General features: G+C 55.7%; 49 protein-coding genes (1 of these 49 running past the window's edge). 23 read left to right on the top strand and 26 right to left on the bottom strand.

Annotation, left to right across the window (positions count from 1 at the left end; genetic code table 11):
• From emrD to VF684_RS15175, 3 genes are all read right to left on the bottom strand, one after another.
• A protein-coding gene (gene emrD, locus VF684_RS15185; protein WP_040067235.1) for a multidrug efflux MFS transporter EmrD crosses the window boundary here: on the bottom strand, positions 1 to 641 show its 5' portion. 556 nt of this gene lie to the left of the window's left edge; 641 of the gene's 1,197 nt are visible here — the first part of the coding sequence; it begins with the start codon at positions 639 to 641; its stop codon lies beyond the left edge, outside the window.
• Between the two features lie 261 nt (positions 642 to 902).
• A complete protein-coding gene (locus tag VF684_RS15180; protein ID WP_118853671.1) occupies positions 903 to 1,565 on the bottom strand; it encodes a glutathione S-transferase family protein in 663 nt (220 codons plus the stop codon).
• Between the two features lie 152 nt (positions 1,566 to 1,717).
• Positions 1,718 to 2,173 carry a hypothetical protein gene (locus tag VF684_RS15175; protein WP_440174331.1) on the bottom strand — a complete coding sequence of 152 codons (456 nt, stop codon included), beginning with the start codon at positions 2,171 to 2,173 and terminating at the stop codon, positions 1,718 to 1,720.
• Between the two features lie 199 nt (positions 2,174 to 2,372).
• On the opposite strand from VF684_RS15175, the gene suhB reads away from it, so the two are divergent.
• On the top strand, positions 2,373 to 3,176 hold the full coding sequence (suhB, locus tag VF684_RS15170; RefSeq protein ID WP_021230872.1) for an inositol-1-monophosphatase: 804 nt from the start codon (positions 2,373 to 2,375) through the stop codon (positions 3,174 to 3,176).
• A 405-nt stretch (positions 3,177 to 3,581) separates the two neighbouring features.
• Here suhB and VF684_RS15165 read toward each other — a convergent pair whose 3' ends face one another.
• On the bottom strand, positions 3,582 to 5,213 hold the full coding sequence (locus VF684_RS15165) for a methyl-accepting chemotaxis protein (protein WP_106843011.1): 1,632 nt from the start codon (positions 5,211 to 5,213) through the stop codon (positions 3,582 to 3,584).
• A 387-nt stretch (positions 5,214 to 5,600) separates the two neighbouring features.
• Here VF684_RS15165 and VF684_RS15160 point away from each other — a divergent pair, with 387 nt between their 5' ends.
• The 14 genes from VF684_RS15160 (at position 5,601) to VF684_RS15095 (ending at position 17,806) form a co-directional block, all read left to right on the top strand.
• Positions 5,601 to 6,533 (top strand): ZIP family metal transporter, encoded by a 933-nt coding sequence (locus VF684_RS15160; protein WP_019446013.1) that lies wholly within the window; start codon positions 5,601 to 5,603, stop codon positions 6,531 to 6,533.
• Positions 6,534 to 6,702: 169 nt separating this feature from the next.
• The gene (mtnN, locus tag VF684_RS15155) at positions 6,703 to 7,395 is read left to right on the top strand and encodes a 5'-methylthioadenosine/S-adenosylhomocysteine nucleosidase (RefSeq protein ID WP_040067225.1); all 693 of its coding nucleotides are present in this window, start codon (positions 6,703 to 6,705) and stop codon (positions 7,393 to 7,395) included.
• Positions 7,392 to 8,354, top strand: coding sequence for a cobalamin biosynthesis protein (locus tag VF684_RS15150; protein ID WP_149152660.1), 963 nt, complete (start codon positions 7,392 to 7,394; stop codon positions 8,352 to 8,354). The genes mtnN and VF684_RS15150 overlap by 4 nt, the downstream gene beginning before the upstream one ends.
• Positions 8,347 to 9,252 (top strand): cobalamin-binding protein, encoded by a 906-nt coding sequence (locus VF684_RS15145; RefSeq protein ID WP_234933914.1) that lies wholly within the window; start codon positions 8,347 to 8,349, stop codon positions 9,250 to 9,252. The genes VF684_RS15150 and VF684_RS15145 overlap by 8 nt, the downstream gene beginning before the upstream one ends.
• A gap of 37 nt (positions 9,253 to 9,289) precedes the next feature.
• Positions 9,290 to 10,294: a UDP-N-acetylglucosamine 4,6-dehydratase (inverting) gene (gene pseB, locus VF684_RS15140; protein ID WP_149152659.1), complete on the top strand. Its 1,005-nt coding sequence runs from the start codon at positions 9,290 to 9,292 to the stop codon at positions 10,292 to 10,294.
• Positions 10,291 to 11,436, top strand: a complete 1,146-nt coding sequence (gene pseC, locus VF684_RS15135; protein ID WP_149152658.1) for a UDP-4-amino-4,6-dideoxy-N-acetyl-beta-L-altrosamine transaminase — start codon at positions 10,291 to 10,293, stop codon at positions 11,434 to 11,436. Before pseB ends, pseC begins: the two co-directional genes overlap by 4 nt.
• Before the next feature lie 57 nt (positions 11,437 to 11,493).
• On the top strand, positions 11,494 to 12,204 hold the full coding sequence (gene pseF, locus VF684_RS15130; protein WP_149152657.1) for a pseudaminic acid cytidylyltransferase: 711 nt from the start codon (positions 11,494 to 11,496) through the stop codon (positions 12,202 to 12,204).
• Complete coding sequence (locus VF684_RS15125) at positions 12,201 to 12,905, top strand: PIG-L deacetylase family protein (protein ID WP_149152656.1); 705 nt, start codon at positions 12,201 to 12,203, stop codon at positions 12,903 to 12,905. Before pseF ends, VF684_RS15125 begins: the two co-directional genes overlap by 4 nt.
• Complete coding sequence (pseG, locus tag VF684_RS15120) at positions 12,905 to 13,942, top strand: UDP-2,4-diacetamido-2,4,6-trideoxy-beta-L-altropyranose hydrolase (RefSeq protein WP_206829729.1); 1,038 nt, start codon at positions 12,905 to 12,907, stop codon at positions 13,940 to 13,942. The genes VF684_RS15125 and pseG overlap by 1 nt, the downstream gene beginning before the upstream one ends.
• Positions 13,939 to 15,000 carry an N-acetylneuraminate synthase family protein gene (locus VF684_RS15115; RefSeq protein WP_182927675.1) on the top strand — a complete coding sequence of 354 codons (1,062 nt, stop codon included), beginning with the start codon at positions 13,939 to 13,941 and terminating at the stop codon, positions 14,998 to 15,000. The genes pseG and VF684_RS15115 overlap by 4 nt, the downstream gene beginning before the upstream one ends.
• A complete protein-coding gene (locus VF684_RS15110; RefSeq protein ID WP_197971287.1) occupies positions 14,997 to 15,458 on the top strand; it encodes an acyltransferase in 462 nt (153 codons plus the stop codon). Before VF684_RS15115 ends, VF684_RS15110 begins: the two co-directional genes overlap by 4 nt.
• On the top strand, positions 15,445 to 16,464 hold the full coding sequence (locus VF684_RS15105; RefSeq protein ID WP_149152653.1) for a DegT/DnrJ/EryC1/StrS family aminotransferase: 1,020 nt from the start codon (positions 15,445 to 15,447) through the stop codon (positions 16,462 to 16,464). Before VF684_RS15110 ends, VF684_RS15105 begins: the two co-directional genes overlap by 14 nt.
• Positions 16,461 to 17,114, top strand: a complete 654-nt coding sequence (locus VF684_RS15100) for a WbqC family protein (protein WP_149152652.1) — start codon at positions 16,461 to 16,463, stop codon at positions 17,112 to 17,114. Before VF684_RS15105 ends, VF684_RS15100 begins: the two co-directional genes overlap by 4 nt.
• Before the next feature lie 11 nt (positions 17,115 to 17,125).
• Positions 17,126 to 17,806: a class I SAM-dependent methyltransferase gene (locus VF684_RS15095; protein WP_149152651.1), complete on the top strand. Its 681-nt coding sequence runs from the start codon at positions 17,126 to 17,128 to the stop codon at positions 17,804 to 17,806.
• Between the two features lie 74 nt (positions 17,807 to 17,880).
• Here the strand turns inward: VF684_RS15095 and VF684_RS15090 are convergent, their stop codons facing one another.
• From VF684_RS15090 to VF684_RS15055, 8 genes are all read right to left on the bottom strand, one after another.
• Complete coding sequence (locus tag VF684_RS15090; protein ID WP_182927674.1) at positions 17,881 to 18,528, bottom strand: pseudaminic acid biosynthesis-associated methylase; 648 nt, start codon at positions 18,526 to 18,528, stop codon at positions 17,881 to 17,883.
• Positions 18,529 to 18,619: 91 nt separating this feature from the next.
• Positions 18,620 to 20,710, bottom strand: a complete 2,091-nt coding sequence (locus VF684_RS15085; RefSeq protein ID WP_149152649.1) for a 6-hydroxymethylpterin diphosphokinase MptE-like protein — start codon at positions 20,708 to 20,710, stop codon at positions 18,620 to 18,622.
• Positions 20,710 to 21,036, bottom strand: coding sequence for a hypothetical protein (locus tag VF684_RS15080; protein WP_149152648.1), 327 nt, complete (start codon positions 21,034 to 21,036; stop codon positions 20,710 to 20,712). Before VF684_RS15080 ends, VF684_RS15085 begins: the two co-directional genes overlap by 1 nt.
• Positions 21,036 to 21,458, bottom strand: coding sequence for a flagellar export chaperone FliS (gene fliS / locus VF684_RS15075; protein WP_124242796.1), 423 nt, complete (start codon positions 21,456 to 21,458; stop codon positions 21,036 to 21,038). Before fliS ends, VF684_RS15080 begins: the two co-directional genes overlap by 1 nt.
• A 23-nt stretch (positions 21,459 to 21,481) precedes the next feature.
• Entirely contained in the window at positions 21,482 to 22,882 is a 1,401-nt protein-coding gene (gene fliD, locus VF684_RS15070) for a flagellar filament capping protein FliD (protein ID WP_149152647.1), read from the bottom strand.
• Positions 22,883 to 22,907: 25 nt separating this feature from the next.
• Positions 22,908 to 23,333: a flagellar protein FlaG gene (locus tag VF684_RS15065; RefSeq protein WP_206829730.1), complete on the bottom strand. Its 426-nt coding sequence runs from the start codon at positions 23,331 to 23,333 to the stop codon at positions 22,908 to 22,910.
• A gap of 35 nt (positions 23,334 to 23,368) precedes the next feature.
• Positions 23,369 to 24,241 (bottom strand): flagellin N-terminal helical domain-containing protein, encoded by an 873-nt coding sequence (locus tag VF684_RS15060; RefSeq protein WP_440174330.1) that lies wholly within the window; start codon positions 24,239 to 24,241, stop codon positions 23,369 to 23,371.
• A gap of 580 nt (positions 24,242 to 24,821) precedes the next feature.
• Complete coding sequence (locus VF684_RS15055) at positions 24,822 to 25,697, bottom strand: flagellin N-terminal helical domain-containing protein (protein WP_182927669.1); 876 nt, start codon at positions 25,695 to 25,697, stop codon at positions 24,822 to 24,824.
• Between the two features lie 382 nt (positions 25,698 to 26,079).
• Between VF684_RS15055 and VF684_RS15050 the strand changes: the two genes are divergently transcribed.
• Together VF684_RS15050 and VF684_RS15045 are read left to right on the top strand one after the other, a co-directional pair.
• Positions 26,080 to 26,715, top strand: coding sequence for a trimeric intracellular cation channel family protein (locus VF684_RS15050; protein ID WP_041209925.1), 636 nt, complete (start codon positions 26,080 to 26,082; stop codon positions 26,713 to 26,715).
• A 92-nt stretch (positions 26,716 to 26,807) separates the two neighbouring features.
• Positions 26,808 to 27,200, top strand: coding sequence for a hypothetical protein (locus tag VF684_RS15045; protein WP_149152645.1), 393 nt, complete (start codon positions 26,808 to 26,810; stop codon positions 27,198 to 27,200).
• Between the two features lie 32 nt (positions 27,201 to 27,232).
• Here the strand turns inward: VF684_RS15045 and VF684_RS15040 are convergent, their stop codons facing one another.
• Complete coding sequence (locus tag VF684_RS15040) at positions 27,233 to 28,195, bottom strand: IS1595 family transposase (RefSeq protein ID WP_206829754.1); 963 nt, start codon at positions 28,193 to 28,195, stop codon at positions 27,233 to 27,235.
• A 119-nt stretch (positions 28,196 to 28,314) separates the two neighbouring features.
• Positions 28,315 to 29,763, bottom strand: a complete 1,449-nt coding sequence (gene thiI, locus VF684_RS15035; RefSeq protein ID WP_149152644.1) for a tRNA uracil 4-sulfurtransferase ThiI — start codon at positions 29,761 to 29,763, stop codon at positions 28,315 to 28,317.
• Positions 29,764 to 29,941: 178 nt separating this feature from the next.
• Between thiI and VF684_RS15030 the strand changes: the two genes are divergently transcribed.
• Positions 29,942 to 30,907 (top strand): hypothetical protein, encoded by a 966-nt coding sequence (locus VF684_RS15030; RefSeq protein WP_149152643.1) that lies wholly within the window; start codon positions 29,942 to 29,944, stop codon positions 30,905 to 30,907.
• A 426-nt stretch (positions 30,908 to 31,333) separates the two neighbouring features.
• On the opposite strand, the gene pbpC is transcribed toward VF684_RS15030, so the two are convergent.
• From pbpC to VF684_RS15010, 4 genes are all read right to left on the bottom strand, one after another.
• A complete protein-coding gene (pbpC, locus tag VF684_RS15025) occupies positions 31,334 to 33,766 on the bottom strand; it encodes a penicillin-binding protein 1C (protein ID WP_205422038.1) in 2,433 nt (810 codons plus the stop codon).
• Positions 33,732 to 38,615, bottom strand: coding sequence for an alpha-2-macroglobulin family protein (locus VF684_RS15020; RefSeq protein WP_440174329.1), 4,884 nt, complete (start codon positions 38,613 to 38,615; stop codon positions 33,732 to 33,734). The genes pbpC and VF684_RS15020 overlap by 35 nt, the downstream gene beginning before the upstream one ends.
• 165 nt (positions 38,616 to 38,780) lie before the next feature.
• Entirely contained in the window at positions 38,781 to 39,440 is a 660-nt protein-coding gene (locus VF684_RS15015; protein ID WP_005333990.1) for a DedA family protein, read from the bottom strand.
• A gap of 215 nt (positions 39,441 to 39,655) precedes the next feature.
• Complete coding sequence (locus tag VF684_RS15010) at positions 39,656 to 41,344, bottom strand: FAD-dependent oxidoreductase (protein ID WP_005344666.1); 1,689 nt, start codon at positions 41,342 to 41,344, stop codon at positions 39,656 to 39,658.
• A gap of 135 nt (positions 41,345 to 41,479) precedes the next feature.
• On the opposite strand from VF684_RS15010, the gene VF684_RS15005 reads away from it, so the two are divergent.
• The 3 genes from VF684_RS15005 (at position 41,480) to VF684_RS14995 (ending at position 46,008) form a co-directional block, all read left to right on the top strand.
• Positions 41,480 to 44,416 carry a sensor domain-containing phosphodiesterase gene (locus tag VF684_RS15005; RefSeq protein ID WP_440174328.1) on the top strand — a complete coding sequence of 979 codons (2,937 nt, stop codon included), beginning with the start codon at positions 41,480 to 41,482 and terminating at the stop codon, positions 44,414 to 44,416.
• 65 nt (positions 44,417 to 44,481) lie between these two features.
• Positions 44,482 to 45,279, top strand: coding sequence for a pyruvate formate lyase 1-activating protein (gene pflA, locus VF684_RS15000; RefSeq protein ID WP_005333994.1), 798 nt, complete (start codon positions 44,482 to 44,484; stop codon positions 45,277 to 45,279).
• An 87-nt stretch (positions 45,280 to 45,366) separates the two neighbouring features.
• Positions 45,367 to 46,008: an energy-coupling factor ABC transporter permease gene (locus VF684_RS14995; RefSeq protein WP_257696064.1), complete on the top strand. Its 642-nt coding sequence runs from the start codon at positions 45,367 to 45,369 to the stop codon at positions 46,006 to 46,008.
• Between the two features lie 84 nt (positions 46,009 to 46,092).
• Here the strand turns inward: VF684_RS14995 and VF684_RS14990 are convergent, their stop codons facing one another.
• Positions 46,093 to 47,385 carry an NAD(P)/FAD-dependent oxidoreductase gene (locus VF684_RS14990; protein ID WP_019445491.1) on the bottom strand — a complete coding sequence of 431 codons (1,293 nt, stop codon included), beginning with the start codon at positions 47,383 to 47,385 and terminating at the stop codon, positions 46,093 to 46,095.
• Positions 47,386 to 47,459: 74 nt separating this feature from the next.
• Positions 47,460 to 47,999 (bottom strand): alpha/beta hydrolase YcfP, encoded by a 540-nt coding sequence (gene ycfP / locus VF684_RS14985; RefSeq protein WP_005334000.1) that lies wholly within the window; start codon positions 47,997 to 47,999, stop codon positions 47,460 to 47,462.
• Between the two features lie 505 nt (positions 48,000 to 48,504).
• Between ycfP and VF684_RS14980 the strand changes: the two genes are divergently transcribed.
• Complete coding sequence (locus tag VF684_RS14980; protein WP_069527695.1) at positions 48,505 to 49,911, top strand: nucleobase:cation symporter-2 family protein; 1,407 nt, start codon at positions 48,505 to 48,507, stop codon at positions 49,909 to 49,911.
• 63 nt (positions 49,912 to 49,974) lie between these two features.
• On the opposite strand, the gene VF684_RS14975 is transcribed toward VF684_RS14980, so the two are convergent.
• The 3 genes from VF684_RS14975 to VF684_RS14965 all read right to left on the bottom strand — a co-directional run bounded on the left by VF684_RS14975 (position 49,975) and on the right by VF684_RS14965 (position 52,957).
• On the bottom strand, positions 49,975 to 51,771 hold the full coding sequence (locus tag VF684_RS14975; RefSeq protein WP_204381148.1) for a M3 family oligoendopeptidase: 1,797 nt from the start codon (positions 51,769 to 51,771) through the stop codon (positions 49,975 to 49,977).
• Between the two features lie 123 nt (positions 51,772 to 51,894).
• A complete protein-coding gene (locus tag VF684_RS14970; protein WP_440174327.1) occupies positions 51,895 to 52,815 on the bottom strand; it encodes a DUF808 domain-containing protein in 921 nt (306 codons plus the stop codon).
• A 1-nt stretch (position 52,816) separates the two neighbouring features.
• Positions 52,817 to 52,957 carry a hypothetical protein gene (locus VF684_RS14965; RefSeq protein WP_201912604.1) on the bottom strand — a complete coding sequence of 47 codons (141 nt, stop codon included), beginning with the start codon at positions 52,955 to 52,957 and terminating at the stop codon, positions 52,817 to 52,819.
• A gap of 251 nt (positions 52,958 to 53,208) precedes the next feature.
• Between VF684_RS14965 and VF684_RS14960 the strand changes: the two genes are divergently transcribed.
• On the top strand, positions 53,209 to 53,811 hold the full coding sequence (locus VF684_RS14960) for a DUF924 family protein (protein WP_279459227.1): 603 nt from the start codon (positions 53,209 to 53,211) through the stop codon (positions 53,809 to 53,811).
• Between the two features lie 63 nt (positions 53,812 to 53,874).
• On the opposite strand, the gene VF684_RS14955 is transcribed toward VF684_RS14960, so the two are convergent.
• From VF684_RS14955 to VF684_RS14945, 3 genes are all read right to left on the bottom strand, one after another.
• Positions 53,875 to 55,494: a methyl-accepting chemotaxis protein gene (locus VF684_RS14955; RefSeq protein ID WP_064336749.1), complete on the bottom strand. Its 1,620-nt coding sequence runs from the start codon at positions 55,492 to 55,494 to the stop codon at positions 53,875 to 53,877.
• Between the two features lie 104 nt (positions 55,495 to 55,598).
• Positions 55,599 to 56,858: a dicarboxylate/amino acid:cation symporter gene (locus VF684_RS14950; protein WP_139731080.1), complete on the bottom strand. Its 1,260-nt coding sequence runs from the start codon at positions 56,856 to 56,858 to the stop codon at positions 55,599 to 55,601.
• 204 nt (positions 56,859 to 57,062) lie between these two features.
• Positions 57,063 to 57,494 (bottom strand): CC0125/CC1285 family lipoprotein, encoded by a 432-nt coding sequence (locus VF684_RS14945; RefSeq protein WP_139731082.1) that lies wholly within the window; start codon positions 57,492 to 57,494, stop codon positions 57,063 to 57,065.
• Between the last annotated feature and the right edge of the window lie 177 nt (positions 57,495 to 57,671).

Here is a 57,671-nt window from a genome sequence, read left to right as displayed (position 1 = left end):
AGGTTGCCCTGAAACTTGGGGTTGCCCAGTACATGGCGATAGGCAGCACCGACGCGCAGTGGCTGACGGGCAGCAGCAGGCAGGGTCTCGCCAAACCAGGCCATGATCGCCAGGGTGGCTACGGCACCAAAACCGAACAGGAACCAGTAACCGGCGCGCCAGTTGAACAGCTCGGTCAGCCATCCCCCCAGCACTGGTGCCAGCAGCGGGGAGAAGATCACCCCCATGCTCACCAGACTGTTGGCGCGGTTGAGCTCGGCGCCATTGTAGCGATCGCGCATCACGGTGCGGCTCATGGCGCCACCAGCACCGGTACCCAGCCCCTGAATAAAGCTGCCCACCAGCAGGGCGGCAAAATGGGGGATGACCTGAATGATCAGGGTGCCCACCAGAAATACCATCATGCCGACGATCAGCACCGGACGACGGCCGATGCGATCCGACAGCGGCCCGTAGACAAACTGGGAGAGGCCATAGGGGATCAGGTAACAGGCCATCACCGCCTGCAACTGGCCCGAGGCCACATTGAAGTCCCCCGCCATCATGGGAATGGAGGGGACATAGAGGGTCTGGGTCATCTGGCCCACAGCGACCATCAGAATGGTCAGTAAAAACAACGGATAAAAACTGTGCCGATCCATATCAGTCCCAAAAAACCGAAAAAATGCTGCCGCCTTCTGGCACAAAATGGCCCAGAGGAATCTGATCACAGAGGCTGTGATGCAATCAAAAACAGTGTTGGAAACAGTAGGCGGGGAGCCCGCCAGACCACCGCACAGGACGCTTGGTGGTATGGGGGCATCATAGTGATTCAGCTCACAGAAAACGAACGAATCTTTATAATCGGCTTGCCTTAGTTTTTCTAATATTATGGGGCAATACGCCCCGTCTGCGGTTCAAAATCAACGTGTTACCATCTGTTGTGCCTGTTTGATCAGCTCATCCGGCTGCTCTTTGCGCGGCGGTATGGTGATCCCCTTCTGGCAGGCAGGTTTCTCTGCCATGCGATCCATCCAGGCTTGCAGATGGGGTAACCCCTCGATGGAGATACCGCTCCAGTCATAAATACGCACCCAGGGCCAGGTGGCGATATCGGCGATGCTGTACTCGTCCGCCAGATATTCTTGGTGGGCCAGATGGCTATCGAGCACCTCGAACAGACGGCGCCCCTCCTTCTGGTAACGTTCGATGGCGGCGGGGATCTTCTCGGGGAAATAGCGGTAGAAGACATTGGCCTGCCCCATCATGGGTCCTACCCCGCCCATCTGGAACATCAGCCACTGGATGGCCTGAGAGCGGCGTTTGGGATCAGCGGGCAGCAACTTGCCTGCTTTCTCCGCCAGATAGATGAGGATGGCCCCCGACTCGAATACGGCGAAATCGTCGTTATCCCGATCGACGATAGCCGGAATACGGCCATTTGGGTTGATGGCGAGAAACTCGGGCTTCTTCTGATCCAGTGCCGAGAGATCGAGAGGAATGACCCGATAAGGCAATCCCAGCTCTTCCAGTGCAATGGCCACCTTGAAGCCATTGGGTGTTGCGGCGGTATAAAAGTCGATCATCCTTCACTCCTTCCTTGCTGATTTGATCACATGAAAAACGGAACATCCTGATGCTCGCGATTGCACCAGATATGGTTTTACCATAAAGAGTACGGCGCACTATCTGCCAGTGATGACAGATAGTGCGCCGCTTGCATAGCTTGCCGAGGGGATCAGTTCAAGACGACGGCCGACTTGCGCTGACGCAGCAGGATAAGACGAGAGAGCAGCGGGAAGTAGGATTCCAGCTTGCGCAGCAGCACCCGGCTACACGAGGGGTCTGCCAGCTCAGACTCCTCCAGCACGATGCCGTTGGAGACAAAGTAGAAACGGGGGTCACGCACATCGGGGCCGCAGATGGTGAGATCCTTGTCCCCCTTTCGGATCAACAGCGGCAGTACCGGCAATCCGATGGCATCGTCTTCGCTACGGATAAACCCGGCATCCTGCCAGGGGGTATCGCCATCGATCAGCAGGATCGCCGCTTCGGCCTTGGCCGGTTGCCACTCGGTCAGTGGCGTCACGCTGATGTGGGCAAAATGGTCACCATACTCGGGTGATGACCGCAAAATGGCCAGCAGACCTTCACTGGCGCCTGACACGTTTTGACTCACTAATGACAAATTCATGGCTCATATCCCTATGCTCATGGCAGCCAGTATCCGGCTGCTGCCATAAGACTAGCGCAGATTAGGGCTATATTGGAGCCGTCAGATCTGGCAGTCGCAATCAATTGGTCGTAGGGGGATAACAGTTGCCATCGCACAAAATACTGGTATCATACCGCGTCCTTTTATCCCCCGTTCTTTAACATCCAGTGGTGAACCTATGCATCCGATGCTGAATATCGCCGTGCGCGCTGCGCGCAACGCCGGTCAAGTTGTAGTAAAAGCCTTCTCCCAGCCCGAGAACATTGAGGCTATCCAAAAAGGCAGCAATGACTTCGTGACCAACGTTGACCGTGAAGCTGAAGCGGCCATCATTCACACCATCAAAAAATCTTACCCGGAACACAGCATCGTCGCTGAAGAGTCTGGTGAGATTGCCGGTACCAATCCGGACTACCAATGGATCATTGACCCACTGGATGGCACGACCAACCTGGTCAAAGGCATTCCGCACTTTGCCGTCTCCATCGCCCTGCGCGTCAAGGGCAAGACTGAACAAGCCGTTGTTTACGATCCGATCCGTGACGAGCTGTTTACTGCTACCCGTGGTAGCGGCGCCCAGCTGAACGGCTACCGCATTCGTGTCGGCAAGGCCAAAGAGCTGGCTGGCACCGTGCTGGCGACCGGCTTCCCGTTCAAGCAGAAGCATCACATCGAGCCTTACCTGAAGATGTTCCAGAGCATGTTCATCGAATGTGCCGACATCCGTCGCTCCGGCTCTGCCGCACTGGATCTGGCCTACGTGGCAGCCGGTCGTGTCGACGGTTTCTGGGAAATCGGCCTGAAACCTTGGGACACCGCTGCCGGTGAGCTGCTGGCAAAAGAAGCCGGCGCCATCGTCACCGACTTCGTTGGTGGCCACAACTACGAAAACTCCGGCAACATCGTGGTTGCCAACCCGCGCGTCCTGAAAGAGATGCTGGGCAAGATCCGCGAAGAGCTGCCGGAGTCTCTGGCCAAATAAGCCAGCCTTCGAGCAGACAGATAAAAAAACCGGCGCAAGCCGGTTTTTTTATTGCCGCGATATACCCTGTCAGGGCATTCCAACCAACTGCTTATGCTCTTCTTCCCCGTAGCGCACGCCCCAACAGCTCGCCCCGCTCCCCCTCCCCAAAACAGTTCGTCGCCTTTCTCTCGTTAGCAAATACGCCTTAACCAACCTTTTTGAATATCACCGCACACAGGCCGGGATAAGCACCTAGCCTCCTGTTTGCCCTGACCTTCATCCCCTTGCGAAGAACCCCGACCATCAGGCCTCGTACCCATCGCCAGATAAAAAAACACCCGGCACATGGCCGGGTGTCGTGAGGGCATGCAAAACGCCCCGACTTTTTATGAATGAAGAGGCCGGCGTACGCCAGACCCTTTATCAGGCGAGGCGGAAGCGGCCGATGGTCTGCTTCAGACCCACCGCCAGCTGGCTCAGCTCCAGACAGGCACGGGCAGTATGATCGGCGCCCAGAGCCACCTCGTTGGCGGACTCGTTGATCCGCTCGACGTTGCGGCCCAGCTCGTCGGAGACCGCATCCTGCTCGCCGCAGGCGCTGGCAATCTGGATCGCCATGTCGGCAATCTGGGCGACCGCCTCTTCAATCTGCTGGATGCCGTTGCTGGTCTGCTCGCTCTGATCCACACACTGGCGGATCATCTCGCAGCTCTGGCCAGTCACCTCTTTGGCCTGATTGGCGCGCGCCTGCAGGGTTTCGATGATGGCCACGATCTCGCCGGTCGAGGCCTGGGTACGACCCGCCAGGGTGCGCACCTCGTCGGCCACCACGGCAAAGCCACGGCCTTGCTCGCCGGCGCGGGCCGCTTCGATGGCCGCATTGAGGGCCAGCAGATTGGTCTGCTCGGCGATGCCGCGGATCACATCCACCACCACGTTGATCTGGGCGGATTCACGCTCCAGCTCGGTCACCAGCGTACCGGCCTGCTCGATCTCTTCGGCAACCCGGGTGATGGCCACCAGCGAGCGCTGCACATCCTGATTACCTTTGCGGGCTAAGGTATTAGCCGCACTGGCAGACTCAGAAGTGTGCTCTGTATTGCCCGCCACATCGGCCACAGTGGCCTTCATCTGGGTCATGGCGGTCGCCACCAGCGAGATCTCCTGCTGCTGGCTCTGGATGCCCTTGGCGGACTGCTCGGAGACGGCGCTCACCTCATCGATGGCAGTGCCAAGCTGGGTGACCGCAGCCACCACCTCTTCAATCAGACCGCGCAGGTTGTCCTGCATCTTGAGAGAGGCTTTGGCCAGCATGCCCAGCTCGTCGCGGCCGATGTGCTGACGCTCCAGCTGATGGGTCAGATCGCCGGAGGCAATGGCGTTGGCCTGAGCCACCACGGCTTGCAGCGGCAGGCAGATCTGGCGGGTCAGGAACCAGGTCATCACCACCATGAACACCAGCAGGGCACCGATGCTCACCATGGCAAAGGTGGTCACCATGCTGACGCTGCCAAGCAGGCTGCCACGGTTCTCTTTGACGAAACCGAGGTTCACCTGGATCAGCGAGTTGACCGCCTGCTCCAGTGCCCCGAAGAGCGGGTTGGAGGCAAACAGCTGGGTTTTGGCCTGCTCGTGCTGACCCTGCACCAGCAGCATATCAAACTCGTTTACCGAACGTTGATAAGTGAGCCACTGTTGTTTGGCCAGGTTAAACACCTGGCGCTCGTTATCGGCACCTACGGTCGCCTCGTAGGCACGAAATGCCTCATCAACCTTGCGAATATTCTCCTGAATACGGCCACGACGGGCCTGCAAGTCGGCGGCATCATCCACCATCAGCAGGGCAAACTGGGCCCGACGTACATAAGAGACGTCGTAGAGCAAGGTTTCGACCGAGAGCACGCTCGGCAAAGTGGAGTCGGTAAAATTCAGCACCCGATCGCGCACGCCGCGCAATTCACTGGAGAGAAAAACACCGAAGACAACGTTGACTGCGGCAATAACCGCAAAAACCACGGCAATCTTTTTGCCGATGGAGAGATTCTTGTAAAACATGATTGGCTGTTGATCCTCAACTGCTGACAAGCAGGTAAACAGTAGCGATCACATCCGTATGAGCTGATCCCGGCCATTCCTGACGGGAGATGGAAGGTTGCGAAAGCGGGGGAAGGACGATTTCGCGAGGCGCGCACTCTATCACAATATCGCCTAATCCTTCACCAGATTTCACCAAATGAATGCAAGCAGATTTCCTTCACAACCCGACATTCATCACAAAATATTTATAGCGACCAAATCATTTCAAATAGTTAACCGATAAATGCAATCGAGGCAGTGGCATGGACAAGGGGCCATCAACTCGTTGTAATGACCAACATGACCCGATGGCGGAGCGCCATCCCCCTTCGTTGTAACAATTTGCTGTAACAAGAGGCCCTGTTTATGGATAACAGCTCGTATCTGCCCGCTTCAACCTGGTCTGCCCAGCTGCGTGAACAACTGCAGGCGCGGCCACTTACCGCCCTCGGTCTCTTTATCGCGCTGGCTGCCGTCTTGTTGCTGCTGTTGCAGAGTCTCATCATGCTCGCTACCGGCGAGGTGACCAGCGGCGTGCGCTACGGCCTCATCGGTGGTGCCGCCGGGTTTGCCGCCACCGCCATCGGCGCCCTGCCCGCCCTGTTTCTGCGCTCGGTACCGCAAAAGGTTGAGGACACCATGCTGGGCTTTGCCGCCGGTATGATGCTGGCGGCCAGTGCCTTCTCCCTGCTGCTGCCGGGGCTGGAGGCCGCCGAGGGGATTACCGGCAACGGCTTTAGCGCCGCCGCCGTGGTGGTGGTCGGCATGACCCTCGGGGTACTGTTGATGCTGGGGCTGGATCAGTTCACCCCGCACGAGCATGACAAAACCGGCCCCTGCGGCCCCGGCCATGAGAGCTGCTCCCGGGTCTGGCTGTTCGTCTTTGCCATCGCCCTGCACAACCTGCCGGAGGGGATGGCCATCGGGGTGAGCTTCTCGCAGGGGGATATGTCGGTGGGGCTGCCGCTCACCACCGCCATCGCACTGCAGGATATTCCCGAAGGACTGGCGGTAGCGCTGGCCATGTGCGCCGCCGGTTTTCGCCCCTCGGTGGCGGTGCTGGTCGCCATCGCCAGCGGCCTGCTCGAACCGGTTGGCGCTCTGCTCGGGGTGGGGCTCTCCAGCGGCCTTGCCATCGCCTACCCCATCGGACTTGGGCTCGCCGCCGGCGCCATGCTGTTTGTAGTCTCGCACGAGGTTATCCCGGAGACTCACCGCAACGGTCACCAGACCTATGCCACCCTCGGCCTGATGGCGGGCTTTGCCCTGATGATGACCCTCGATACCGCGCTCGGCTAAAGACACTAGCCCCTCTCTCATCAATGCTTTTTGTCACCTGCGGCGCTCCCATATGGAGCGCTGCACTTCATCTCACCTTTCGCTCGTGCCTCTCGGCGCCGACGCCATCTTTTGTTATGATCTACAGCAACTTAAATTCAGCCACACGGCTATCAAGACGAGGTCAGCAATGAAAGTAGGTATTATCGGCGCCATGGAGCAAGAAGTGGCCCTGCTGCGCAGCCAGATGAGCAACCCCACCACCCTACAACTGGGCGGCTGCGAGTTCTATCAAGGGATGCTGGCAGGCAAAGAGGTGATCCTGACCCGCTCCGGTATCGGTAAGGTCGCCGCCAGCGTGGCCACCAGCCTGCTGCTGGAAAAATTTGCCCCCGACTGCGTCATCAATACCGGCTCTGCAGGCGGTTTTGCCCAGGATCTGCACATCGGTGATGTGGTGATCGCCAGCGAGATGCGTTTCCACGATGTAGACGTGACAGCCTTTGGTTACGAGATGGGCCAGATGGCACAGCAACCTGCCGCCTTCCCCTGCGACGAGAAACTCATCGCGGTCGCTCAGGATTGCATCGCCGAGCAGGGCAAGCACCAGACCAAGGTTGGCCTTATCTGTACCGGCGATCAGTTCATGTGCAAACCGGACGCCATCGCCAAGGCTCGCGCCGACTTCCCGCAGATGCTGGCGGTCGAGATGGAAGGTGCCGCCATCGGTCAGGTGTGCCACATGTTCAAAGTGCCCTATCTGGTGGTGCGCGCCATGTCCGATATCGCCGGCAAGGAACAGGTTGAATCCTTCGATGCCTTCATCGAAGTGGCCGGCAAGCACTCCGCCGAAGTGATTATCAAGATGCTCGGCAAACTGTGATCGAGACCGGCTCGCTTGATTTGATGGCCGACGCCCTCCTCTCGACGACGGCGGCCATTCTGGTGGGGGCGGCCCTACTGGAGGCGGTGATCCCGTGGCCATCCCATCTGCGTCTTTCGGCCGTCACGCCCCTGCTGACCCGGCTTGGGCACAAGGTACACAGACCCGATGGTTCACCCGGCCAGCAAATGCAGGCCGGCCTGCTGGCAATGCTGGTAGTCTGGCTCCCCTGCGCCGCCGGGCTCTGGTCGCTGCGCAATCTGGCCCTGAGCGAGCCAGTCTTCGACCTGCTGTTCCTGCTGCTGATGCTCGAATCCCGCCCGCTGCGCGAACTCGCCCATGCCACCCGCTCGCTCGCCACCCAGGAGACCCTGCCGCTGGCGAGATTGCAGGCGACACCCTGGCTCAAGCGGGAGACTGGCAAACTCTCGGCCATGGGGCTCGCCAAAGCGGTGACGGAGAGCTGCGCACTGCGTCTGGTCGGCCAATGGGCTGGCCCGTTGCTGGGATTTGCCCTGGCCGGCGTACAGGGCGCCCTGCTCTGGCGGCTGGTGCAGCTGATGAATCAAAGCTGGTGTCGCAAAGACCCCGCCTTCGACCACTTTGGTCGCGCCGCCAGCGCCCTCTATCAGGGGCTCAATGCCTCCGTCATTTTGCTGCTGGGGCTGCCACTGCTGGCAAGCCGTCTCAAACAGGCCGCACAGCTGCTGCGAAGTGGCGCGCTCTGGCCCTATCCCGCCATGGGGATGCTGCTCACTCTGCTGGTAGATAAGTGCCAGATCCGCCTTGGTGGCCCTCGCTACTATCAGGGGGCTCTCCAGCGCTGGCCCGTCATCGGCACGGGTGCTGAGCCAGATAGCGAGACACCGCGCAAGGTACTCAACATTCTGCAAGGGTGCGGCTGGGGCTGGTTGATACTGGCGCTGGTTGTCACGGTAGCGTGGTTATTTCATGGGTAGAGTGTTGCGCTTGCCTGTCTGGCTGCCCTGCGTGCTGCTTGCCTGGTTGCCCGGTGTGCTGCTGGCCGCAACGCCGACCCGTGTGGTGAGCGTTGTTCCCCACCTGACCGAGTTGCTCTACGAGATTGGCGCCGGCGACAAACTGGTGGCCATCGACGATGCCTCAGACTATCCCCCCGAGGTCAAAACCAAGCCCAAGATAGCGAATTATCGCAGCATCAACGTCGAGGCTGTGCTGGCGCAAAAGCCGGATCTCATTCTCGGCTGGCGCTCGGCTCAATCACGGATGCTGGCCCCGTTGGAGCAGCTGGGTATCCCGGTTTTCTACTCTGAGCCTACCGATTTTGCCTCGCTGGCTACCGAGATGCGGGCGCTGGGCAAATTGCTGGGGGTGGAAAAGAGCGCCAACGAAGCCGCCGATCGCTATCTGGCACGCCTGCATGACTTGGAGCAGCGTTATGGTCAGCCAACCGGCGTCAAGGTGTTCTACCAGCTCTGGTACCCGCCGCTCACCAGCGTGAGCGGCAACGCCTGGCCCGCTCAGGCCATCGAGCTCTGCGGCGGAGTCAACGTCATGAGCAATGCCAGAACACCCTATCCTCAGGTGAATATTGAACAAGTCATCAGGGCCAACCCAGCGCTGATCCTGGCCGGGAGTCAAGATCCTGACGCCCTGAGTCACTGGCAGCAGTGGCCAAACCTTGATGCGGTGAAACATCACCAACTGATGCTGGTCAACTCCGATGAGCTGCACCGATTCACCCCAAGAGCCCTCAATGCGGTGGAGGATATATGCAGCACGCTCGCCAGCGCTAGCGTGGTGAGGATTAACCCCAAAAGAACCATTCAGATCACATCAACCAATCAGCGTCTGCAAATGGCACAGAAAGTGCTTTAGAATTTTTCAAATACCAACCTCATCATGGGGCACCATCATGTTCAATGGAAAAACAATTCTGGTTACCGGTGGCACTGGGTCATTTGGCAAAAAGTTTATTGCAACCGTGCTATCACGTTACCAACCTGCACGACTGATCGTCTACTCCCGTGATGAACTCAAGCAGTTTGAAATGCAGCAGCGTTTCAATGATCCCTGCATGCGTTACTTTATCGGCGATGTGCGCGATGGTGAACGCCTCGATATGGCGATGCGCGATGTCAATTTCGTGGTACATGCCGCTGCGCTCAAGCAAGTACCTGCAGGCGAATACAACCCGATGGAGTGCATCAAGACCAACGTTGGAGGAGCCGAAAACGTCATCAAGGCTGCACTCAACAATGGTGTCCAGAAGGTTATCGCACTCTCGACCGACAAGGCTGCCAACCCGATCAACCTTTACGGGGCTACCAAGCTCTGCTCTGACAAGCTCTTTGTCGCCGCCAACAATATGGCGGGCAAGAATCCGACCATCTTCTCGGTGGTCCGTTATGGCAACGTGGTCGGCTCAAGGGGCTCAGTAGTTCCCTTCTTCGACAATCTGATCAAAAGTGGGGCTGATACGCTACCTATCACCCATCCCGAGATGACACGCTTCTGGCTGACCTTGCAACAGGGGGTGGAGTTCGTGCTGACCAACTTTGTCCGCATGAAGGGAGGAGAAGTGTTCGTTCCCAAGATCCCGTCCGTGCGCATCACGGATCTTGCCAGCGCCATGGCCCCCGAGTTGCCCCAAGATATCATCGGCATACGCCCGGGTGAGAAACTGCATGAGGTGATGTGCCCTGCCGATGACTCCTACCATACTTATGAGTTCAAGGACTACTACGTCATAGCCCCAAGCATTAACTTCAATCACCGTAGTGATGACTTCTCTATCAGTGCCATAGGAGAGCAAGGTTGCAGCGTGCCTATAGGATTTGAATACAACTCTCTCAATAATCCCGTATTCATGTCCCAGACTGAGTTGCAACAGCTCAACAAGGAGGTATTGGCAGAATGATCCCCTATGGTAAACAAGACATATCGGCAACAGATATAGCAGCAGTCAATGCAGTGCTAAGCTCCGACTTCTTGACTCAAGGCCCGAAAGTCGCCGAATTCGAGCTGGCACTTTGTGCCTACACAGGGGCTAGGTACTGTCTGGTGGTCGCAAGCGGTACAGCGGCCTTGCATCTGGCAGTCGCAGCGATGGAATTACCCGAAGGTAGCGAAGGGATCACGACACCTAATACCTTTGTCGCCACGGCCAATAGCATGGCTTACTGTGGTATCAAGCCTGTATTCGCCGATATAGATCCCATCAGCTATAACCTATCCCCCAGCTCAGTATCGGCCCGTATTACTCCAACCACTCGGTTACTCAGCCCTGTTCATTTTGCAGGCCAACCTGCAGACATGCCGGCTCTTGCCCTCATCGCCAAACGACATGGTCTAAAAATCATCGAGGATGCAGCCCATGCAATTGGTTCCTGCTACTCCGACGGCAGTCCAGTTGGCAATTGCCTTTATTCGGATGCCACAGTGTTTTCATTCCATCCAGTCAAAACGATCACAAGTGGCGAAGGAGGGGCCGTGATGACCAATGATCCTGTGTTGTATCAGCGCATGTTGCGGCTACGCAACCATGGCATTACCAAAGATCCAGCTCTGCTCAGCCAACAACCGGGGCCTTGGTATCACGAAATGCAGACGCTTGGCTGGCATTACCGCATGACAGACATGCAGGCGGCCCTAGGCTTAAGCCAGTTGCAACGCCTAGACCTGTTCAAGGCCCGCCGCCGTACCCTAGTAGCGCAATATAACCAGGCACTGGCAGAACTTCCTTGGCTTAAGATTCCTCAGGAAATGGAGGGGCTCTCCTCTTGTTTCCATCTCTATGTAGTAGAAATCGATTATGCAGCAATTGGTAAGAACCGCAGCCAAGTCATGGCTTCATTGATGGCTGACGGCATTGGCACTCAGGTTCACTATATTCCTGTGTATCATCATCCTTGGTATCGTGAGCAATATGGAGACAAAATAGGATCATGTCCGGTAGCAGAGCGTTATTATCAGCATTGTCTCTCTTTGCCCCTCTATTTCACTCTGAGTGACGAAGAGCAGAGCCACGTGATCCAAGCTATACAACGCTTGGTTCGCTAGTCAGAAAATACAGTGTATAACTCTCGACAGCCCGATTTCGATGACATGGAAACACCTATGACCACAGCACAGACCCTGGCCATCATTCCTGCACGGGGAGGCAGCAAACGCATTCCAGGTAAGAATATCCGTCCCTTTGCTGGTGTCCCTATGATTGTGCATTCAATTAGAGCTGCACAGGACGCGGGCTGTTTTGATCAAATCATCGTCTCAACCGATGATGAGCAGATCGCAGACATAGCCCACAAACATGGGGCCAGTGTGCCATTTATCCGCCCTCCGGAATTGGCAGATGACCATGCAGGAACCCAAGAAGTGATCGCACACGCCATCAACTGGGCCATCTCACAAGGATGGCAAGTCGGTTCAGTGTGCTGTCTTTATGCAACGGCGCCTTTCGTGCGTGCAGATGATCTAAGCACTGGCCTAAGAATGCTTGAGGGAAGCCATCAGCATTTTGTTTTTAGTGCCGGTACGTTTGATTACTCTCCTTACAGAGGGTTTGTACAATCTGGTGATGGTGTCGAAATGCTTTTTCCCGAACATTTTCCCACCCGCACTCAGGACCTTCCTCTGGTTTTACATGACGCAGGACAATTTTATTGGGGTACCCAAAATGCTTGGCTCGAAAGTAATATTCTGTTCAGCCGTCTGGCTACACCACTGATATTACCACGTCATCTGGTTATAGATATCGATACGCCAGAGGATTGGCATCAGGCTGAACTTATGTGGCAACTTCAAAAACAGCAAGGTTTTATGATATGACAACATCATCTCGAAAAGTACTGGTCGTTGCCGCACACCCTGATGATGAAGTTTTGGGATGCGGAGCAACAATTGCTAACCATAGCGAGCGAGGCGACCAAGTATCGGTTCTTATTATGGCTGAAGGAGCAACGTCTAGACTCTCCAAACGGGAACGCTCGGTGGTAATGATGGAGTTAACAGAGCTGAATAACGCGGCACAGATAGCAAATAGAATTCTAGGTGTAAGGAGACTCAACTTACTAGACTTTCCAGATAACCGGATGGACAGTGTCGATCTGCTTGATATAATTAAAGTTATCGAAACCGAGATAAATGAGTGGCAACCAGATATTGTTTATACCCATCATGTTGGTGATGTGAATATAGATCATAGAGTAATACATGATGCCGTTATTGCAGCTACCCGCCCCTTACCGGGGAAAAAACTCCACACTGTTCTCTTTTTTGAGATTGCATCAAGTACAGAATGGCGCCCAGCGGCATCTGCTTATCTCTTCTCACCCAATTGGTTCGTCGACATTACACCACACTGGCAGAAAAAAAAACTAGCTCTCGAGGCATATTATTCAGAAATGCACGCCTACCCACATCCTCGATCACTTGAAGCTATTGAATACTTAGCTAAATGGCGCGGGGCCTCTGTTGGATATCATTATGCCGAGGCTTTCATGCTTGGCCGCCATATATTAGGTGCCTAATGATTGTATTTCGTGCCGACGCATCAATGAGCTTAGGATATGGGCATGTTATGCGCAGTCTTGCACTTGCTGATGCATTTAAGAAATTAGGGGAAAAATCTGTTTTTATTTTTTCCCAAAATGGAGATGCTCTCTGTAAAGAGGTGGCTAAAAAGGGGCATGAATATAAAATATTGAGCGATTCATCTCTGCATTATTTTGGTGAAAGCGAGCAAGCTGATGCCTATGCTACGTTATCTAACCTATCGACCTCAACGAAACTTGTGGTACTCGATCATTACCTGTTGGGTATGGATTGGGAAGAGATAATTACTACATCCGAAATTGCGTTACTAGCAATAGATGATATTTTTCGCCCCCATTGCAGCCAGTTTTTGCTAGACCAGAATATCATTAAAAATGAAAATTTATACGTAAATGATATATCAAAAGATTGTACCTGTTTCTTAGGCCCTCGCTATGCCCTATTGTCAGAATCCTTCCGACATCTCCGACATCGTGTAAAAATAAGAAGCAAGCTGGAAAAAATAATTATTTTCTTTGGTGGCACAGATCCAAATAATGAAACGGAAAAAGCTCTGCTAGGGGTATTGGCTACAAATAAAGACTTCAAAATAGACGTAGTTATTGGTGGTAATAACCCACATCGAAACCGGTTATTGAAATTATGTAGTTCAATGCATACTACACTGCATATACAAACTCCACATATGGCTAGGCTGATGCTCGATGCAGACCTTGCCATTGGGGCTGGAGGAAGTGCATCTTGGGAACGTTGTTGTATGGGGCTACCTGCGTTGATTAGCACTCTGGCGGATAATCAGGTTACCATTGCAGCAACATTGCATGAATCGGGTGCAGCACTCAATTTAGGCATGGCAGATAACCTCACTGCCACAGATTATCGCATTGCAGTTGAACAACTTGATCGCAACCTAATGAATAATATGTCCGCAGCGGCTATGTCAATTACCGATGGTAATGGAGCATGCTATGTAGCATCATCGATTATATCTATTCTGGAGAAGATGAAATGACAGTGGATATCAACACTCTATTTTCTAAAAATTTTATTGAGAATAATAGAGCTCCGTATATCATACTTGAGGCAGGTATTAATCATAATGGTGATATCAATATTGCAAAAAAAATGATCTCTGTCGCTAAAGCAGTGGGAGCTAGTGCTATTAAATTTCAAACATTCAAAGCTGATGAATTTGTCGGCGATCCTGAGTTGCTCTTCACCTACAGCTCGCAGGGTAAAAAAGTGACTGAGTCAATGCTCGATATGTTTCGTCGCTATGAATTTTCAGTAGCAGAATGGTATAGCATAAAAAATTTCTGTGATGAGAAAAAAATAACATTTTTATCTACACCGCAAAATGTTACTGATATGGAGTTGCTCCTTCAACTAGGTGTTTCTGCGCTGAAAGTTGGCTCCGATGACTTTACCAATATTCCCTTGCTTAAGCAGTATAGTGCTACTGGATTACCACTTCTAATCTCTTGTGGAATGGCTAATCTTGGGGAAGTTTATCAGGCTCTTGATGTTACAGGTGCAATGGAAGGTAAACCTGTCGTATTAATGCTATGCACTTCTCAATACCCGACACCAGTAACTGATGTAAATCTGAGTAAATTAAAAACTCTAGCAGCAGCGTTCCCAAATTTAGTATTGGGATTTTCAGATCATACCCAAGGGCCCTTGGCCGCCGCCATCGCATATGGTTTAGGCGCTGTAGTATTCGAGAAGCACTTCACACTCGATCATCAATTACCGGGCCCTGACCATTGGTTTTCAGAGGATCCAAAGGGGGCGCAGGAATGGGTATCAGCGATCAGAGACGCTCACCTGATGCTTGGCTCTCCTCTTATAAGACCTACGATTGCAGAGCAAGATATGAAAGTATTGGCTCGCCGAAGCATTACTACATTAAAAGACATTACGCCAGGTGAGATACTCAATAATATAAACATCGGATTGCGCAGACCTGGTAATGGGCTATCACCAATTCACCTCGACGATGTGCTGGGGAGAGTGGCAAAACACCGTCTTCAGAAGGGCACTTTACTTTCTTGGGAAGACATATCATGATGAAGCAAGATGAATACAAGCAGCATTTTTATGATTTGACTGCTTTCAAAGACAATCCTTACCATCCCTTAGTGTGGATATTAGGTACTCCTGACATTGGAGAAAATGTTTATATCGGTGCCTTTAGCGAAGTTAATGCTACAGGTGCTAACGTTGTAATTGGTGCTCATTGCGATATTGCATCCTTTGTTACTATTAACTGCGCAGATTCTCACTTAAAGTGTATTGAGCTAGCAAACACTATTGATAGAAAAGATATTACATTGGAAAATAATGTCTTTGTGGGATCCCATTGCGTAATAAAAGGGGGGGTCTACATAGGGCATCATTCTGTCGTTGCTGCCGGTACTATTGTTGATACTGGCTATATTCCTCCATACTCATTAGTAATTGGTAACCCTATGATTGTAAAAGAAGGTTACTATTTGAAAGAGATCGAAAAAAATGATCCCGCATAATAGGCCGACTCTTGGTTATGAGGAGTCTCAAGCAGCAGCTAGAGTATTAGCATCTGGCTGGATTGCACAAGGAGAAGAGGTCTTAGCTTTAGAGCAAGAGTTTGGTGACTATATAAATTTGCCAGCAGAAAATATTGTCGCTGTCAGTAGTGGCTCTGCCGCACTTTATATGGCATTAGCGATAGCAAATGCCAAAAATAGATATATATCTGCCTCGGCCTACTCATGCCGATCAATATTAAATGCGATACAGTTATCTGGTGGCATACCCAATTTCTTGGATATCGAAGAAGTAGTAGTAAACGCATCATTAAAAAAAAGCAATGCAGACATTTATGTCATCGCCCATATGTTTGGCCTCCCAGACTTGAGCGTGGATAAAGAAAGAAGCTATTTTTTAATTGAAGATGCCGCACAAGCCCTTGGCGCCAAGATAAAAAATATACAGGTGGGCCTTTTCGGAGATATCGGTGTGTTTTCGCTCGGTGCAACTAAAATGATAACGAGTGGTGGGCAAGGTGGTATTGTAATATCGAGGAATAGTGATATCTCCAATATGGCAAGAAAAATGAGAGATTATGACTCAATTTTAGATGCCATACCAAGATTTAACTTTCAGATGACAGATATTCAGGCAGCTATCGCCAGAGAGCAATTAAAAAAATTGCCTGAATTTATTTTTCGTCGCGCCAGTATATTTAAAAAATATCAGGAGGCAGGTCTTCCTATTATTGACAGTATAAGTAAATACGTGACACCGGTGAGGTTTAGAGCCGTGATGTTCATTGATAGTACAAAGGTCATATCCTGTCAAAATGCTTTGCTTGAAAATGGTATCAGATCCATAGTACCAGTCAAAGAGGATGAACTGCTTACCACAAATACATTGGTACCTAATGCAGCTGATTTAAGCAAAAAGACACTCTCAATACCTATCTACCCTTCCCTTTCAGATAATGACGTCAATAAAATCATTTCTGTCTGTACGAGGGCACTAAAATTATGATCATCAGCATCCATCAACCCGCATATCTACCTTGGCTAGGATACATAGAACGTATCAAGAAGAGCGACGCATTTATATTTCTCGACACGGTGCAATTTGAAAAAAATAGTTTTACCAACCGAAATTTAATTAAGGGGGCCAATGGCCCATACTGGCTAACTATCCCTGTCAAAAAAAAGGGCCACTTAAGCAAAAGTCTATTAGATATAGAAATTTCAAGAGATATAGACTGGCGAAAAAATCATCTAATGTCTATCAAAAGCAGCTACTCGAAAGCCGCTTTATTTCATGAAAAATATGAAAAGATATGTAATGTTTATAACAATAATGAGACTCTCCTTGCCGATCTGTGCTTTAACCATCTATTATTTTGGCTAGATGAACTAAATATTAAAACAAAAATAATCAGGTCTTCATCACTGAACATTTCATCAAAAAAGTCAGATCTTATCTTAGATATCTGCCAAGAAGTAGGTGCAACGACCTATCTTTCTGGCCCTATGGGAAAAAATTATCTGGAAGAAAGTGATTTCATCTCGAATGGGATAAAATTGAATTATCATTATTTTGAGCCAGCCCCCTACCCACAATTGTTTGGTTCCTTTATCCCCTTCATGGGCATTGTTGATTACTGGTTCAATATTAAATAGAGGATTTTTCAATGGAATATTCTAATGAATGGAATGAAGCATACAAAAACAACTCTCATATGAGCATCTGGCCATGGAGTGATCTTGTATCGTGCGTATATAGATATGCAAATCCTAAAAATGGCTATCAACGAGTACTGGAACTAGGCTGTGGTGCCGGCGCTAATATTCCATTTTTTCTTGCTCTAGATTGTAGTTATTATGGCGTTGATGGTAGTCAGATTATTACAGCCAAACTCATTGAAAACTACCCGCAGCTGAAGGGAAAAATTATAACGAGCGATTTTTCAAAAGTACATCACTCCGAATTTGATAACTATTTTGATCTTGTAATCGACAGGGCATCTATTACCCATAACAACACCTCCGCTATAAAACGGATTCTTGAATCCGTCATTATATATCTCAAACCAGGAGGAAAATTCATTGGCATCGACTGGTTCTCCACACAGCATAGTGACTTTGAAAAGGGTCGTGCTATAGATAGCTACACAAAAATCGACCTTCCTCACACAAGTCAATTTTCAGGAATAGGTCAAGTACATTTTAGTGATAAAAAACATATAATTGAATTATTTACAGATACCGGTTTTATTATTGAGCGTCTGGAACATAAAGAAAGAATATCCATATTTCCAGAAAATAACCACCATTTTGCGAGCTGGGATATTATTGCATATAAATCAATCTAGACTAAAAGACCCAGATTATCTTTTGCTGGGTCTTTTTGTATTTTTCTTAACATTTTATTTCTAAAGATGATGTTCTATTTCTCAAGCAAGAACCAAGTAATATCATCCTGAGGAAAGTTAGTGTCCCCATGATATATAAAGCCATAGTCAACCAGCGATAAACTTGGAAATCGCGTCAACATTTCCCCTGCAAAATCTCTTTTGAAAAGTTTTCCCGAGTGTCCTCGATAAGTAATCTCAATTGGAGTCTGATTATAATATTCGGCGATGAGTATATAGCGAGACGACCTCTGATACATTAACTCATACACCTTAGGTAATTGCTCTGGGTTGATATGGATCAACACCCCTTTTGTAAAAATAAAATCCCATACTTCATTAGAAGTGAAATCAACTATTGATTTTTGGTATATATTAACATCAGGAATATTACGTTTTAATAGCAATGCAGCTTTCTCATTTATCTCAACTGCCGAAAACTCCACACTAGGTAGTAAATGCTTCAAAGCCATTAAATTAAGGCCTACATTAGCACCGAGTTCGAGAATTTTATTAACTTTATGGGTGCGTGCTAAAACTTTGCTAAAAAATGCTAAATTATCTGCCACATAATGTTCATCTTTATTACGTTCAACGTACGCATTGCCAAACTCACCAGCCCAGAATTCTTCCTGCTCCGTACACGGCGTGTTTATATTTTGTGGATCAGCATGATGTTCCATAGCAACCTCTTAGCATTAAAACATTCTAAGTATAATTATTAAACTTACAAAAATTAATATTATTAGTTACACGTATGAAGAAATGAAATTTTCATTTTTTGAATAAATCCATTGTCTGATGATCATCAATCATATCTACGCTGTCGAGCGCTCGTGGATACATATCCCTTACTTTTGACAAGAATTCCAGCCATAAACCGATAGCAGGCTCCATCAATACCAGCGTGTTTTCCTCTCCTTCAAATGAATAAAGAATGGTACTTAACAGACTAAATACATAATTCATTGAACCAATCATAACCTGTGCAATATGCTGCTGTTTTGTTGCTGCAATCTGTGCAAGATAACCGAAATGACATAACATAAGCTGATTCACTTCATTTCTAGACGAAAATGAGCACTGCCAATCATCAGTCATCTTGTCTATAAATACGTTAAAGAAATCAATATCTAACAGTGGGTATAAGTCCTGCTTTGACAAGACAATAGGTGCACCTAACCCAGTAATTTCTTCAATCAAGGCTGACTTATTTAGCGGCTGAGAAAGATGTATTTCTGTACTAAGTAGAGGTCTAGCCATTTCAATTTTAGCGCCATTACTACAGTTGAAACATTGGACATCACGATTCGCGGCCAATACCCCCTCTATCACACGGCGAGAAGTATCAAACATGATATTACTGATAACTACACCACCAAAGTTTCCCTCACATGTTCTCTGGCTATCACCATAAACTTTTTCTCCAAAAGCCTCAGCCTTATCATTATTATTATAATATGCACTAAATCTAGAATGATGATACCCTCTCTGCCGGTAGCCATTATCCATACCAAATAGATATATTTTCTTGAAACCAAGATTAATGGGTAGACTTACACCAATATTGCCAACCAATGGGTTCATACCACTAAATGCGGCATAAGGCTGCAAGTGAGAAAAATAATTCTTATAAAGAGTAAAACCTGGCTCACCGAGTTTAAACGTAAGCATGGACTTGTTGAAAAGTGTAGAACAATCTGGATGGATAACGTCACTACTCAAGAATAGAATTTCACGCTGATAATCAGAGTCGTTCAAATTGGCAAGGAAGTCGTAAACTATCTTGGTTCTCTCAGTTTCAACATGGATATCCGGTTTTATGCCTACTTTGTGCAAAGCTGTCATGGCACTGCCGCAAGAAATCAAAATGGCCCTATCTTTATTTTCCTTGATAAACGCAATAGATTCATCTAATGAGGGACCGTTGGCAATAATAAAGACAGGGGTTCGTTGATATACTGGTGAGATTTTCTTATTGTACTGCAAAAATGGCACTGCACGCTCGATGTTATTGATGGTATGAGACAGTGCGATCAGATTGTCATCAAAAAAACCCCATCCCATCACCAGTTGGTAATATTCCTGCTGCACTATCTCTATCAATTTCCTGATTTTTTCGTTCTGATAGCCCCACATGATGAAGGCATTGGCAACCAAGAAGGAACCTCGGCGCTGAATGGCTGATGCGAAATCCTTGACGATGGTGTTTTCATCCTGCCCCAGCAGAATATGCAGGCCGAGGTTTTCCTGATGCAAATAGCCGAGCAGCGGCGCCCAGTCGAAGCAATACAAAGAGGCATAGAAGAGATCTAGGTCCGGCTCGAACAGAAAGAGAGTACCGATCTTACACCTTTCATAGAGATAACCGAGGTGATACCCCAGACCCACCCCAAAGATCAGGGCACTCGGAACCTCATGGGGCACTTGGCCCAGTCTATCTTCCCGCGCGGAAATGTCGTTAAGATAGGCATTCAGCTTGTTGAGGTACTCGACATGCATGAAGCCGAGGGGATTGGCCTCCTTGCTGAAGGAGAACCTGGACAATCCCCCCTTATCCATGAACTCTTTAACTAACGTCTCGCAGATAAGATACGGTTCATCACCATATACCGCGACATCATCATCAATCCAGGCCATGTTGGGCTGGCCATTTTCATTACAAAAAAAACGAAATGGTCGGATTGGTTGATATGACTCATACATATCTGCAACATGGGGAATATACTTACGAAATGCAGCAATATTCTGTGAGAATCGAAGTGGCAAAGCCACCGACATGGCAGCCTCTTGCTCTGCACGTTCTTTTAGTCGTAAAGCAACACCTTCGGCTTTTTTCAAAATATCATCAATATTTTCCGACATCAGAGCTCCTTGCTACTCACACTATTATAAATTTGCTTTGCTTTACTCGCCAACCCAATAGCAGATAACTCATTGAAAATGAGTTGATGATGATCAGATGCCACTTTTTTCATGCTTTCTTCTTGTCGAAAAAGTAATGTAGCCAATAAATTGGCATCTTGCTTCAGTGAAGGTTCACGTTCAACGAGATACAGCAAACGATCAATCAAAGAAATTCGATAATCCATACAGACCAGAGCATCATCATAGCTTTTTCTGGCTAATAGATATTGAAGTTGCTCGTAATTTTCTGTGAGAGCTTGTTGTAGAGAGGCTAAAGTGGTCATTACAACTCACCCAGTTGCTGTCTCATCTGATAGCCCTGTTGTTTAGCAGAATCGGGTAACTGATCCCAGCCAGATTTTATAGTTACCATCAAAGCCATAACCTCTTCAATCGGGGCTGCATCCAATGCAAGGCTAGCATCCCAAATTCGCTCGTCCATGTAGGAGTAGAGGCTATATAGATCTTCAGCAATAGTCCCTTGACTCATATCAAGTGCATCCTGCAAACCATGTAATAACCCCTGAGCTTTCGATACAGCGGTAGATTTGGCTTCCATATCTCGACGCTCAATTGCACCTTTGGCTTGAGCCAAACGTTCAAGTACACCTTGCATCATGAGTTGAATCACACGATGAGGATCGGCAACAGCCAAGTCAGCAGCGACACTGGTTGCCTTATATGCTTTTAGATTACGCTGGTACATCGCCTGCTCCTCGTAATATGAATTTATTTATTGTTATTAATCTGTAATGATTGCAGCGCTGATGCAGAGTGATTCATTTTCACTAACAAGGCATCCAGGCTACCATATTGAGCACGTAGTGAAGCTTCGTATTTAACCAATTGAGCATTTGATGTGGCCTGCTTCTGGTTCAAGCTACGCAGATCAGCATTCAAAACATCTGTACGTTGATCCAACATACCGCCAGACTTGGAATACTCTTTTAAACCTGTGTTCAAGGTTGCTGCAATACCCTTTTCTCCACCGAAAAGCCCAACGACCTGGTCAAAGTTTTTCTCAACAGCCTCATCAAACTTTGTTTTGTCCAGGGACAACTTGCCTTTGTTGTCCATCTTAATACCTACTTCGAAGATGGTTGAGTAAGTTGTACTGGTACCTGCTTTATTTGTTACGGTATTAGCCATAAAACTGCTAATGGTACGTGTGCTCGCATCACCAGCAAGCGCACCACCATCATCTTGTCTAACTCCACCAACGATACTATTACGCTTGCCCAGCGCATCCATTTTATCTTGCAGTGCGTTATAACCATCAATAAACTGCTTAACCATATCCTGAATAGCAGTTTTATCCGTTGTTATTGCAACTTTGTTGGATTTCAGAGTTGTGCCATCACTTTCTTTATCGGATACACGTAAAACCGTTAATTTCAAATCCTGAATAGAGTCGTCAAATACATTGGTATCACTTTTAAGTGTATTACCATCAACAGTAATCTCAGCACTACTAGCAGCTTGCTTCTGGCTCATCACCGAACCTGCTGCACCTGTTGCAAAGATATCCAGCTCAGAATTATTGCCAGTGATCACCAAATCTTTGCCATCCCCCGATACCCCGGAGTCAATAACAAACTTTGCCTTACCGTCAGCTGTATTGACGATATTTGCACTAAGACCGAAATTATCTCCGTTGCTATTGATACTTTTACGAATGTCTTGCAGAGTATCCCCTGCTTTGACATCAACCTTGAACTCCTTGTCACCGGCTTTGAAGGTCAACTGACCATCTTGAGTGACAAGTGGGGTGGTCGAACTGGCAAATTCACCTTCAACGCGGCTAGTGGTAGCCAATTTATTGACGGTAATATTGTACTGGCCATTGGAGCCACCACTTTTACTCTCCACCTTCATCACCGGATTATCTTTATCCTGGGTGATGGTGACGGCTCGCTTGTTGAAAGCCCCAGGTTTGCTCAAAGTATCGAGAATATCGGTGAATGCGGTGAGGGATGACTTCAGCTGACCTATACCAGATATGCTGATCTGGGTGCTGTTTTGCTTGGTCAAAATGGGTTTCTGTAGCTGGGCCTTCTTGGCAGCCACGCTAGCAGAGATCACACTCTCAAGATCAAGCCCAGAGCCCGCCCCGGCAGAAGTAATGGCCATGTTATCTTCTCCTCATCAATTCGATTCAAATCTCGCTATCAAACAACAGTCCGCGTTTAGGGTTCGCCCCTGCTTCACCTTGCTGCAACGCCTGGATCCGCTTGTGGATAGCAATCAACTCTTCTGTAGGGATCTGGCGGATCACCGAGCGGGTATCAGAGTCCATTACCTTTATTACCATCTGGCCAGACTCCTGCTCCATGCTGAAATTAACGGTCCACCCTTGCAATTTGCCAAAGTCCTGCAAGTTTTGTACCTGTTTTTCAATATCTGCTTGGCTCTGCACTTGTTGAAGCTCAGTTTCCTTTGGCTGCTCCTGACTTTTCTGCTGTACAGTCCCGGAATTCTCTACCGTACCAGAAAGCAGTTGAGCGGCCACTTGGCCGCTCTTGTCACTTAGCTGTAAGGAAGCGCCATTGGCAGATGACAGATTGCCTATTTCAGTTGCCATCTTATCTCTCCCATCTTAATCAGCCCGCCTACCCATTACCCAAGCAGGGAAAGAGCGGACTGCGGTCTCTGGTTCGCCTGAGCCAAGACACTGGATGCGGCCTGTTGCAGAATATTTTGCTTGGTCATGTTGGCTGTTTCGGTTGCGAAATCCGCATCACGGATACGAGAGCGAGCTGCACTGACGTTTTCCGAGATATTAGCCTGGTTGCGGATAGTTGAGTCCAAACGGTTTTGCACTGCACCAAGCTCGGCTCGCTTACTATCAACGACTTCCAACATGGAATCAACTGCACCCAACACATCTTGTGCTGTACTCTGCGTGCTGATATCAATAGCACCAGCTGAACCGCTGACAAAAATAGAGTCAGCCGTTCCTGCGGTCACCGCAGCAGCAATCCCGGAGATGGTGAAGCCGCCGGCCTGAGTCAGGCTGAAGCCTATGGTCTGGTTGGCATCAGCACCAACTTGGAAACTACCACTAAATGTTCCATCAAGCAGCTTGGTACCGGCGAAAGTAGTATCTTGCGAGATCCGGTTTATTTCAGACCCCAGTTGATCCACTTCCTTCTGCAACGCTGCACGATCCTTGGCTGAGTTGGAGCCGTTGGCAGATTGCTGGGCCAGAGTGCGCATACGTTGCAGCATACCGGTCACTTCGTCCATAGCACCTTCCGCTGTTTGCGCCAGGGAGATGCCATCGTTGGCGTTACGGTTACCCTGATCCAGACCGTTGATTTGAGATGTCAAACGGTTGGAGATCTGCAGACCGGCCGCATCGTCCTTTGCGCTATTGATGCGCAGGCCTGATGCCAAGCGGGTATATGAAGTATCCAAGGATTTACTGGTATTCATCAAATTACGCTGGGCGTTCAGTGATGACGTATTGGTGTTAATGTACATGGCCATAATAATTTCTCCCGAAGAACATACGACTGCGGGTTGCGCCGCTAAAGCGACGTCCCACCGTTAGAAGAGCAGGTTAAACATGCCTCTCTCTTCTGGCGGGTGGTTGTTTGAACGAACAGGCCACCCGCAGTTATGCAAACGTTGGATTCCGAACACCCCTCGATTGCTTCACTTTATGTAACGGCCGCAGGAGGACAAGCTTTAGGAAAATCCTTGCCGAAAGCGGCAATTTTTATCCGGCTGGTGGCAAATCACAGATATCAGAAGAGCCGCCACACTATGCCAAGTCGGCAAGTGGCGTAAACGCAGGGTTAAGGTAGTGTTGGCACGTTTTGTGCTGTGTCATAGAAGAGTGACGCCAATTTGGCGACACAATAAAAAATGGCCGGCGAACCGGCCTAACGTTGAGCATATGCTCAGGAGAATATGACCAAGAGTGACAGAACTGAACAGCTGGACAACACTTGGCATTACTAGTAGAGAATTATATCTCTCCCGATAGAACAGAGTGCGAACCCGAACACCCCTTTGTTCCATCTCTTGACCAGGGCGGCCTGAACAACCGCCCTGTTTTCTTTTGTTAGCCTTGCAGCAGTTGAAGTGCTGACTGAGGTCTCTGGTTGGCCTGTGACAGGATACTGGAAGCTGCCTGCTGCAGGATATTCTGCTTGGTCATGTTGGCAGTTTCGATCGCGAAGTCAGCATCACGGATACGTGAGCGAGCTGCACTGACGTTTTCCGAAATGTTGGCTTGGTTGCGGATGGTTGAATCCAATCGGTTTTGTACCGCACCCAACTCTGCTCGCTTACTATCAACGACTTCCAACATGGAATCAACTGCACCCAACACATCTTGTGCTGTACTCTGCGTGCTGATATCGATAGCACCAGCTGAACCGCTGACAAAAATAGAGTCAGCCGTTCCTGCGGTCACCGCAGCAGAAATCCCGGAGATGCTGAAGCCGCCGGCCTGACTCAGGCTGAAGCCTATGGTCTGGTTGGCATCCGCTCCGACCTGGAAGGTGCCACCGAAGGAACCATCGAGCAGCTTGGTACCCGCAAAGGTGGTCGCGCTGGAGATACGATTAATCTCAGCCCCCAGTTGATCCACCTCTTTTTGCAGGGCTTGACGATCCTTAGCTGAGTTGGATCCGTTGGCAGATTGTTGAGCCAAGGTGCGTATCCGCTGTAGCATACCGGTCACTTCATCCATGGCCCCTTCGGCAGTTTGCGCCAGAGAGATGCCATCGTTGGCGTTGCGGTTACCTTGATCCAGCCCGTTGATCTGAGAGGTCAAACGGTTGGAAATTTGCAGGCCGGCGGCATCGTCCTTTGCGCTGTTGATGCGCAGACCAGACGCCAAACGGGTATAAGAAGTATCAAGTGACTTGGTCGAGTTTGTCATATTACGCTGAGCGTTAAGTGACGAAACGTTAGTGTTGATATACATGGCCATGACTATTCTCCTAAGCTATTAAATTTACTCTTCTATTTGCTCGAGCTTTATTATGTTTCGTGCCCGATGCGTCTTATTTAACGGCTCGTTTTTCGATGTCTTTAGCATTTTTTTCAACGCTTCATCGCATTAACGCCGCTTACCCTATTTATCGGCATGTCATCGATTAACTTAAGAAAAAAATCGCCACTTCAGTGAAGATGGGAAGGCCTGTATCAACGCGTCCCTCGCAGCATCGCAAGCAGCCCATACGACACCGACGGTTACTGGAAGAAGAAAAAAATCGGGGCAGACTCGCAATTTTGCCCGCTGCATCTTGGCGGTTGACGCCGCCAGCCCCTAAAATCGCCGCCCCATCAACAATTTGACGTGAGTTGTTTCCATGCAGACAGTGGTTGAGCAGCTTGTTTACATCAGCGACATGTTTGGTACTGCGGTATTCGCGTTTTCAGGGGTTCTGGTGGCGGGCCGGCTCAGGATGGACGGATTTGGCGTCATGGTTTTGGCGGCGGTCACGGCCATCGGTGGCGGTACCATTCGCGATATGATCCTAGGGGCTACCCCCGTGTTTTGGGTTCGTGACCCTCTCTACATCTGGGTGGTCATTGCAACGGCACTCATCGGTATGTGGATGGTCAAACTGCCGCGACGCATGCCCTGGTATGTACTGCCGGTGGCGGACGCCTTTGGGCTCGCCCTCTTTACGGTGATCGGCGCCCAGAAAGCCCTCAACTTTGGCACTTCGGGGCTAATCGCCGTGTTGATGGGCACCATGACTGGAGTAGCTGGCGGCATGATCCGCGATGTGCTGGCCCGGGAAGTGCCCATGGTGCTGCAAAAAGAGATCTATGCCACCGCCTGTATCCTCGGCGGCATTCTCTACACGCTGGCACTGGAGGCCGATATGGATCGGGTCACCGCCATGCTTATCTGCATGAGCGCCGTATTTGGCCTGCGGGTTGCCGCCATCTATTGGCATCTCTCCCTGCCCACCTTCTCGCTACAGCGCAGCAATTGAGGGAAGCCCCGCACAGTGTGCGGGGCTTCGCGTTGAACCAAACGCGCTTTTCTGTTGTCATACAACACAGTTGTTGTTAGCCGGAACTTCTCATGCAAAAGATCGGAATGTTCGCCACGCTCTTTCTCACCAGCGTGACGGCACTTCATGCCGAGGCACAGGCGGTGTTTGGTCGATTGGCCTCGGCGCCAGTACAGCAGTTCAATCAGGTGATTCGTCAAGCCAGCAACGAGCAGCAAGGCTGGGTCAATGATTATCGGGAAGTGGCGCTGCGCTTTGTCGGCCATGGCGACATGGCCAGTCGTATCCACGCCCAGCAGCTGGATAACGATCTGGTGCTCTCTGTCGCACTGGATGGCTCCCACAGTGACATGTTATATATCCTGACCCTCTATCGCAGCAATAATCTCTGGCAGATGCGAGAAGCCGAGATGGGTTGGCGCTGTCAGGGACAGGACTCCTTCACCCCGGTCCCCTGCCCCTGACAGGCATGACAAAACAGGTGACAAAAAAAAGGCTATGTCCCAATTACGTGTTGCATGGGGTGCCCCAGTGCCTCATGCAAACACGCTTTGATATTCACTCCCCTCCCGTAACGCTCCAGCATCCTGCGCCAACCCAGGTAGTTCTTCAGGTAGTGCGTCGCCACGCCATGGAAACGCACCATCCACTCTTTCAACCGATGGTGATACCCGTTCACATGCTGAATGTGATACGCGCCGGCTACTCGCTCACCCTGACGATTGCGTACCACTTGATGCGTCACGCCCTGTACTTTGCTGAAGCTGGCATACACACCCGCACCATCGCTACACAGCACCGCATCCCTGGAGACAAGGGGCTTCAAAACCGCGATGACTGCCTCGGCATTCATCTCTTCCAACTGAAAATCTGCATGGTGACCCGCACGGTCCTGCACCACCATCACCGGTATATAATCCTGTCCGGTTCCCCGGGTTCGTCCCTTACCACCACGATGCCGCGGCGGACGCGGCAATCCCCGCTGCCCCTTGAATGACTCGAGGAAGAAGGTCTCATCCACCTCAACGATGCCTTCTTCACGAGTGGCTTGATGAGTGGCCATCGCGCGCAAGAAACGGTGCCGCCAGAGGAATGCGGTGTTTTTGCTGACCCCGCAACGCATCGCCGCCTGGCGGACGGTCAGCCCTTCGATGAGGGCTTGCGCGTAGTCTTCCCAGCACTGGGCTTTACGCAACCGGGCCAGAGGCGTCTTGGTGAGCACCGAGCTGGTGCGCAGACACTGTTTGCAACGGTAGCGACGTAGTCTGCGGCTCCAGCCCCAAGGTGCCAACTGGGCGGCATCGGCGTGACAATGAGGGCACCCGCGGCATGCCGGTAACTGGGTATTGAGCGAGGTAATGGCATGGGGTGTGGTGAGCTCCTGTTGGGCAACACGGCGCTGGCGCAGGGTTAACTGGGGAAAGAGGGACAACAGGTGTTGAAAGGCTGGGGTATCCATGATGGTAGCCCTCAAGGTGATGGCCTGTTTCAAGATTAGCCTTTCAACACGTAATTGGGACAGAGCCAAAAAAAATCCGGCACACTGGCCGGATTTTTTATGGGAGATTGAGCGTCAAATTACGGACGGTAAACTTTGACGTTGGCAAAGCCTTTCTCTTTCAGGTAAAGCGCCTGCAGCTTGCTCATCACGCCGCGATCGCAGTAGAGCAGGTAGGTCTTCTCCTTGGGCAGATCGCCAAAGGCGGTAGCCAGCTTGAAGAAGGGGATATGCATGACCTCACGCCCTTCCACCAGCAATGGCTTCTCGTCGTGCTCGTCCATGGAGCGAATATCGAGGATCACCTCATTGTCACCGCTCTCGGCGGTAGTCTCCACTTCCTGCACCTCGGCGGCGGTCTCTTCACCGATACGACGGATATCGAGGTAACGGGCCTCGGCCACCACCTTGTCCAGAATGGCGAAGTCGAAGTTGCCCTCTTCCTCTTCAATGCGCGTCAGATCGGCCTTCACGGTCGGCTTCTTGGAGATGACACCACAGTACTCCGGCATGGTCTCGGCGAACTCCAGGGTGCCGATGCGTCGGGCTTCACTGATGATGTCCGGCTTGTCCCAGGTGATAAGCGGGCGCAGGATCACCTTGTCGGTCACCCGGTCGATCACGTTCAGGTTGGTGAGGGTCTGGCTGGAAACCTGGCCCACACACTCGCCGGTCACCAGTGCCGGGATCTGGAACTCGTCCGCCACCTTGGCGGCAGCACGCATCATCATCCGCTTGAGCACCACCCCCATCTGACCGTTATCGATCTTCTCGAGGATCTCGGCGACCACCGGCTCGAAGTCCACCGCGGTGAAACGTACCCGGTGGGATGAACCGAAGCGGTTCCACAGGTGATAGGCCACCTGCTTGACGCCGATTTCGTGAGCAGCGCCGCCCAGATTGAAGAAGCAGTAGTGCACCCGGCAGCCGCGCTTGATGAACTGGAACGACGCCACACCGGAGTCAAAACCGCCGGAGATGAGGCTCAGCACATCTTCCTGAGTGGCGATGGGCATGCCGCTCAGGCCCTGATGAATGGCGCTGACGATGAAGAGCTCTTCGCCATCGATCTCGAGGTTGATCTTCACATCCGGGTTCTTGAGGCGCACGCCGTTGCTTTCGCAGTGCTGGTTCAAACCACCGCCCACGTAGCGCTCCACTTCGAGGGAGGAGAACTCGTGCTTGCCGTGGCGCTTGGCGCGCACGCAGAAGGTTTTGCCCTTGAGCTGGTCGCCCCACACGGCTTTCACCTGCTCGAAGATGTCGTGCAGATCGGTGAACTTGCTGGCCTGCACCTCTAGGAAGGCCTGAATGCCCGGAATACAGGCCAAAGCTTCGATAGCCTGCTCGCGGAACTGGTCATTGCGGGAGCTCACAATCAGCTTGTCCCAATCCATCCGTACGCGGGCATCGTCGTCGAAGCGGCGCAGGACGTTGCGGATATTGCCCTGCAGGATCTTGATAAAGCGCTGGCGAACCGACTTGCTCTTGATGGTGATTTCCGGGAACAGCTTGATAATGAACTTCATGGTAATGACTCGGGTGACCTTGATTTAAGGGCGCGAATTATATCAGAACTTTGTGGCCAGCGCCTACTGGATGAGCGTTTGCTCACATTCCCCCACGCAGTGTTTGCCGTGCAGCGCCAATCTTGCGTATATTCCCGACCCTGCACCCCGGCACCACTTCTGGCGACAGACTGATACGATGAAGACCTATATCTACTACCCCGGCATGGAAGTGCGGGATGAACTGTGGCTCAAGTTTGCCCTGCTCTATCTGGAGCGGCTCGCCTTTGTCTTCACCGTCAGCGAAAAGAGCGGTCTCACCACTCTGCAGCAAACCCTCGAGCAGGAGACCGATCTGCTGGCCGAGCGACCCGATGCCACATTCTTTGCCACCATCACTCCACAACTCGAAAGCCAGTTAAGCGGTTTGCTTGCCCCCGATTTTGTCCGCCACAAGGTGTTTGGCAACAAGGAGCTGGTCACCCGCTGGCGTCAGGGGGCCAACCACGACTGCTTCTGCCCGGATCAGGCGGGACTGGAACGACTGCACGGCTTTTGCCTGACTCACGGCTTTGCGACCCGGGATGAAGGGGGGATCAGAATGGCGCGGCGCTTTGCCAATCTGCTCTCCATGCGTCTCGCCCGTGAGTGGGCACTCGCCAATGACGGGGCGCTTATTACCGATCACGACTATCTGGACCGCCTGCTCCATCTGCTCGAATCCCGCTACCACAACCGGGGTGGCCAGGATTGCTTCCACCTCGAGATCCCGTTGCAAGTACCCACTCACCTAGCCGACATTCCGTTGGCAGAGCTGATTGCCCTGCGCGGGCGCAGCGGCTTTCGCCAGCAGTTGGCCGAATTTCATCTGGCCCTCGACAACCTGCTCACCATGCTGGGGAGCGGCTATGCCGATCCGGCGGCCCTGACCCGATTCGAGCAGGCCCGGCAAGGGCTGAATCAACTGCTCGGCCCCGAGACCATCAGCATGCCACTTACCACCCTGGTCAGCACCAGCCTGCCCGCCGTGGCAATGCTCCACCAGTTAAAGGCGAGCCATCCCGAAAGCGACCTCATCTTCCATCCCATCAAGAAGAGCCACTTTCACCAGCGCAAGAGCCAGCACTTCTTCACCCGGCTCGGTCACCTGCGCCAACCGGGCTGAACCGGCGGAATGAAAAAGGGGTTGGCGCCTGCCAACCCCTTTCGCTTTCTTCGGCCTACCAATCATCACCCCGGTGATTGGCCCGCTCTTGTGCGTCACGGCGTGCTTCCATCGCCCTGTCACGGCGGATATTGGCAGGGGTACAGGCAAACTGTTTCTGATAACAACGTACAAAACTCTCGGAAGCGGGTTCGAAAGGTGAATAGAACCCGGTACGTTCAGGAGAAACATGGTGATCACCATGATTGGTTGTGGCACAACCCGAACTCATCAGCACCAGCAAGGGACACAGAACACGCAGCAAAAGAGAACTCCCGATTGGATCTGAATGAATTCGTAATTATTCACAAATTAATTCATCCAATCAAATATTGATGCATTTCAAATAGTTAATTACATTCGTCTCAATGGCTGTCGGCAAAACGCTCAACGGGTGATGGTGCCGGCATCACCGTCAGGATGCACCACGCGAAACTCGATGCGATCGCTGTTGCCTGCTTCATCCACCACCACCAGCTGATAGCGCCCCGCCACACTCAGCACCTGATCCCCATCCCAGCGCAGCCGCTGGCCGTTGAGAAACCAGGCCGGCTTGCCGACACCGCCCAGCACTTGAGGTTGCAACCGGTAGCGCTGACTGCGGATAAGGTTGCCCTCCCCCAGCGCCACGATGCGAATGGGGGCCTGCAGCTCGGCGCTCTGCCTCTCACCTTTACAACCGCTGGCGAGCAGCGCCTGTCTACGCTCGCCGGGCGCCCGCCATGGCTCCAGCGACAGCGGCCACAGGGCCCGAAAACCGGACTGCGCCGCATCGTGGCAACGGGTCAAAGTCGGCTTGCCTTCGGCGGTCAATGCAACTTGGCGCAGCGGCGAGGGCCAGTCCATGGGGTCCGGCAAGGTGGGGGGATCACGCCCTTCCAGCAGCCAGGCGCTCTGGCGCTGCAAGCAAGCTTCAGGCAGGGTCGCGTTCACCTTGCGCCCCAGCGGCCAGCAGATCTCGGCTTCGCTCACCGTGTTGGGCTGCACCGGCAGAGGACTGTTGTCAGCCAGTCGCGAGTAGACCGAGAGCAGCAGCGGCACCGCCGCGCTCTGACCGTAGAAACCGGGCATGGGGGTGCCGTCGGGGCGCCCCAGCCAGACGCCGATGGTCCAGCGGCCGGAGACCCCCATGGCCCAGCTGTCGCGATAGCCGTAGCTGGTGCCGGTCTTCCAGGCCAGCCGGTTAACCCTACCGGTCGCCTCGCTGGCAAAGGGCTGATCCGCCCGTCCCTGGGCGCTCAGGATCTGCCCGATGATCCAGGCAGCCCCCGGACTCAGCAAGGGGCGCGACACCGCCTGCTGCCCTGCCAGCCAGACCGGCATCGCCACCTGCCCCTCCCGGGTCAGCGCGCTGTAGAGCGCCACCAGCTGTTCGAGCCGAATGCCCGCGGCCCCCAGCGCGATGGCTGGGTTGGGCTTGTCGGAGAGCGCCAGCCGCACCCCGGCGTTGTCGAGGCGGCTGACCAGTTTGTCTGCCCCAAGCGCCTCCAGCACCTGCACCGCCGGCACGTTGAGGGATTGCTGCAGCGCCTGGGCGAGGGTCACCGGCCCCTGAAAGGCGCCAGAAAAGTTGGCGGGGCGATACTCCGAGCCCAGCCTTGGCGCATCGGAGAGCAGGGAGGCCGAGTGTACCAACCCCTCGTCCATCGCCAGACCGTAGATAAAGGGCTTGAGGGTGGAGCCGGGAGAGCGGATCGCCTGCACCATGTCGAGGTAACCATGGCGGCGCAAATTGCCATACTCGGCGCTGCCCACATAGGCGCGCACCGCCATGGTTCTGTTATCTACCAAGAGCAACGCCGCTGAGGTCTGCTCGGGGAAACGGCGGATATAGCTCGCCACCCGTCCCTCCAGCCAGCGCTGCAGATCGCCGTCGATGGTGGTATGCACCAGCGCTCCCGCCTGATGGTCGGCGGCGAGACGGGCAAAGAGCGGCGCCTCCATCGGCGTGAAGTGACCACGGGCCAGCACCGGCTCGATCCGTCCCTCCTGCCACACCGGCTCGGGCCAGACGCCCTGCGCCACCAGTCGCTGCATCACCTTGTCACGGGCGGCACGGGCCCGCTCGGGGTGCCGGTCCGGCCGGTTGCGGCTGGGGGCCTGCGGCAGCACCGCCAGCAGCGCCGCCTCGGCATAGGTCAGCTTGGCCGCGCTCTTGCCAAGATAGGCAAAGCTCGCCGCCTGCACCCCCTCCAGATTACCACCAAACGGCGCTCGGTTGAGGTAAACGGTGAGCAGGGTACGCTTGTCGTAGTGCCACTCCAGCTGCAGCGCACGGGCCATCTGGCGCAACTTGCCGGGCACGCTCCGGTGGTAGGGCTCGATAAGGCGCGCCACCTGCATGGTGAGGGTCGAGCCCCCCGACACAGCCCGCCCATAGCGCAGCCACTGCCAGACCCCGCGCACCATGGCCACCGGATTAACCCCGGGATGACGCCAGAAGTAGCGATCCTCGTAACCCAGCAACGCCTCGATATAGCGGGGGGAGACCTGCTCCAGGGTCACGGGGTAGCGCCACACGCCGCTGGTATCGGCAAAGGCGCGCAGTGGCCGCCCTTTCATGTCGAGCACCACCCGCGCATAGGCGGGGTCGAGTGGCGGCGGCGGGAAAATCCGATCCAGCGCCAGCAATGACAGGAGCAGTGCTACAACTCCCAGCACCGAAAAGCGCAGCCAGCGCGGCAGACCGCCAAGCCAGCGCCAGCCTGCGCGGCCACTGCGACCCAGGCTCAGCCAACCACGCTGCCAAAAAGTGAGCAGGCGAACCCGCTCAAGGGAGGGTTTGTTACTCAGAGATACGCACCTCGTGGATATCCTCACCCACGGCTCGCAGCTCGGGCCGGTACATATCCTCCACCTGGGTCGGCGGCACCTGATAGCGACCCGGCGTCACCGCCCGCATCAGGTAGACCAGTTGCTGGTTGCTCCCCTCGCTCAGCTCCAGCGCCGCCGTGTAGCGGTCATCGCGAAACTCCTGATGCTTGAGATAATCGTTCCACTCGCTCTGCCACGCCGATTTCCCCTCAATGGAGAGCTCTTCCAGCTTGATGCTGTTGCCAAGGGCCGGGTTCTCCAGCTCGAAGCCGGCGGGCACCATCTCCACCAGCAGGGCATCGGGCACCGCAGACTCACTGCTGACGTTGAGCCGCACCACCACCAGATCGCCGACCTTCACCTTGGCGGGATCAAACGGCTGACCGTCGCTGTTGAACCAGCTGCGGGTCACGCTCATCCCCTTGCTGATCCGTGCCGGTGCCTGTTCTGGGTAACCTACCAGAGTACGCTGCACATAGAGGGCCCCCCTGCCCTCGTTGGTGACGGAGCTCGCCGCCAGCGCCTCGGGGGCGCCCTGCTGCAACGGAGCCGAACCGCTCAGGGATCCACTGCCAAGAGAGGAAGTCACCCTGGCCTGCCAGTCGGCGGCCGGATCGAAGCGGGCTAGTCGCAGCAGGGCGAGCCGCTCCTGAGTGCTGAGCCACTGACGATGTGCCAGGGTATCGGCCACCTTGGCACTGAGGGCTGGCCAGCGCTCCGCAGCCAGCTTGTGCTGGCGCAGCAAGGAGAGCTCAAGGGCTTCATCGCGCAGCGGCGAGCCGTAATCACCCAGATAGTCATCACCGCGCTCGGTCGCCAATGCCCGACTGAGGGCCTTGGCGGCGTTCTGCTCATCCCCCATGGCCGAGAGGGCCAGCGAGAGGTGCAAGAGTGGCAAACCGGAGCGAGCGTGATCAGCCTGCTGCTCCAAGATAAGGCGCAGGGTAGCGAGCGGCGCCTTGCCCACCCGGGCCAACACATAGGCACTGTAAGCCTGATACGCAAGTCGGCTGTGCTCGGGGGCACTGCTCCAGCGCTCGCCATACTGGCTGTCGGTGAGATAGCTCTGCAGCCGGTTCAGCGCCTGATTGAGCATTGCCTCCGGCACGGCGTCGCCCGCCTCCTTGCGCGCCAGCAGGTAGTCGGCGGCATAGGCGGTGAGCCATTGCTCCTCGTCGGAGCGACCATCCCAGAGGCCAAAACCGCCGCTTGGCAGTTGCAACCGCTGCAGCCGTTGCAGCAGGGCGCGTTGCACATCCGCCTCGCTCGCCGCTTTCTTGCCCTCTGCGGGTTTGCTCCAGGCGGCCCGCTCATCGGCCGTAGTAAGCAAGTAAGGCCAGGCACGGGACAGGGTCTGCTCCAGACAGGCGTAGGGGTAGTCGGCCAGCGCCTGCCACTGGGCTGCCGGATCCCAAGGGGGGGTGCCGGAGAGGCTGAGCAGCCCCTGCAGGTTGGCGCGATCCAGCCCGGTCAGCTCAGCTGGCGCAAAGCTCATCTGCTGGCCGGGAGCCAGCATCTGGTAGCGCTGGCGAGTCTCGGCCGGCCAGGGGGAGCGCAGCGGCAAAGTCCAGTCGCGGCTGATGGCAAAATCCTTGCCGCTGGCCGCCAACTGCAGGCTTGCCACGCCGCTCGCCCCGGTCACGGTGAGCGGCAGGGTCAGCCACTGCTCCTCGCCATTTTTAAGGGCCAGGGTGCGGGGTAGCTCGCCGTTTGCCTTGAGCCCACCATTGAGGGTCCAGACAAGGGAGAGGGTCTGCTCCTCGCCGCTCATGTTGCGCAGCTGCACCAGCGCACGGGTCTCATCCCCTCTCGCGCCAAAGCGCGGCCAGCCAATCTCGGCCACCAAGGGCGCCACCACCTTGACGGCGCGCTCGGCCTCGCCGACTTGCTGTTCGTTCCAGGCCAGCGCCATCAGCGCCAGCTCGCCGTTGAAGTTGGGTAGATCGAGCGGGATCACCGCCTTGCCGCTCTCATCAAAGCTCACCTCGCCACTCCACAGCGCGGCGATCTCGACCCGGCTCTCCAGCGCACCGCCCTTTTTCAGCGGCGCCCGATCGCCGCCGTAGTTGAGGCGGGCCAGCTTGCCATCCTGCGGCGGGATCACTTGCCCGTAGTTGTCGAACAAATCTTGGGCGAAGCGCTTGCGACCAAAGAAGATCTCGAACGGGTCGAGGGGCTGGTAGTCGCTGATATTGAGCACGCCCCGATCCACCGCCGCCAGCACCACCCGTCCCTGACTGTTGGGGGTGGAGGTCGCGGTCACTTCCAGTCGAGTGAGCGGCACCGCTTTATCAGGTGCGCTCAGGGTAAGCGGAAGACGGCGCGCTTCCCGATCCAGGGTGAGCGGCACCAACCCGACCGAGCGCAGGCTCTGCCCCTGCTGGCTGCTGACCGGTTTGGAGGCACTGTCTGGTGCGGCGATCTGGGCCGAGATATGCAGATCATGACGCTGCCACTCGGGGCTGACCGGGATCTCGAACTCGCCGCGGGCATCCTTGGCATCGCCACCAGCCCCCTTGAGCTCGATGCGCTGCCACCAGCGCAGGCCGTCGCCATCTTCCACCAGCAGCAACCCCTTACCGGGGCGCGGGGCTACCAGAGTCACTTTGGCCTTGTCGCCCGCCTGATAGGCGCGTTTGTCGAGAGTGATGGCAATCTTGTCAGGCCGTGCCTGCTCGCCACCACCGCCCCAGGCGTAACTGCCTATCTCCACCCGCAGGCTGGATTGATGGCCCTGACTGTTCTCAACCTCCAACCGATACCAGCCCGCCGCCAGTTGCAGCGTGAGCGGGGTCGGCCCCTTGCCATCCAGCTGCAGGGTCTGCTCCTGCTCCAGATAGGGCTGACTGTTGAACTCGTACTTCCACCCCTCCCCATCGGCGTAGTGCCAGTAGTAGTCGCGGTACTCGTTGATAAGGCGCACCTTCACCGCCCCCGCCACCGGCTGACCTTGCTCATCGAGGTTGAGGATCTGGAAGGGGAGCGGCTTGCCCCCCTCCACACGATCGGCCACGAAGTCGGCCTTGAGTGCCGGCCACTGGCTGCCCGCGAGCCAGCCATACTGGGTGCGGCTGCGATTGACGGCGCGGCCACCGGGCTCGGAGAGCGACACCCGATAAGCTACTTCCAGCGGCCCAAGGGCGCGCACCCCGTCGAGCTCATCAGCAAGCGAAAAAGTCCCCTGCCCCTGCGCATCGAGAGTGAGACTGCGCGCCTCGAGATCCTTGGCCTGCTCGGCGAGCAGCACATCACCCAGCGTGAACTCCTGCCACTGGGTAAAGGGCATGGTGGCGCGGCTTAACTTCACCTCCGCCTTCGCCTTGGTGGCACTCGCTGGCGCACCATAGAGATAGTCCCCTTGCAGTGGCAGGCTGAGGGCGGCGTCCAGACTCGTCACTTCCCCATCCGGCCCCTTGCCAAGCTGCAGTTTCAACCGTTCCGGCAAAAACTCCTCCACCAGAAAAGGCCACTCGAAGCGACTACCAGCAGCGGTCTTGAGGTTGATGGTCCAGCGCCCGAGCGGCGCATCGTCCGGCAGACGCAGGCCGTAATGGGCCGCGCCCAAATTGTCCGGCAGCAGCCGCTTCTGTTCGAGCAGCTGGCCATCCGGCTGTTTCACCTCCAGCTCCACCGCCATGCCCGGCAGCAGCTGGCCATCCTGCCCCTTGAGCAGGATCTCGCTGTCGAGCCGCTCGCCGGGACGATAGAGATCGCGCCCGCTGAACAGATATAGCTGCTGGGCCTGCCAGGGCTGGGTGCCGAGATCGAAGGTGGAGAGATCGAGCGCAGCCCCATCGAGGCGCAGCACCGCCAGATGGTTGCCCTGTTCGGCCAGCAGCAAGCGAGCCCCCTGCACCTGATCGAAGCGGCGATGGCCCTGCGGATCCGTGGTTTGCACCTGCAGCCGGTTGCCTTTCTCGTCGAGCAGGGAGAGCTGCACATCCTTGAGCGGGTCGGCGCTGGCCAGGGAGCTCACGAACACCTCCAGCTGATCGCGGTAACGGCGGGCACTGAGCCCCATGTCGCTCACCGCGAAATAGGTGGTCTCCTTGCGCCAATCGTAGTTGCCAAGGGGCGACATCACCGCAAAGTAGACGCCAGCCTCGGCCAGCTGCGGCTCCTTCACATTAATGAGGCGGGTCTCGCGCCGGTTGGCATCGAGCTCCAGCGCATAGCGGCCGCTGAATACCCGCTTGGCCCGCTTGGTGATCTGCTCAAGCTCCCAGTTCCCCATGCCAGCACCGGGGCGATATTCCGCCAGAAAACGGGGTAGATACTCGGCATCGACCCGAAAGAAGTCGATATTGACCTCATCCACGTTGACCGCGCTGATGGGCAGGCGCAGCTCGTCGCGCAGCGGCAATACCATGCCGCTGGCGGTAAACGAAGCCCCCGCCTCCAGCGGCCGGGTTTTGAGGGTCCAGCTCTGGGGGGATGGGCCCAGCCCCGCCTTGAGGCTCACCTCATAGCTTTTATCGGGCTGAACGTTCGGGAAATAGAGGGTGCGACCATCGTCGGCGAGGATCCACTCCCCCTGCACCTGCTTGCCCCCCTCGCTGACCGAAAGCCAGCTCTGCCAATTGGCCTTGGGCGCCAAGGAGCCGGAAAAGACCAGCGCCAGCGCTGGCGCATCGCGGTATTGGCGGGCATTGGCCTGCACTACAGAAGTTGGCGCCCCGGCCTCCTGCTGGGCTGTGGATTCTGTGTTCGATATTTGGCTGGTGGGCTTGTCAGGGCCGCAGCCAGACAGCAAACCGACCACCCCGCAAAGCAGCAGGGTTGACCAGCGGCGGCGCAGAGCGCCGGTTTCAGCGGTAGAGCGGTGAGAAGCAGAGGGAGAGTCGAAGAGGCGCATAAGTTCCATCCCGAGTTGGAGCGCTGCAAACGCAGCGTGGCTGGAAACAGGATAAGGCATCCTGCTCACCCGACACAAAGCTCATTACCCGAATGGGCACAATTCCGCGCCCCTGCAGCACGAGAACCCCCTTGCCCACTGATCCAGTGCGGCAAGGGTTGTCATCTAGTCGTGGCTGGTCTCGTTTTTTGCTCCGCCTTTGAACCAGCGAAACAGGATGGCCATGACGGCCGCCAGAAACAACACCAGTGAGGTAATCAGCAGGGCCCGGGTCAACAGTTCGCTGTGGTGGAGGAAGAAGGGGGTATTCATCGCCAGCTTGCCCACCAAACTGAGGCAGAGCGCCCACATAAAGGCACTGGCAAAGCTGGCCACGCACATCCGCAGCACGCTCAGGCGGCCAATCCCCATCAACATGGGGGTCAGCACCCGCACGAACGGGATAAAACGGGAGGAGAACATCGCCAGAAAACCGTACTTTTTCAGCAGCCGGGTCGCCTTGGGCAGGCTGTCGGGAGGCAACATCCGCTCGATATGATCCATAAAGCGGGTACGCTGCAGGGCCCGTCCCTGCCAATAGGCGAGCACAGAACCTATGCCAGCAGCCAACGGCAGATAAATAAGTGTTACTTCAGGGCCAAAAACCCCCATGCCAACCAACCCGCCGGCCAGCAGTACCAGGCTGTCCCCCGGCAGGGGCAGGAAGACGAATGCGGACTCCAGCAGCAGTACCAGCATCAGGCAACTGATCAGCAGGGGTACCGCCTGCATCTGAACCAGGGCGTCAAAATCCTGATGCCAAATGGCCATCAGCATATCCAGCATGTCACTCTCCCTACTACACGGTTCATCATGAACGAGGCAGGGGTTATAGCACCCATCCCCTGAACAAAACGTTAATTTTGTCCGGCACAGGAAATAAAGTGTGTCGAAATATTGCAGCAACGAGGGGAATGCAAGAAGGGCGAAAAGCAGAAACAAAAAGCCCCTCATCTTGCACGCACAAGGGAGAGGGGCAAACAGGCACAGAAATAAAACGGTTACTCGGCGGTGGCCATCTGCCAGGTTTTGAAGCCGCCGGAGAGATTCTTCACTTTAAAGCCGTGCTGGCTCAGCAAGCGGCAGGCGACATGGCCGCGCAGCCCGACCTGACAGCTGATCAGCAGCTCTTTCTCTTTGGGCAACTCATGGAGGCGACCACGCAACTCGTCGAGGGGGATATGCAGCGCCCCCGGAATGCGGCCCAGCTTGTCGAGCTCCGGGCCATTGCGCACATCCACCACCAGCTGATGGGGGTTACGAGCCTGCACCTCGGCCACGTGGCAGAGCAGGGTGTCCCCCTTCAGGTGGTTGCTCGCCACAAAGCCCGCCATGTTGATCACATCCTTGGCTGATCCAAAGGGCGGCGCATAGGTGAGCTCCAGATCCTGCAGGTCAAACACGGTGAGACCGGCACGCTGGGCCACCGCCAGCACGTCGATGCGCTTGTCGATGCCATCCTTGCCGATGGCCTGGGCGCCATAAATCTTGCCATCCGGGGCAAACAGCAGCTTGAGGCTGACCGGATGGGCACCCGGGTAGTAACCGGCGTGGCTGCCCGGATGGACATAAACCTTCTCGAACGGCAATCCCAGTTGCACCAGTCGCTTCTCGTTGAGGCCGGTGCTGGCCACCGCCAGATCGAACAGCTTGCAGATGGCGGTCCCTTGGGTCTTCTTGTAGGTTTCGCTTCGGCCCAGCATATTGTCGGCGGCGATGCGCCCCTGCCGGTTGGCCGGGCCCGCCAGCGGGATCAGCACAGATTCGCCGGTGACGAAGTCTATCTCTTCCACCGCATCCCCCACCGCGTAGATGAAGGGATCCGAGGTACGCATCCCGGCATCCACCTTGATGCCGCCGCGCGGCCCCAGCTCCAGCCCCGCTTTGGCGGCGAGCAGAGTTTCCGGCTTGACGCCGATGGCGAGGATCAGCAGGCCGGTATCAAGATGGGAGCCGTCATTGAGGGTCAGGCGCAGGCCGCCACTTTTGGCAGTCGGCACGGCGGAGGTTTTCTCGGCAGGCAGATCCAGACTCTCGATGGCGGTGAGGCCGGTGCGCAGGCGCAGGTCGATCCCCTCTTCCCGGATGCGGGCATGGAGCATGTTGGCCATCTCCTTGTCCACCGGAGCCATCACTTGATCGGCCAGCTCCAGCAGGGTGACATCCAGCTTGCGCTGGTGCAGCGCCTCCATCATCTCCAGCCCGATAAAGCCGCCGCCCACCACAGTGACGTGGCGCGGCTGATCGTGGTGCAGGGCCGCCAGAATGCGATCCATGTCCGGGATGTTGCGCAGGGTATAAACATGGGGGCTGTCGATACCGGGGAAGGGAGGACGGATCGGCGCCGCCCCCGGGCTCAGCAGCAGCACATCGTAATGCTCGCGCTGCTCTTCACCGGTTTGCAGGTTGCGCACCAGCAAGGTCTTGCCCGCCTTGTCGATCTCGATCACATCGTGGAAGACCCGCACATCGACGTTGAAACGGCGCTTGAAACTCTGGGGAGTCTGCAGCAGCAAGGCATCCCGGTCGGGGATATCGCCCCCGATGTGATAGGGCAGACCGCAGTTGGCGAAGCTGACAAACTCGCCCCGCTCGAACATCACGATCTCTGCCTCTTCACTCAAACGACGAGCACGAGCCGCCGCCGATGCGCCCCCCGCGACACCACCGATAATCAGGATCCGTTTCATCTGCAAGACTCCTCATACATGATAATGGGCAATAAATTAGACTTTTCTAATTTAGAATTCAATGAAATTTTGTTTCACACCATTTTGCAGTATTCTTGCAACCCCGACGGTTGCTTAACAGGATGTTGTTTGTTCATGTCGTCTACCGCACTCAGTCATCTTCCTCCTGCCCTCCAGACGCCGCTCTTTTTCCGTCTGGATCTGCGCAGTCAACGGCTGGTCGCCCTGACCGACGTGATGCAAACCCCGCTCTACTGGCTCGATGAGCCGCGCGCCCCCTGGCCTGCCCAGCTGCCCGATGCCCTGCGCCTGCCCATCGAACAACTGCTGGCCAACGGCCATGGCGGCAAGATCACCGTGCGCTTTGCCAGCCAGCTCTGGCACATCGCCCTCGCTCACGAGCAGGATGGCTTCTGGCTCATCTGTCTGCAGAACCTTCGTCAGGAGCCCATCGCCGATCTGGCATTGCAACTGCCGCGCCTCAGCCAGATGGCGAGCCAGCAACAGTATGCGCCCCTGCTCGAGGCCCTTAAAGAGAGTTTGGGGGCCGATCGGCTCATCCTCTGGCACTATCAGGCCAACGGCGATCTCGGCAGCGAGCAACTCACCCCGGTGTTCACCCTGGGGGTCGAGGCGCTCTACCCCATTCGTGGTGACAGCCGCTATATCCGCGCCCTGCGTACCCGCAAAGCGTTGAGTTTCTCGGAGGCCGCCCACCAGCCGATGCTGAGCAATCACCTCTATCTGATCAGTGCCGGTGTGCGCTCACGCCTTGATGGTGCCCTGCTGGAGCAGGACAAGCTGTTCGGGGTGCTGAGTCTGGAGTATCTCGACCCCACCCCGCTTAGCGAGGAGATGTTGCAGCTGGTGCGCAGCAGCGCCCAGCTGCTCGGCCACTGGCAACCGCAACCGGAAGAGCACCGCGCCGAGCTGGCCCTCCCACCCGAACTGCACCAGCAGACCGGCATCGACTACTGCAAGACGCTGGTAAGCTGGGCCATGAGCGCCAGCGGTGCCCGGGTGGGCTGGATCGGCGAGTTCCAGCCCCGCGGTCAGGATCTCTGGATCATCCCCCGCTGCGTCATCAACGAGGAGATCTGCTCCACCCTCAAGCCCATCCAGCTCGACCCCGGCCCCGCTCAGGAGCTGTTCCAGCATGGTCAGGCCATCTATGTGGAAGATCTGCCCGTGCGCTATCCCAAAGCGACCCGGCTGCTTGCTCTCAATGCCAGCGCCTACATCGGCATTCCGCTCCATGGCCAGAGCGGCGCCCCCATTGGCCAGATCACCCTGCTGCTCGATACCCCCCTTGAGGAGCCCGAACAGCTGCTGGATCTATTGAGCAGCCAGCACGAGCGGGCCGCCATCGAACTCAAGCGCCTCGCCACCGACGATGCCCTGCGGCTGGCCGAGGTAGCCTTTAATACCCACGATGGGCTGATTGTGATGGATCACAACGGCATCATCCTCAAGGTCAACCACTCCTTCAGCCGGATCACCGGATTTGGCGAGGTAGAGGTGATCGGTCACTCCATTCGCAAGCTGCGTCCCACCTACTACGGGGATCATCTCAAGGAAGATGTCAGCCGCACCGTCAACGAGCAGGAGTTCTGGCTCGGGGAAGAGCGCTGCCTGCACAAGGATGGTCACCTCTTTCCGGTGCGCTTGATGGTGAACGGCGTCAAGGATGAGCAGGGGGAGCTCAGCCACTTCATCTGCAGCTTCTACGACATCACCCAGGAAAAAGAGGCGGCCAGACATATCGAGCAGCTCGCCTACTACGACGATCTCTGCGGTCTGCACAACCGGCGCAGCCTCAACCATATTTTGCAGCAGACCCTGAGCGCCTCCAACGGCCAGTGGGGCGCCCTGCTGCTGGTGGATCTCGACAACTTCAAGTCGATCAACGACTCCCTCGGTCACGCCTGCGGCGATCTGCTGCTGCAGGCCGTGGTGCAGCGTTTCAGGGAGCTGCCCCAGGACAATCTGGTACAAGCGCGCATCTCGGGGGACGAGTTTGCCCTGCTCTTTACCCAGCTGGGACAAGGGGAAGTCACCGCCAAAATTCTGGCAGAGCACTTCGCCCGCGAGCTGATGGGGCTGTTTCGCACCCCGTTCGACATCGGCGATCACAAACTGCACTGCAGCGCCTCGGTGGGGATCAGCCTCTTCTCCGGCAACGAGACGGATCATCTGGTCCTGATGCAACAGGCCGACACCGCAACCCACATGGCCAAGCGCGCCGGTCAGGGCCACTACGTCTTCTTCACCGAGGCGATGGCCCAGCATGAGAAGAACCGGCTGACCCTCACCAATGAGCTGCGCGATGCCCTGCGTCATCACGAGCTGCAACTCCACTACCAACCGCAATACCGGGTCGACAATGGCTCGCTGTCGGGTATCGAGGCGCTGCTGCGCTGGCAGCGCAGCGACGGCACCATGGTGCCACCCGGGGAGTTTATCCCCATCGCCGAAGAGACCAGCCTGATCCTCGAAATCGGCTACTGGGTGATGAAGACCGCCTGCGCCCAATACAGCTTCTGGCTCAACCGTGGCCTGCAGATCCCCCATCTGTCGGTCAACGTCAGTGCCCGCCAGTTCCACACCCAGGGCTTCGTACAACAGGTGGAGTACATCTTGCGCGATACCGGTGTGCCCCCCTCCCGCCTGCTGCTGGAGGTGACCGAATCGGTAGTCTTGGAGAATCGGCAGGAGAGTATTGCCAGAATGCGCCAGCTCAAGGAACTCGGCATCCTCATCTCCATCGATGACTTCGGTACCGGCTACTCGTCGCTGGCCTATCTGCGGGATCTGCCCGCCGATGAGGTGAAGCTGGACAGAAGCTTCATTCAGACCCTGGTACACAGCGAACAGGACAGAGCCATCGTCAAGGCGATACTCGATCTGGCCCAGGTCTTCCGTTTTACCGTCACCGCCGAAGGGGTGGAAGAGGAGGCGCAGCTGGCCATCCTCAAAGCGCTGGGATGCCAGCATTATCAAGGGTTTCTCACCAGTCGGCCGCTCAACGTCAAGGGGCTGGAGCAGCTGCTTGGCAGCCGGGCGCCGGACTAAAGGTGTAGGATCAATAGGGGTTTATGTAATAAAATAACGGCCTGCTCGAATCGTTGGAGTTGTTTATGTCTGTCATTAATCGGATCCCTGCCGTTGAAATCAGCCAGCCAGCCGGAGCTCACGGCACCGTTGGCCGGATCCATTCCGTCGAAACCTGCGGCACTGTCGATGGCCCGGGAATACGCTTTATCGTATTCATGCAAGGCTGCCTGATGCGCTGCAAGTACTGCCACAACCGCGATACCTGGGATACCGAAGGTGGCCGCGAAGTGACCGTACCGGAGTTGATGAGTGACATCACCAGCTATCGCCACTTCATGAATGCCTCCGGCGGTGGCGTGACAGCGTCCGGCGGTGAAGCCATGCTGCAACCCGCTTTCATTACCGAACTCTTTACCGCCTGCAAAGAGAAAGGGATCCACACCTGTCTCGACACCAACGGCTTCGTCCGTCATCTCGACGAACAGGTGGACAAGTTGCTCGACCAGACCGATCTGGTACTGCTCGACATCAAACAGATCAATGACGAGAAACACATTCCGCTGACCCACGTCAGCAACAGATACACCCTGGAGTTTGCCCGCTATCTGGCAGCCAAAGGCAAGACCATGTGGATCCGCTACGTGGTGGTACCGACCTGGAGCGATGACGACGAGAGCGCCGAAGGGCTGGGTCAGTTCATCGCCGAGCTGGGCGAGAGCGTGGAAAAGGTGGAGCTGCTCCCCTACCATGAGCTCGGCAAACACAAGTGGGATGTGCTGGGCGACCCGTACGAGCTGAGCGGGATCAAGCCCCCCAGCAAGGAGACCATGGAACGGGTCAAGGGCATCCTCGGCAAGTACCACAACAACGTCAAATATTGATGGTAAAAGCAGGCTGACTCGTCAGCCTGCTCTGCTATGGGCGGTCGGGAAGGCCGCCCGGACTCTACTGCATGAATGGATGACAAGATGAGTGAAGGACAACTCGCCGCCCTCCTGATCTGGCTGGGACTGCTGGCCTTCAGCCTGCGCCGCTCCCTGTGGCAGACCCTCCGTGACAACCCCCTCTATCAGCACCTGTTGCTGGGTAGTGCCATCGCGCTGGTGCCGCTCTGGTATCTAAGGGCCGGTCTGCATGAGGGGCTGGAGGTCCATTTTCTCGGGCTCACCTCCCTCACCCTGCTGCTGGGCTGGCGGCTGGCGCTGCTAGCCCCCTGTCTGACCCTGCTGGTGCTCGGTTACTTCGGTGTCACCAATCTGGCCGATTTTGGCTGGCAGGCACTGGTGGGCATCGCCCTGCCGGTAGCCACCAGCTGGCTGCTGTTTCTGGCCAGCTGGGCCTGGCTGCCGCGCCATCTCTTTGTCTATATCTTCGTTGCCGCCTTTCTCGGCGGCGCCATCACCATCTCGGTCAAGGTGGCCGCCAGTGCGTTGCTGATGGGGCTAAGTGACAGCTACCCCTGGCACACCATCACGGCGGATTACCTCTCCATCTGGCCACTGCTGCTGTTCCCCGAAGCTCTGCTCAACGGCATGGCGATGACGGTGCTGGCCATCTACCGCCCTCACTGGGTCAATACCTTCTTCGACCGCACCTATCTGGGCAAGTAACGCTCTCTTTCCTGATCTGCGCCCATAAAAAAGGAGAGGCCATCGCCTCTCCTTTTGGTATTCAACATGTTGCCAAATCCCGGCTTAGTGCAGCTTCAGGGTCGGGCGCAGTACCCGGTTGATGCGACCCACCAGCATGATGAGGCCGGTCTTGACGTAGCCGTGCAGGGCGATCTGGTGCATCCGGTAGAGGGAGATGTAAACCAGACGGGCAATGTAGCCCTCCACCATCATGGAGCCGCGCATCAGGTTGCCCATCAGGCTGCCCACGGTGGAGAAGCGGCTGAGGGACACCAGCGAACCGTGGTCGTGGTAGAGGTAGGGCTTCATCTCGCCGCCGTTCATCTTGGCCAGGATGTTCTTGAACGCCTGGCTGGCCATCTGGTGGGCAGACTGGGCGCGCGGCGGCACAAACTTGCCATCCGGCTGCGGGCAGGCGGCGCAGTCACCGATAACGAAGATGTTCTCGTCACGGGTAGTCTGCAGGGTCTCTTTCACCACCAGCTGGTTGATGCGGTTGGTCTCAAGACCGGCGATATCCTTCATGAAATCCGGCGCCTTGATACCGGCCGCCCACACCATCAGGTCAGCTTCAATCAGCTCGCCATCCTTGGTGTGCAGACCGTCGCTGGTCGCTTCGGTGATCATGGTGGCGGTACGCACGTCCACACCCAGCTTGACCAGCTCCTGATGGGCGGCGCCGCTGATGCGCTCCGGCAGAGCCGGCAGAATGCGCGGGCCCGCTTCCACCAGGGTCACCTTCAGGCTGTCGGTGGTGAGGTTTTTGAAGCCGTAGGCGTAGAGCTGCTCGACCGCATTGTAGAGCTCGGCAGAGAGCTCTACGCCGGTGGCGCCGCCGCCGACGATGGCAATCTTCACCTTGTCGCCCGGCTTATATTCGGTGGCGAACTGCAGGAAGCGGTTCATCATGCTGTTGTGGAAACGGTGCGCCTGGGAGGGGCTATCGAGGAAAATACAGTGATCCTTGATGCCCTTGGTGTTGAAGTCGTTGGAGACAGAACCGATGGCCATCACCAGATAGTCGTAGGGCAGCTCGCGCTCGTTGACCACGATGTCGCCATTGTCGTCGTGGATCGGGGCCAGCACGATGCGTTTATCGTCACGCTTGATGTCGGTCAGGGTGCCGAGCTGGAAGTCGAAACCGTGGTTCTTGGCGTGAGACTGGTAGCTCAGAGCATCAATGCCCGCGTCCATGGAGCCGGTGGCCACTTCGTGCAGCAGGGGTTTCCACAGGTGGGTGCGGTTGCGATCGACCAAAGTGATCTTGGCCTTGTTCTTCTTGCCAAGCTTGCGACCCAGACTGGTGGCCAGCTCCAGGCCACCGGCGCCGCCGCCTACAACGACAATATTCATCATGATGATTTTCCTCGGTTCCTCAAAACGAAAGGGAGCCATTGGCTCCCTAAAACGAAATCGGTCGACGTGATGGATCAGGCTTCTTTGAAGGCCTTCATCCGTTGCAGATGATGCGAGATATTTTTGAACTTATGAGTCTCGCGCTCATCCCACACGATGTCGTAATAGTTCTTCAATTCACGTTCAGTGTCCCGATTATCGCGCACTTCATCCTGAACGGAAAGGATACACAGGCAGTTTCCTGAATTTTTCTTACGAAATTCAGTTACACACTTGGTGCCAATATCGTCATATTCTTCCGGCCGGTCGATCTTGCCCTGCATGTTCTCTTCAGGATGGAGGTTGGGGTTGAAGATCACCTGGCGAATGCCGCACAGAAAGCCGATCCGCTCGCTCCAGTAGCCACCAAGACCCACGCCGCAGATCAGCGGTTTGGGATCGGTACTCATATCGAGCTGTTTTTTCACTTCCTTGAGCAGATGGCTCATATCATGACGGGGGTGAACCGTGCTGTAGTGCACGAAACGCACATCATCATCAATAAACTGCAACTGCAGCACTTTCTCGTGATTGCCTGGGCTGGTGGCATCAAAGCCATGCAGATAGATGATCATGGATAAGACCTCAGGATCTGTGTCGGTTTTATCGAAACTACCCCAGCGGCGGCCATGCGCGCCACCAAAACATCCAACTTTCTTGCTTTGGATCACGCCCCCGCCCCCGATTGCGCCCAGCAGCCCGCGAGCGCCGTCACATGAAGACGGGCGCATTGCGAGCAACGTTATGGTGCCCGGCTATCAAAGTGAGATCGCCAGACCAATAATGATAAACCCCTTACCAATCTGAGATGCCCTCACCTCCTTCCCCTGCCAGCAGCCGGACACTTATCTGGCCGGTATGTGACTCATTTCGCAAAAACAAGGCGTTATCGCCAAACGTTTTCTCTCGTGAGTGGCGTTGTGCATGTTTTGTGCACTGACCCGTGCTGCACCGGATCCCTCTCACTACTGCCGAGGGATCTGGCACCTCTGTCAATACACGAGATCAATGACCGGGAAAGCTGCGGCTTTCACTATCTTGCCTGCAGCAGTTGCGCGGGCTTCAAGGAGTGATCTGTTCATGAACGAGACCAATCCCCCCTCCCCCCGACCGGGTGCGCGCAAGCGCCCGGTGGATGAAGTGGAGCGCATGCTCCCCATGGGCCAACTCTTTACCCTCGGCCTGCAACATGTGCTGGTGATGTACGCCGGCGCCGTGGCGGTGCCGCTGGTGATTGGCGGCAGTCTGGGGCTGCCCAAGGATCAAATCTCCTACCTTATCAGTTCGGATCTCTTCTGCTGCGGCATCGTCACCCTGCTGCAATGTGTCGGGATTGGCCGCTTTGCCGGGATCCGGCTGCCGGTCATCATGTCGGTCACCTTTGCCGCCGTGATGCCGATGCTGGCCATCGGAGCCAACCCGGATCTGGGGCTGACGGGCATCTTCGGCGCCACCATTGCAGCCGGTATCATCTCGACCCTGCTGGTGCCGCTGATAGGTAGGTTGATGCCGCTCTTCCCCACCGTAGTGACCGGAGTGGTTATCACCTCCATCGGGATCAGCATTATGCAGGTGGGGATCGACTGGATGGCGGGGGGCAAGGGTAATCCGGAATATGGCAGCCTGCGCTATATCGGCACCAGCTTCCTGGTGCTCGTCTTTATCCTGTTGGTGACCCGCTTCACCAAGGGCTTTTTCAGCAATATCTCGGTGCTGCTCGGGATCATCTTCGGTTTCGTGGTGGCCATCGCCATGGGCGAAGTGAGCCTCGATGGCCTCGGCGAGGCAGCCTGGTTTGCCCCCATAGTGCCCTTCGCCTTCGGCTGGCCCACCTTCGATCCCATCTCCATCGCCACCCTGACGGTGATCATGCTCATCACCTTTATCGAATCCATGGGGATGTTTCTGGCCCTTGGCGACATCGTCGGCCATCCGGCCAGGCGCGGTGATATCGTGCGCGGGCTGCGGGTGGATGGCATCGGCACCATTATTGGTGGGATATTCAACAGCTTCCCCCACACCTCCTTCTCCCAGAATATCGGTCTGGTGAGCGTGACCGGAGTATCTAGTCGCTGGGTCTGTGTGATGTCGGGGGGGATACTGCTCGCCTTTGGCCTCATCCCCAAGATGTCGGTGCTAGTCGCCTCCATCCCGCCCTTCGTACTGGGGGGCGCCGGTATCGTCATGTTCGGTATGGTGCTGGCAACCGGGATCCGCATCCTGGCGCGCACCGATTACAACAGCAACCGCCACAACCTCTATATCGTCGCCATCAGTCTCGGAATTGGCATGATCCCGACGGTCTCCGGGAATTTTTTCCAGCAGCTTCCGGCGCAGCTACAACCGCTTTTTCATAGCGGTATCCTGCTGGCCACCATCAGTTCGGTGCTGCTCAACCTCTTCTTCAACGGCTATCAGCCGGATCTGACTCACCAGACCCGCCCCCTGTTCGTTGGCCCCATCAAACCGCAACAAAAGCAGGCATAACAAACAGGCCTCCGGACAGCGAGACTGTCCGGAGGCCTGTTGTTCATATCACCGCAGACCCAATCAGGCAGGCAACTGCGCGAAGCGCTCAACCGCATGCGCTACCTGTGCCAGACTCCCCTGCCAGAAGGCGGCCTCACGGATATCCTGCCCCAAATGCTTGGCTACCAGATCTTCGGCGCTCATCCGGCCGGTATCGCGCAACAAGGCGCGATAGGCTTCGGCAATGCCCTCTTCCCCCGCCGCCTTGCGGCTCATCAACTGCTGATAGACCCCGAGGCTGAACAGATAACCGAACAGATAGGGATAGTTGTAAAAGCCCAGCCCGGCGATGGAGAAGTGCGCCTTGGCCGCCCAGAACATGGGGTGATAGCGGGTCAGGCTCCCCTCATACCAGCGTCCCCACGCCTCGTCGGTCAACGCTTTGAGTCGCTCTGCGGATACATAACCCTGCGCCCGCTCGGCCACCAAGGCCTGCTCGAAATCGAAGCGAGCCGGGATATTGACCAGGAAGGTGGCCGCACCGTCGGCTTCGGCCCAGGCGATCGCCAACTGCTCTTCGGGACTTTCTGCCTGCTCGAACAGGGCGCTGCGCACCAGAGTCTCGGCAAAGATGGAGGCCGTTTCGGCCAGCGTCATGGGATAGCTGCGCTGGCTCATCGGCAGATCGCGAATGACCCAGTTGTGCCAGGCGTGGCCCAGCTCATGGGCCAGAGTGATGACGTTATCCATGGTGCCGGCATAGGTGACGAAGACCCGCGGTTCGACCGGTTCTGCAAACTTGGTGCAGTAGGCGCCGGTGCGGCGATTTGGCGTGGGCGCCGCATCAATCCACCCCTTCTCGGCCATCATGCGGGCAAACGCCCCCATCTCGGGATCGAAACGGCTAAAGGCATCGGCAATCAACTCGATCGCCTCATCAAAAGGAATGTCGCGGCGGCTGGAAGCAGGCGGCGGCGCAAAGAGATCCTCCGGCCCCAGATCGTCAAGACCAAGGCGCTCGGCCATCAGCTCCAGCGCCCGCTGGCCCAACCCACGGGCTCGCCAGGTTTCGCTCATCAGGGCATCGAGGGTGGCACGCTCGATATGGCTCTGGTGGCAGGAGAGATCCAGCGCATCAAGCACACGGGTTTTGCCGCGCTGACGGGCCAGCTCCAGCCGCCAGCCGTTAAGGGCATTGAGGATGGCGGCCACCGTCTCCTGCTCCCCTTCCCAACCGGCGCTGATGGCATCAAAGGCTTCTAAACGCAGCGCACGCACCGGACTGGAGAGCAGGTTGCTCGCCTCGGCCAGCCCCATCTCTCGGCCATCAATGGTCAAGCGGATCTTGCCCACCAGATCGTTGTAGAGGTTGCCCCAGGCGTGCAGGCCATCGGTACCCAGACCGATCACCAGTTGCTCCGCCTCCACCGGCAGGCGCTGATCCTGCAAACGACGCTCGTGGCGCAGGCGGTACGCCTCTTCACCGAGCAGCGGATCCGCCATCAGCGCGGCGAATTCCTCTTCCGGCAACGCCAGCATCAGATCTTCCACCGGCGCAAGCGTCTTGAACAGATCGGCATTAAGGGCGCGGGCACGGGACGCCAGCTGTTTGGCCTGCGGATCCCGCGCATCCTGACTGCCGCGGCATGCGGCCAGAATGGCGACGTTCCAGCCGATATGGCGAATATCACGGGCGCGCAGCCGCACTTCCCGCAAGAAATCCAGCAGCGCTGCGTCATCGTCGCGCACCCCGTCCAGACCCGCCATATAGCTGGCCAGCTCTTCCAGCGCGTGGCGGGCTGCGCGCATGTCCGCTTCCAGCTCGGTGCTGTCGAGGCCCGGGTAGATATGGTCGTTATTCCACTGTTGTTGATACATAGCTTCTCGCAAAGGCCTTTATCGGGAGGCGCAACAGACCTGCGGGCAGCAAGTCCGAAACCGGGCAACCCGACGGCCAAAAAATGAAGGGAGGAAAAAAGAGAACATGGCCCGCAAGCTCGCTTATCCCTTGGCCGGGGCAAGACGGCTCACCAGCGTCATCACGGCAACCAGCAGCAGACCCGCCACCACACCGGCCACGGCGTTGAGCAGGGTCGGCGTCACCGCCGCCAGTACGGCCCCTACTGTTGGCAGGGTGGCAACGACAGCGGCTGCGCCTTCAATCAGGTGATGGGCAAAAGGCCAGCCATGCACCAGAATGCCGCCGCCCACCATAAACATGGCGATGGTGCCGACCAGTGCCAGCAGGTGCATCAGACGGGGCGCCGTCACCAACAGTCCCTGCCCCACCGCGCGGCGCAGGGCGCTGCCATCGGGCTTTTGCAGCAGATGCAGACCGATGTCATCGAGCTTGACGATCAGCCCCACCAACCCGTAGACCCCGATGGTCATCAGCAGGGCGATGCCCGCCACTACCGAGAGCTGCAGCGCGAGGCTTGCACCCTGTACCGTGCCAAAGGCGATGACGATGATCTCGGCAGAGAGAATAAAATCGGTGCGGATCGCTCCCTTCACCTTCTGCTGCTCGAAGGCCACCAGATCATCGGGAATAGGAGCAGTGTGTGCCTCACCCTCGCTCACTTCATGAGGCAGGAACTTGTGGGCCAGCTTCTCGGCCCCCTCAAAGCAGAGGTAGGCACCTCCCAACATCAAGAGCGGCGTGATAAGCCAGGGCACCAGCGCACTGATGGCGATGGCGGCGGGCACCAGAATCAGCTTGTTGCGAAATGAGCCCTTGGCCACCGCCCACACCACCGGCAACTCCCGCTCGGCGCGCACCCCGGAAACCTGCTCCGCGTTGAGGGCCAGATCATCCCCCAACACCCCGGCAGTCTTCTTCGCCGCCATCTTGGTCATCAGTGCCACGTCATCAAGCACGCTGGCGATATCATCGAGCAGGGCCAACAAACTGGTTCCAGCCATATCAAAGATCCCTTATATCAGTGAGAAACGTCTTCCCGAAAAATGTCTCGCGCTTGTTCACCACGACCTTGGTCATCAGCGCCACGTCATCAAGCACGCTGACGATATCATCGAGCAGGGCCAACAAACTGGTTCCGGCCATATCAAAGATTCCTTATATCAATGAGAACAACCCCGGGAGGGTGGCGTACGTCCCGATAACCACCAGGGTCAACAGGACCACCTCATGGCGATCGCAGGCCATCATCGGCCGAGCCAAGAATTCGGCGCTCACCATCGGGGGGTTACGTCTTTCGGGCAAAAGATGGCACAGTGTAACGAGAAGCCGCCGTTTCGGCAGCACCCCTGAGCCATTTGTTCCTGGTTCCCTCTGAATCACCTCAAGGAGTTCCCATGCAACCCTGGCAACCTCTGCTCGATCTCTGGTTTGGCGACGAAGCCGATGACGTCCTGCGGGCCACACGGCAAGCCCCCCTCTGGTGGGGGAAAAGCAGCGAAACGGATGCCCTGCTGGCCAAGCAATTTGGCGCGCAAGCAGAGGCGGCCGCCAACGGGGAGCTGGCCGACTGGGCCGATCTACACCACGGCAGGCTGGCGCTGATCCTGCTGCTCGACCAGCTGCCCCGCAATATCCATCGCGGCACGCCTGCGGCCTTTGCCCAGGATCCGCTGGCAAGGGATCTCTGCCTGAAAGGGCTATCCATCGGGGCGGACAAATCCCTCTCGCCACTGGAGCGGGTCTTCTTCTATCTGCCGCTGGAGCATGCCGAATCCCGCGAACAACAGGCCAGAAGTGTGGCGCTGTTCGAGGCACTCGCTGCCGAGCAGGCTGGCACACCGGTGCAGGCGACCTTTGCCGAATTTGCCGACTTTGCCCGTCGTCATCAGGTGATCATCGAACGCTTTGGCCGCTTCCCCCACCGCAACGACATACTCGGTCGCACCAGCACACCGGAAGAGGCGGTATTTTTGCAGCAACCGGGCTCAGGCTTCTAAGCAAGCCATACAAAAAATCCCCGCCAGCTGGCGGGGATTGCGGATGGATAACAACTCTCGGCGTTACTGAATACGATAGCGGGATATCTGCTGGTGGATGCTCTCGGTGGTGACATTGAGCTCCTCGGCGGCGGCTGAGGTCTCCTCCGCTGTGCTGCTGGTTTGCTGCACGACCTGAGCAATCTGCTCTACCTGATGAGCGATCGACTCGGCGGCCGAACTCTGCTCGCGGATGGCATTAGTGATCTCGCCCACCTGATCCATCACCCGGTGCGACGCACTGCGGATCTCGGCAATAATGGCGCCACTCTCGGTCGCCATGGTGACCCCCTGACTCACCTTCTCCTCCACCAGATGCATGCGGGAGACCGTATTGTTCGACTCCTGCTGGATCGCCTCTACCGTGGCGGAGATCTCCTGGGTGGATTGCGCCGTCCGCTCTGCCAGTTTGCGCACCTCATCCGCCACCACCGCAAAGCCACGGCCGGACTCCCCGGCCCTCGCCGCTTCAATGGCCGCGTTCAAGGCCAGCAAGTTGGTCTGCCCCGCGACATCACGGATCACGTTGACCACACCGCCAATGCGCGAAATGCCCTCACCCAGCGCAATGACCTCGGCCGAGGCCTGCCGAATGGAGTCGGCGATCTCGTTGATGGCATGAACGGTGCGCTCGATGGTCCGGCCCCCTTCGGTCGCCAGTTGCCCCGACTCGTTGGTGATGCGGCTCGTCTCCTGAGTACGCTGGGAGATATCGGTGATGCTGACCGTCATCTCTTCCACACCGGCGGCTATCAGACTGGTGGCATCATTGGCCTGACTGGCCGAGCTGGCCAGGTGTTGCGCTGCCTGAGAGAGGGATTCGGCAGTGCTCTTGATCTGCAAGCTGCCTACGGAAAATTCGGTAAATGTCTGTTGCAGCGTATCGAGCAGCCGGTTGACCGCATTGAGGGTCAGACCAATCTCATCCTGCTGTTTCACATCTGCTCTCAGGGTAAAGTTGAGGTCGCGCTGGATCCGGGTCAGGATATCCATGGCAGTGCGAAGGGGATTGGCCACCTGATTGAACAACCAGACAAACAACCCCAACGTCAGCACTGTGGTACCACCGGCGATAAACAACAGGGTTTGCAGGCTGTTGTCGTAGTTCTCCTGACCCTGCTTCTTGAGCGCCAGTCCCAAATCCATATTGAAGTTGACGTGAAGCTCGATTGCCTTGGCAAACTGCTGGAACAATCCGTATGCCTCTCCCGACAGCATGTCTCTGGCTTCATCGTTCTTGTTTTGGCGGGAGAGCTGCAGAACCTTGTCTATCTCCTGATAATATTGCGCGACAATACGTTGATCATCGTCGGTCAGGCGCCGATCTTCATCATTGGAGAGCATCTCAGCTTTGTATTTGTCGAGCAGTGAAGTGATCTGTCCCTGTATCTCGGTGATACCCGTTTCGATCTGCTGCATCCTGCTTGAGTCGGTATTGAGCACATGTGTCTGCACCAGCGAGTGCAATTCATAGAAATCAGCCTGCACTTCCTTAATCAGCGAAATACTGGGCACCGTATTGTCCGTCACATAGCCTAAATCCCGGTTGGCCGAATCGAGGCGGTTGATACTGAACCAGCTGAGAAAAATGAGCGCAAGGATAACCAGCAGGGCTATCAGTTGCAGTCGGCGAGCAATATTCATAACCGTACACTCCAGATGGAAACTATCTAGCAGTGTAGACGAGCCATAAACAACAACGGCCCGCATTGGCGGGCCGTTGTTGTTTATTTTTCATGGCGTTGTGATCAGGCTTTGGCTGGCTCACTCTCGCCCAGCACGACGGTTTCACCCAGACTGTCTTCGGTCTTGGCGACCACGCTGGCGGCGATGGCGTTGCCCAGCACGTTGGTGGCTGAGCGGCCCATGTCGAGGAAGTGGTCGATCCCCAGCAGCAGCAGGATGCCCGCTTCCGGAATATGGAACTGGTTCAGGGTAGCGGCAATCACCACCAGAGAGGCGCGCGGCACCCCGGCCATCCCCTTGGAGGTGACCATCAGCAGCAGCAGCATGGTGATCTGCTGGGCCATGGAGAGCTCGATGCCATACGCCTGGGCGATGAACATCACCGCGAAGGTGCAGTACATCATGGAGCCGTCGAGGTTGAAGGAGTAACCCATCGGCAGCACGAAGCTGGCGATGCGCTTGTCACAACCGAACTTCTCCAGACGATCCAGGGTCTTCGGATAAGCCGCTTCGGAGCTGGCGGTCGAGAAGGCGAGCAGGATGGGTTCGCGGATCATCGCCAACAGCTTGATGACGCGACCACGCAGGAAGACGCTGCCCATGGCGATCAGCAGCAGCCAGAGACAGGCCAGCGCAATATAGAACTGAGCCATAAAGCTGCCGTAGGTAACCAGAATACCCAGCCCCTCTTTGGCCACCATGGCGGCGATGGCGCCAAACACCGCGAACGGCGCAAAGTTCATCACATAACCGGTCACTTTCAGCATGATCTCGGCAGCGCTGGCCATCAGCACCACTACCGGCTTGGCCAGATCGCCGAGCGCGGCGGCAGCCAGACCGAAGAAGAGGGAGAAGACCACGATCTGCAGGATCTCGTTGGTGGCCATCGCCTCGACCACGCTCTTGGGAATGGCGTGGGTCACGAAATCTTTCAGGGTAATGGCACCGGCAGCAATGCCCGAGCTGGCGGTGTCATTGGGCAGGGAGAGCGAAAGCCCCACACCCGGCTGCATCAGGGTCACCATCACCAGACCCAGGCTCAGGGACATCAGGGAGGCCAGCATGAACCAGCCGAGGGTCTTGGCACCGATACGCCCCACGGTGCGGGTGTCGCCCATCTTGGCGATACCGACCACCAGGGTGGTGAAGACCAGGGGAGCGATGATCATCTTGATCAGGCGCAGGAAGATATCGGTCAGGATCGTGATGTTATTGGCGAAATCCGCAGCCTGATCTGCGGCAAACATCCGATAGCCCTGGCCGGTGAGGATGCCAAACATCATGGAGATGAGGATGGCGACCGTCAGTTTATTCATTTTCATGGGGGAGTCCCGGTTTTGATTGGTGCAAGCCGTAAACAGTGGCGTGGGAGCCACTACAGTCCGTTTTTGTGATCCGAGCCGTTGATTCCTGGCGGCTGGTATGCTGGGAGAATGCCTAAAAGCAGGGGGTAAATCTAGAGGCTTTATCCAGAATTTTATCCTGCCATTAGGTGTATGTGATATGGATCTTGCAAACCACCAATATTAATCACTGTTTATTTTGATTTCGGCGAGATATTTCGCATTAAGAGTTCGCTCATCGAGTGCCCGTGACAACAGGCGAAAAGTGAGCAGCGCCGAGATGGTATGCTGCACCTGCATCTGGGCCATAAAGAGATCAGGTTCATCTTCGTCAAAGCCGAAGATCGGCCGTGATGGGGTCACCCTGACGGCATCGCGGTTAATGGTCAGCTCATCGACCTTGAGCCAGGAGTAACCCTCTGCCAGTGCCAGCTCCCCTGCCCGCTTGAGCACATATTTGCGGGCGGTCTCCCTGTCCACCAGATCGTTGCCGACAAACTCCAGTTGCCACTTGTCCGGGCCAAGCCGGGTCTGGGAGAAACCGGTCTGGCCATTCCAGAACGACTTTTCACTCTGGTAAGGAGTGGCGCAGCCCACCAGCAGCAGGGTGAGCATCAGCAGACAACAGGGTTTAGATACGGATGCAGGCACGAGAGGCCTCGCCAGGCAAATGAGCAACAGAGTTGTTACTACACCATAAAGCGCGGTGGCTGCACAATCGACTCACGCCAACAGCGACCGGCACGCATCACCACTGGCTTCGCGCCTGTGCGGCAAATCGCAGGCAAAAGA

Origin of the sequence: Aeromonas sp. Lyrl_2 (genome assembly GCF_051948815.1) — a bacterium.
Classification (GTDB): Bacteria; Pseudomonadota; Gammaproteobacteria; order Enterobacterales; family Aeromonadaceae; genus Aeromonas; species Aeromonas veronii.
Note: the sequence above shows the minus strand (reverse complement) of the source record. Positions and strands in the feature narration are given on the sequence as shown.

Excerpts from the sequence above, each read along its gene's own strand:
- fliD (WP_149152647.1), bottom strand. The coding sequence starts at position 22,882 with ATGGCCATTACTTCTGCCGGGGCGGGCTCTGGGCTTGATCTTGAGAGT.
- VF684_RS14980 (WP_069527695.1), top strand. The coding sequence starts at position 48,505 with ATGAACGAGACCAATCCCCCCTCCCCCCGACCGGGTGCGCGCAAGCGC.
- VF684_RS14970 (WP_440174327.1), bottom strand. The coding sequence starts at position 52,815 with ATGGCTGGAACCAGTTTGTTGGCCCTGCTCGATGATATCGCCAGCGTG.
- VF684_RS15030 (WP_149152643.1), top strand. The coding sequence starts at position 29,942 with ATGAAGACCTATATCTACTACCCCGGCATGGAAGTGCGGGATGAACTG.
- VF684_RS15010 (WP_005344666.1), bottom strand. The coding sequence starts at position 41,344 with ATGAAACGGATCCTGATTATCGGTGGTGTCGCGGGGGGCGCATCGGCG.
- VF684_RS15165 (WP_106843011.1), bottom strand. The coding sequence starts at position 5,213 with ATGTTTTACAAGAATCTCTCCATCGGCAAAAAGATTGCCGTGGTTTTT.
- VF684_RS15040 (WP_206829754.1), bottom strand. The coding sequence starts at position 28,195 with ATGGATACCCCAGCCTTTCAACACCTGTTGTCCCTCTTTCCCCAGTTA.
- suhB (WP_021230872.1), top strand. The coding sequence starts at position 2,373 with ATGCATCCGATGCTGAATATCGCCGTGCGCGCTGCGCGCAACGCCGGT.
- VF684_RS14995 (WP_257696064.1), top strand. The coding sequence starts at position 45,367 with ATGAGTGAAGGACAACTCGCCGCCCTCCTGATCTGGCTGGGACTGCTG.
- VF684_RS15125 (WP_149152656.1), top strand. The coding sequence starts at position 12,201 with ATGACAACATCATCTCGAAAAGTACTGGTCGTTGCCGCACACCCTGAT.
- VF684_RS15015 (WP_005333990.1), bottom strand. The coding sequence starts at position 39,440 with ATGCTGGATATGCTGATGGCCATTTGGCATCAGGATTTTGACGCCCTG.
- VF684_RS14990 (WP_019445491.1), bottom strand. The coding sequence starts at position 47,385 with ATGATGAATATTGTCGTTGTAGGCGGCGGCGCCGGTGGCCTGGAGCTG.
- VF684_RS14950 (WP_139731080.1), bottom strand. The coding sequence starts at position 56,858 with ATGAAAATGAATAAACTGACGGTCGCCATCCTCATCTCCATGATGTTT.
- thiI (WP_149152644.1), bottom strand. The coding sequence starts at position 29,763 with ATGAAGTTCATTATCAAGCTGTTCCCGGAAATCACCATCAAGAGCAAG.
- pseG (WP_206829729.1), top strand. The coding sequence starts at position 12,905 with ATGATTGTATTTCGTGCCGACGCATCAATGAGCTTAGGATATGGGCAT.
- VF684_RS15115 (WP_182927675.1), top strand. The coding sequence starts at position 13,939 with ATGACAGTGGATATCAACACTCTATTTTCTAAAAATTTTATTGAGAAT.
- VF684_RS15050 (WP_041209925.1), top strand. The coding sequence starts at position 26,080 with ATGCAGACAGTGGTTGAGCAGCTTGTTTACATCAGCGACATGTTTGGT.
- VF684_RS15005 (WP_440174328.1), top strand. The coding sequence starts at position 41,480 with ATGTCGTCTACCGCACTCAGTCATCTTCCTCCTGCCCTCCAGACGCCG.
- VF684_RS15095 (WP_149152651.1), top strand. The coding sequence starts at position 17,126 with ATGGAATATTCTAATGAATGGAATGAAGCATACAAAAACAACTCTCAT.
- VF684_RS14975 (WP_204381148.1), bottom strand. The coding sequence starts at position 51,771 with ATGTATCAACAACAGTGGAATAACGACCATATCTACCCGGGCCTCGAC.
- mtnN (WP_040067225.1), top strand. The coding sequence starts at position 6,703 with ATGAAAGTAGGTATTATCGGCGCCATGGAGCAAGAAGTGGCCCTGCTG.
- VF684_RS15055 (WP_182927669.1), bottom strand. The coding sequence starts at position 25,697 with ATGGCCATGTATATCAACACTAACGTTTCGTCACTTAACGCTCAGCGT.
- pseF (WP_149152657.1), top strand. The coding sequence starts at position 11,494 with ATGACCACAGCACAGACCCTGGCCATCATTCCTGCACGGGGAGGCAGC.
- VF684_RS15105 (WP_149152653.1), top strand. The coding sequence starts at position 15,445 with ATGATCCCGCATAATAGGCCGACTCTTGGTTATGAGGAGTCTCAAGCA.
- VF684_RS15060 (WP_440174330.1), bottom strand. The coding sequence starts at position 24,241 with ATGGCCATGTACATTAACACCAATACGTCATCACTGAACGCCCAGCGT.
- VF684_RS15160 (WP_019446013.1), top strand. The coding sequence starts at position 5,601 with ATGGATAACAGCTCGTATCTGCCCGCTTCAACCTGGTCTGCCCAGCTG.
- VF684_RS15085 (WP_149152649.1), bottom strand. The coding sequence starts at position 20,710 with ATGTCGGAAAATATTGATGATATTTTGAAAAAAGCCGAAGGTGTTGCT.
- VF684_RS14960 (WP_279459227.1), top strand. The coding sequence starts at position 53,209 with ATGCAACCCTGGCAACCTCTGCTCGATCTCTGGTTTGGCGACGAAGCC.
- VF684_RS15145 (WP_234933914.1), top strand. The coding sequence starts at position 8,347 with ATGGGTAGAGTGTTGCGCTTGCCTGTCTGGCTGCCCTGCGTGCTGCTT.
- VF684_RS15020 (WP_440174329.1), bottom strand. The coding sequence starts at position 38,615 with ATGCGCCTCTTCGACTCTCCCTCTGCTTCTCACCGCTCTACCGCTGAA.
- VF684_RS15080 (WP_149152648.1), bottom strand. The coding sequence starts at position 21,036 with ATGACCACTTTAGCCTCTCTACAACAAGCTCTCACAGAAAATTACGAG.
- VF684_RS15110 (WP_197971287.1), top strand. The coding sequence starts at position 14,997 with ATGATGAAGCAAGATGAATACAAGCAGCATTTTTATGATTTGACTGCT.
- VF684_RS15065 (WP_206829730.1), bottom strand. The coding sequence starts at position 23,333 with ATGGCAACTGAAATAGGCAATCTGTCATCTGCCAATGGCGCTTCCTTA.
- pseC (WP_149152658.1), top strand. The coding sequence starts at position 10,291 with ATGATCCCCTATGGTAAACAAGACATATCGGCAACAGATATAGCAGCA.
- VF684_RS14945 (WP_139731082.1), bottom strand. The coding sequence starts at position 57,494 with ATGCTCACCCTGCTGCTGGTGGGCTGCGCCACTCCTTACCAGAGTGAA.
- pseB (WP_149152659.1), top strand. The coding sequence starts at position 9,290 with ATGTTCAATGGAAAAACAATTCTGGTTACCGGTGGCACTGGGTCATTT.
- VF684_RS15090 (WP_182927674.1), bottom strand. The coding sequence starts at position 18,528 with ATGGAACATCATGCTGATCCACAAAATATAAACACGCCGTGTACGGAG.
- pflA (WP_005333994.1), top strand. The coding sequence starts at position 44,482 with ATGTCTGTCATTAATCGGATCCCTGCCGTTGAAATCAGCCAGCCAGCC.
- VF684_RS15180 (WP_118853671.1), bottom strand. The coding sequence starts at position 1,565 with ATGATCGACTTTTATACCGCCGCAACACCCAATGGCTTCAAGGTGGCC.
- VF684_RS15100 (WP_149152652.1), top strand. The coding sequence starts at position 16,461 with ATGATCATCAGCATCCATCAACCCGCATATCTACCTTGGCTAGGATAC.
- VF684_RS14965 (WP_201912604.1), bottom strand. The coding sequence starts at position 52,957 with ATGGCCGGAACCAGTTTGTTGGCCCTGCTCGATGATATCGTCAGCGTG.
- VF684_RS15175 (WP_440174331.1), bottom strand. The coding sequence starts at position 2,173 with ATGAATTTGTCATTAGTGAGTCAAAACGTGTCAGGCGCCAGTGAAGGT.
- ycfP (WP_005334000.1), bottom strand. The coding sequence starts at position 47,999 with ATGATCATCTATCTGCATGGCTTTGATGCCACCAGCCCAGGCAATCAC.
- VF684_RS14955 (WP_064336749.1), bottom strand. The coding sequence starts at position 55,494 with ATGAATATTGCTCGCCGACTGCAACTGATAGCCCTGCTGGTTATCCTT.
- fliS (WP_124242796.1), bottom strand. The coding sequence starts at position 21,458 with ATGTACCAGCGTAATCTAAAAGCATATAAGGCAACCAGTGTCGCTGCT.
- VF684_RS15045 (WP_149152645.1), top strand. The coding sequence starts at position 26,808 with ATGCAAAAGATCGGAATGTTCGCCACGCTCTTTCTCACCAGCGTGACG.